55 protein-coding genes and 1 other annotated feature are annotated in these 55721 nt (G+C 62.5%); of the genes, 31 read left to right on the forward strand and 24 right to left on the reverse strand.

The window, feature by feature from the left end; all coding sequences use genetic code 11:
* Nucleotides 1-133: 133 nt before the first annotated feature.
* The 3 genes from K7H91_RS07840 to K7H91_RS07850 all read right to left on the reverse strand — a co-directional run bounded on the left by K7H91_RS07840 (nucleotide 134) and on the right by K7H91_RS07850 (nucleotide 2971).
* Entirely contained in the window at nucleotides 134-742 is a 609-nt protein-coding gene (locus tag K7H91_RS07840; protein WP_230719656.1) for a formyl transferase, read from the reverse strand.
* An 83-nt stretch (nucleotides 743-825) separates the two neighbouring features.
* Nucleotides 826-2069 (reverse strand): IS3 family transposase gene (locus tag K7H91_RS07845; protein ID WP_230719657.1). Its coding sequence is split into 2 segments (ribosomal slippage): nucleotides 826-1778 and nucleotides 1778-2069, totalling 1245 coding nucleotides; the frame shifts between segments, so codons are not numbered across the junction.
* Nucleotides 1657-1785, reverse strand: a sequence feature (AL1L pseudoknot). (Overlaps the previous gene by 129 nt.)
* A gap of 296 nt (nucleotides 2070-2365) precedes the next feature.
* Nucleotides 2366-2971: an exopolysaccharide biosynthesis protein gene (locus tag K7H91_RS07850; RefSeq protein WP_230719661.1), complete on the reverse strand. Its 606-nt coding sequence runs from the start codon at nucleotides 2969-2971 to the stop codon at nucleotides 2366-2368.
* A gap of 135 nt (nucleotides 2972-3106) precedes the next feature.
* Here K7H91_RS07850 and K7H91_RS07855 point away from each other — a divergent pair, with 135 nt between their 5' ends.
* Nucleotides 3107-3361 (forward strand): hypothetical protein, encoded by a 255-nt coding sequence (locus tag K7H91_RS07855; protein WP_230719662.1) that lies wholly within the window; start codon nucleotides 3107-3109, stop codon nucleotides 3359-3361.
* A 62-nt stretch (nucleotides 3362-3423) separates the two neighbouring features.
* Entirely contained in the window at nucleotides 3424-3690 is a 267-nt protein-coding gene (locus K7H91_RS07860) for a DUF7218 family protein (protein ID WP_230719663.1), read from the forward strand.
* Between the two features lie 7 nt (nucleotides 3691-3697).
* Here K7H91_RS07860 and K7H91_RS07865 read toward each other — a convergent pair whose 3' ends face one another.
* Nucleotides 3698-4156, reverse strand: coding sequence for a MarR family winged helix-turn-helix transcriptional regulator (locus K7H91_RS07865; RefSeq protein WP_230719665.1), 459 nt, complete (start codon nucleotides 4154-4156; stop codon nucleotides 3698-3700).
* Between the two features lie 216 nt (nucleotides 4157-4372).
* On the opposite strand from K7H91_RS07865, the gene K7H91_RS07870 reads away from it, so the two are divergent.
* The 3 genes from K7H91_RS07870 to K7H91_RS07880 are packed head-to-tail and all read left to right on the forward strand — an operon-like array spanning nucleotide 4373 to nucleotide 9170.
* Entirely contained in the window at nucleotides 4373-6148 is a 1776-nt protein-coding gene (locus tag K7H91_RS07870; RefSeq protein WP_230719857.1) for an N-acetylglutaminylglutamine amidotransferase, read from the forward strand.
* Nucleotides 6149-6158: 10 nt separating this feature from the next.
* Nucleotides 6159-7973, forward strand: coding sequence for an N-acetylglutaminylglutamine synthetase (ngg, locus tag K7H91_RS07875; RefSeq protein WP_230719667.1), 1815 nt, complete (start codon nucleotides 6159-6161; stop codon nucleotides 7971-7973).
* A 3-nt stretch (nucleotides 7974-7976) separates the two neighbouring features.
* A complete protein-coding gene (locus K7H91_RS07880) occupies nucleotides 7977-9170 on the forward strand; it encodes an osmoprotectant NAGGN system M42 family peptidase (protein WP_230719668.1) in 1194 nt (397 codons plus the stop codon).
* 17 nt (nucleotides 9171-9187) lie between these two features.
* Here the strand turns inward: K7H91_RS07880 and K7H91_RS07885 are convergent, their stop codons facing one another.
* The 6 genes from K7H91_RS07885 to K7H91_RS07910 all read right to left on the reverse strand — a co-directional run bounded on the left by K7H91_RS07885 (nucleotide 9188) and on the right by K7H91_RS07910 (nucleotide 16714).
* Complete coding sequence (locus K7H91_RS07885) at nucleotides 9188-10120, reverse strand: acetamidase/formamidase family protein (protein ID WP_230719670.1); 933 nt, start codon at nucleotides 10118-10120, stop codon at nucleotides 9188-9190.
* Nucleotides 10117-10911, reverse strand: a complete 795-nt coding sequence (locus K7H91_RS07890; RefSeq protein WP_230719671.1) for a FadR/GntR family transcriptional regulator — start codon at nucleotides 10909-10911, stop codon at nucleotides 10117-10119. The genes K7H91_RS07885 and K7H91_RS07890 overlap by 4 nt, the downstream gene beginning before the upstream one ends.
* Complete coding sequence (locus K7H91_RS07895) at nucleotides 10908-11903, reverse strand: ABC transporter ATP-binding protein (RefSeq protein WP_230719672.1); 996 nt, start codon at nucleotides 11901-11903, stop codon at nucleotides 10908-10910. The genes K7H91_RS07890 and K7H91_RS07895 overlap by 4 nt, the downstream gene beginning before the upstream one ends.
* Nucleotides 11896-13830: a dipeptide/oligopeptide/nickel ABC transporter permease/ATP-binding protein gene (locus tag K7H91_RS07900; protein WP_230719673.1), complete on the reverse strand. Its 1935-nt coding sequence runs from the start codon at nucleotides 13828-13830 to the stop codon at nucleotides 11896-11898. The genes K7H91_RS07895 and K7H91_RS07900 overlap by 8 nt, the downstream gene beginning before the upstream one ends.
* Nucleotides 13830-14774 carry an ABC transporter permease gene (locus K7H91_RS07905; RefSeq protein ID WP_230719674.1) on the reverse strand — a complete coding sequence of 315 codons (945 nt, stop codon included), beginning with the start codon at nucleotides 14772-14774 and terminating at the stop codon, nucleotides 13830-13832. Before K7H91_RS07905 ends, K7H91_RS07900 begins: the two co-directional genes overlap by 1 nt.
* Before the next feature lie 380 nt (nucleotides 14775-15154).
* The gene (locus K7H91_RS07910) at nucleotides 15155-16714 is read right to left on the reverse strand and encodes an ABC transporter substrate-binding protein (RefSeq protein WP_230719675.1); all 1560 of its coding nucleotides are present in this window, start codon (nucleotides 16712-16714) and stop codon (nucleotides 15155-15157) included.
* 283 nt (nucleotides 16715-16997) lie between these two features.
* Between K7H91_RS07910 and K7H91_RS07915 the strand changes: the two genes are divergently transcribed.
* A complete protein-coding gene (locus K7H91_RS07915; protein WP_230719676.1) occupies nucleotides 16998-17534 on the forward strand; it encodes a DUF4142 domain-containing protein in 537 nt (178 codons plus the stop codon).
* 167 nt (nucleotides 17535-17701) lie between these two features.
* Complete coding sequence (locus K7H91_RS07920) at nucleotides 17702-18937, forward strand: Zn-dependent hydrolase (protein WP_230719678.1); 1236 nt, start codon at nucleotides 17702-17704, stop codon at nucleotides 18935-18937.
* 32 nt (nucleotides 18938-18969) lie between these two features.
* Here the strand turns inward: K7H91_RS07920 and K7H91_RS07925 are convergent, their stop codons facing one another.
* Nucleotides 18970-19140: a hypothetical protein gene (locus K7H91_RS07925; protein ID WP_230719680.1), complete on the reverse strand. Its 171-nt coding sequence runs from the start codon at nucleotides 19138-19140 to the stop codon at nucleotides 18970-18972.
* 180 nt (nucleotides 19141-19320) lie between these two features.
* Here K7H91_RS07925 and K7H91_RS07930 point away from each other — a divergent pair, with 180 nt between their 5' ends.
* From K7H91_RS07930 to upp, 3 genes are all read left to right on the forward strand, one after another.
* Nucleotides 19321-20541 (forward strand): phosphopentomutase, encoded by a 1221-nt coding sequence (locus K7H91_RS07930; protein ID WP_230719681.1) that lies wholly within the window; start codon nucleotides 19321-19323, stop codon nucleotides 20539-20541.
* Nucleotides 20538-21500: an adenosine deaminase gene (locus tag K7H91_RS07935; protein ID WP_230719682.1), complete on the forward strand. Its 963-nt coding sequence runs from the start codon at nucleotides 20538-20540 to the stop codon at nucleotides 21498-21500. The genes K7H91_RS07930 and K7H91_RS07935 overlap by 4 nt, the downstream gene beginning before the upstream one ends.
* 98 nt (nucleotides 21501-21598) lie before the next feature.
* On the forward strand, nucleotides 21599-22228 hold the full coding sequence (gene upp, locus K7H91_RS07940) for a uracil phosphoribosyltransferase (protein ID WP_230719683.1): 630 nt from the start codon (nucleotides 21599-21601) through the stop codon (nucleotides 22226-22228).
* Nucleotides 22229-22231: 3 nt separating this feature from the next.
* Here the strand turns inward: upp and K7H91_RS07945 are convergent, their stop codons facing one another.
* Both K7H91_RS07945 and K7H91_RS07950 read right to left on the reverse strand, forming a co-directional pair.
* The gene (locus K7H91_RS07945; RefSeq protein ID WP_230719684.1) at nucleotides 22232-22684 is read right to left on the reverse strand and encodes a GNAT family N-acetyltransferase; all 453 of its coding nucleotides are present in this window, start codon (nucleotides 22682-22684) and stop codon (nucleotides 22232-22234) included.
* Nucleotides 22681-23631: an aldo/keto reductase gene (locus K7H91_RS07950; RefSeq protein ID WP_230719686.1), complete on the reverse strand. Its 951-nt coding sequence runs from the start codon at nucleotides 23629-23631 to the stop codon at nucleotides 22681-22683. The genes K7H91_RS07945 and K7H91_RS07950 overlap by 4 nt, the downstream gene beginning before the upstream one ends.
* 138 nt (nucleotides 23632-23769) lie before the next feature.
* Between K7H91_RS07950 and K7H91_RS07955 the strand changes: the two genes are divergently transcribed.
* Nucleotides 23770-24759: a Gfo/Idh/MocA family protein gene (locus K7H91_RS07955; protein WP_230719688.1), complete on the forward strand. Its 990-nt coding sequence runs from the start codon at nucleotides 23770-23772 to the stop codon at nucleotides 24757-24759.
* 102 nt (nucleotides 24760-24861) lie between these two features.
* On the opposite strand, the gene K7H91_RS25815 is transcribed toward K7H91_RS07955, so the two are convergent.
* Nucleotides 24862-24975 carry an SEC-C metal-binding domain-containing protein gene (locus K7H91_RS25815; protein WP_419197452.1) on the reverse strand — a complete coding sequence of 38 codons (114 nt, stop codon included), beginning with the start codon at nucleotides 24973-24975 and terminating at the stop codon, nucleotides 24862-24864.
* A 29-nt stretch (nucleotides 24976-25004) separates the two neighbouring features.
* On the opposite strand from K7H91_RS25815, the gene xseA reads away from it, so the two are divergent.
* Nucleotides 25005-26465, forward strand: coding sequence for an exodeoxyribonuclease VII large subunit (gene xseA, locus K7H91_RS07960; RefSeq protein WP_230719690.1), 1461 nt, complete (start codon nucleotides 25005-25007; stop codon nucleotides 26463-26465).
* Nucleotides 26466-26660: 195 nt separating this feature from the next.
* Here the strand turns inward: xseA and K7H91_RS07965 are convergent, their stop codons facing one another.
* From K7H91_RS07965 to rpsT, 5 genes are all read right to left on the reverse strand, one after another.
* Entirely contained in the window at nucleotides 26661-27917 is a 1257-nt protein-coding gene (locus tag K7H91_RS07965; protein WP_230719692.1) for an aminopeptidase, read from the reverse strand.
* Between the two features lie 203 nt (nucleotides 27918-28120).
* Nucleotides 28121-28594 (reverse strand): Cys-tRNA(Pro) deacylase, encoded by a 474-nt coding sequence (ybaK, locus tag K7H91_RS07970; RefSeq protein ID WP_230719694.1) that lies wholly within the window; start codon nucleotides 28592-28594, stop codon nucleotides 28121-28123.
* Between the two features lie 3 nt (nucleotides 28595-28597).
* Nucleotides 28598-28951, reverse strand: a complete 354-nt coding sequence (locus K7H91_RS07975; protein WP_230719695.1) for an ArsC family reductase — start codon at nucleotides 28949-28951, stop codon at nucleotides 28598-28600.
* 105 nt (nucleotides 28952-29056) lie between these two features.
* Nucleotides 29057-30517, reverse strand: a complete 1461-nt coding sequence (dnaA, locus tag K7H91_RS07980; protein ID WP_230719858.1) for a chromosomal replication initiator protein DnaA — start codon at nucleotides 30515-30517, stop codon at nucleotides 29057-29059.
* A 906-nt stretch (nucleotides 30518-31423) separates the two neighbouring features.
* Complete coding sequence (gene rpsT / locus K7H91_RS07985) at nucleotides 31424-31690, reverse strand: 30S ribosomal protein S20 (RefSeq protein ID WP_230719696.1); 267 nt, start codon at nucleotides 31688-31690, stop codon at nucleotides 31424-31426.
* 279 nt (nucleotides 31691-31969) lie between these two features.
* On the opposite strand from rpsT, the gene K7H91_RS07990 reads away from it, so the two are divergent.
* Nucleotides 31970-32962 (forward strand): 2-hydroxyacid dehydrogenase, encoded by a 993-nt coding sequence (locus tag K7H91_RS07990; protein WP_230719697.1) that lies wholly within the window; start codon nucleotides 31970-31972, stop codon nucleotides 32960-32962.
* A gap of 128 nt (nucleotides 32963-33090) precedes the next feature.
* Nucleotides 33091-34803, forward strand: a complete 1713-nt coding sequence (locus K7H91_RS07995; RefSeq protein WP_230719698.1) for a thiamine pyrophosphate-dependent enzyme — start codon at nucleotides 33091-33093, stop codon at nucleotides 34801-34803.
* An 8-nt stretch (nucleotides 34804-34811) separates the two neighbouring features.
* On the opposite strand, the gene mutM is transcribed toward K7H91_RS07995, so the two are convergent.
* The gene (gene mutM / locus K7H91_RS08000) at nucleotides 34812-35699 is read right to left on the reverse strand and encodes a bifunctional DNA-formamidopyrimidine glycosylase/DNA-(apurinic or apyrimidinic site) lyase (protein WP_230719700.1); all 888 of its coding nucleotides are present in this window, start codon (nucleotides 35697-35699) and stop codon (nucleotides 34812-34814) included.
* 173 nt (nucleotides 35700-35872) lie between these two features.
* Between mutM and ubiE the strand changes: the two genes are divergently transcribed.
* From ubiE to K7H91_RS08060, 12 genes are all read left to right on the forward strand, one after another.
* A complete protein-coding gene (ubiE, locus tag K7H91_RS08005) occupies nucleotides 35873-36649 on the forward strand; it encodes a bifunctional demethylmenaquinone methyltransferase/2-methoxy-6-polyprenyl-1,4-benzoquinol methylase UbiE (RefSeq protein WP_230719702.1) in 777 nt (258 codons plus the stop codon).
* Between the two features lie 9 nt (nucleotides 36650-36658).
* Entirely contained in the window at nucleotides 36659-38245 is a 1587-nt protein-coding gene (ubiB, locus tag K7H91_RS08010) for a 2-polyprenylphenol 6-hydroxylase (RefSeq protein ID WP_230719703.1), read from the forward strand.
* 319 nt (nucleotides 38246-38564) lie between these two features.
* Nucleotides 38565-39848: an RsmB/NOP family class I SAM-dependent RNA methyltransferase gene (locus tag K7H91_RS08015; RefSeq protein WP_230719704.1), complete on the forward strand. Its 1284-nt coding sequence runs from the start codon at nucleotides 38565-38567 to the stop codon at nucleotides 39846-39848.
* A 141-nt stretch (nucleotides 39849-39989) separates the two neighbouring features.
* Nucleotides 39990-41273, forward strand: coding sequence for an imelysin family protein (locus K7H91_RS08020; protein ID WP_419197453.1), 1284 nt, complete (start codon nucleotides 39990-39992; stop codon nucleotides 41271-41273).
* A 338-nt stretch (nucleotides 41274-41611) separates the two neighbouring features.
* Nucleotides 41612-43120, forward strand: coding sequence for a di-heme oxidoredictase family protein (locus K7H91_RS08025; RefSeq protein WP_230719705.1), 1509 nt, complete (start codon nucleotides 41612-41614; stop codon nucleotides 43118-43120).
* Nucleotides 43117-44190, forward strand: a complete 1074-nt coding sequence (locus tag K7H91_RS08030) for an imelysin family protein (protein ID WP_230719706.1) — start codon at nucleotides 43117-43119, stop codon at nucleotides 44188-44190. Before K7H91_RS08025 ends, K7H91_RS08030 begins: the two co-directional genes overlap by 4 nt.
* A gap of 1 nt (nucleotide 44191) precedes the next feature.
* Nucleotides 44192-45280 carry a DUF1513 domain-containing protein gene (locus tag K7H91_RS08035; protein WP_230719707.1) on the forward strand — a complete coding sequence of 363 codons (1089 nt, stop codon included), beginning with the start codon at nucleotides 44192-44194 and terminating at the stop codon, nucleotides 45278-45280.
* Nucleotides 45281-45299: 19 nt separating this feature from the next.
* On the forward strand, nucleotides 45300-45758 hold the full coding sequence (locus K7H91_RS08040; protein WP_230719708.1) for a TspO/MBR family protein: 459 nt from the start codon (nucleotides 45300-45302) through the stop codon (nucleotides 45756-45758).
* Between the two features lie 136 nt (nucleotides 45759-45894).
* Nucleotides 45895-46278 (forward strand): PaaI family thioesterase, encoded by a 384-nt coding sequence (locus K7H91_RS08045; protein ID WP_085986550.1) that lies wholly within the window; start codon nucleotides 45895-45897, stop codon nucleotides 46276-46278.
* A complete protein-coding gene (locus K7H91_RS08050) occupies nucleotides 46278-46910 on the forward strand; it encodes a 5'-methylthioadenosine/S-adenosylhomocysteine nucleosidase (protein WP_230719709.1) in 633 nt (210 codons plus the stop codon). The genes K7H91_RS08045 and K7H91_RS08050 overlap by 1 nt, the downstream gene beginning before the upstream one ends.
* 39 nt (nucleotides 46911-46949) lie before the next feature.
* Complete coding sequence (gene guaA, locus K7H91_RS08055; RefSeq protein ID WP_230719710.1) at nucleotides 46950-48515, forward strand: glutamine-hydrolyzing GMP synthase; 1566 nt, start codon at nucleotides 46950-46952, stop codon at nucleotides 48513-48515.
* 4 nt (nucleotides 48516-48519) lie between these two features.
* Nucleotides 48520-49215 carry a TIGR02391 family protein gene (locus tag K7H91_RS08060; RefSeq protein WP_230719711.1) on the forward strand — a complete coding sequence of 232 codons (696 nt, stop codon included), beginning with the start codon at nucleotides 48520-48522 and terminating at the stop codon, nucleotides 49213-49215.
* Nucleotides 49216-49403: 188 nt separating this feature from the next.
* Here the strand turns inward: K7H91_RS08060 and K7H91_RS08065 are convergent, their stop codons facing one another.
* The 3 genes from K7H91_RS08065 to K7H91_RS08075 all read right to left on the reverse strand — a co-directional run bounded on the left by K7H91_RS08065 (nucleotide 49404) and on the right by K7H91_RS08075 (nucleotide 51871).
* Nucleotides 49404-49703: a putative quinol monooxygenase gene (locus K7H91_RS08065; protein WP_230719712.1), complete on the reverse strand. Its 300-nt coding sequence runs from the start codon at nucleotides 49701-49703 to the stop codon at nucleotides 49404-49406.
* A gap of 15 nt (nucleotides 49704-49718) precedes the next feature.
* Entirely contained in the window at nucleotides 49719-50735 is a 1017-nt protein-coding gene (locus tag K7H91_RS08070) for an NADP-dependent oxidoreductase (RefSeq protein ID WP_230719713.1), read from the reverse strand.
* 215 nt (nucleotides 50736-50950) lie between these two features.
* Complete coding sequence (locus K7H91_RS08075; RefSeq protein ID WP_230719714.1) at nucleotides 50951-51871, reverse strand: AraC family transcriptional regulator; 921 nt, start codon at nucleotides 51869-51871, stop codon at nucleotides 50951-50953.
* A 131-nt stretch (nucleotides 51872-52002) separates the two neighbouring features.
* Here K7H91_RS08075 and K7H91_RS08080 point away from each other — a divergent pair, with 131 nt between their 5' ends.
* The 4 genes from K7H91_RS08080 (at nucleotide 52003) to K7H91_RS08095 (ending at nucleotide 54057) form a co-directional block, all read left to right on the forward strand.
* Nucleotides 52003-52347, forward strand: coding sequence for a hypothetical protein (locus tag K7H91_RS08080; protein WP_230719715.1), 345 nt, complete (start codon nucleotides 52003-52005; stop codon nucleotides 52345-52347).
* Between the two features lie 58 nt (nucleotides 52348-52405).
* Nucleotides 52406-52960: an NADP-dependent oxidoreductase gene (locus K7H91_RS08085; protein ID WP_230719716.1), complete on the forward strand. Its 555-nt coding sequence runs from the start codon at nucleotides 52406-52408 to the stop codon at nucleotides 52958-52960.
* 3 nt (nucleotides 52961-52963) lie between these two features.
* Nucleotides 52964-53341: a zinc-binding dehydrogenase gene (locus K7H91_RS08090; RefSeq protein WP_269066106.1), complete on the forward strand. Its 378-nt coding sequence runs from the start codon at nucleotides 52964-52966 to the stop codon at nucleotides 53339-53341.
* A 137-nt stretch (nucleotides 53342-53478) separates the two neighbouring features.
* Nucleotides 53479-54057: a TetR/AcrR family transcriptional regulator gene (locus K7H91_RS08095; RefSeq protein ID WP_230719717.1), complete on the forward strand. Its 579-nt coding sequence runs from the start codon at nucleotides 53479-53481 to the stop codon at nucleotides 54055-54057.
* A 26-nt stretch (nucleotides 54058-54083) separates the two neighbouring features.
* On the opposite strand, the gene K7H91_RS08100 is transcribed toward K7H91_RS08095, so the two are convergent.
* Nucleotides 54084-54698 carry a TetR/AcrR family transcriptional regulator gene (locus tag K7H91_RS08100; protein WP_230719718.1) on the reverse strand — a complete coding sequence of 205 codons (615 nt, stop codon included), beginning with the start codon at nucleotides 54696-54698 and terminating at the stop codon, nucleotides 54084-54086.
* A gap of 139 nt (nucleotides 54699-54837) precedes the next feature.
* On the opposite strand from K7H91_RS08100, the gene K7H91_RS08105 reads away from it, so the two are divergent.
* Nucleotides 54838-55716 carry an SDR family oxidoreductase gene (locus K7H91_RS08105; protein ID WP_230719719.1) on the forward strand — a complete coding sequence of 293 codons (879 nt, stop codon included), beginning with the start codon at nucleotides 54838-54840 and terminating at the stop codon, nucleotides 55714-55716.
* The last annotated feature ends 5 nt before the right edge of the window (nucleotides 55717-55721 follow it).

The raw sequence follows: 55721 nt of genomic DNA on the forward strand, positions 1-55721 counted from the left end.
AAACGCCCCAAACTGTTCAGACAAACCGAGCCACCTCTGTTTGACCTTCAACACTTTCATGCCTCTCGCGCCGTGTGTAGACGTCGCATCCGAGATGCCAAGCGTGCGGCACGCCGTTCGTATCGTTGCGAGACTATTTGATCCCGCGCAATCGTCCGATGAGATACTGTCCGATAGTTGGATGAAACCACTGTCGACTGATATGGCTCGTGGCGGTGGCGGGCATCCTATCCAAGGCAACGGATAGATCGGTAATTATTTCCCTGATGTCATCAAGGGCTGCGGCCTGTTGGAGAAGCGGATACGTGGCGAAGGTATCGTCTTGCGATGGACGTATCCGAACTTGTCGTAAAGGCTGCCCTGTATCTACGCCTGGGTCGACCAGATGAATTGTTGCTCCAAAGTTGTCCGGTTCTCCGTTCCACATAGCCCAGTATCCCCCATGTACGCCGCGATACATTGGCGTAATGCCGGCATGCGTATTAATGAATGGCGCCTCCACACAGCCCAGCACGTTTGGTTTGATAATTCGGGTTCCATTAACGAGCACGACATCGGGCATGAATCTTGTTAGCGCATCAGGTACATTTGGCTCGTTAACGCTGGCTACCTCGAGAGAATCGCTCAAGATATGAGGATTCGCGGTTAAATTGTAGTCGGCCATAATCTGTTCAAGACGCGACTTCGAGCTAAATCGAACCAATGGCGCAATGAGTACTTGAAACAAAAGCTGGCCGGTCACGACCCACATTCCCAAACGTCGTCGCCTGAAACGTAGCATCGCACTGAACCGCGCCGGGTTTGCCGGAGATCGTTTGGTTTAAGTTATGCGGCCAACGCTGGTGCGTCCAGCTTGGCATAGTACCGTTCTTCGGCCTCTGCGGGCGGAATGTTTCCGATCGGCTCCAGAAGGCGTCGGTTATTGAACCAGTCGACCCATTCGAGCGTTGCGAACTTTACGGCTTCGAAGTTGCGCCATGGACCTCGCCGATGGATATCCTCCGCCTTGTAGAGCCCGTTGATCGTTTCTGCGAGAGCGTTGTCGTAACTGTCGCCAACACTTCCGACAGGCGGTTCAATGCCTGCCTCTGCCAGCCGGTCGGAATAGCGAATAGATACGTATTGCACGCCGCGATCCGAGTGATGGATAAGGCTGCTACGATGAACGGGCTCTCGATCATGAAGCGCCCGATCCAGAGCGTCGAGGACGAAGCTCGTATGGGCAGTGCGGCTTGCTCTCCAGCCGACAATGCGTCGTGCAAAAGCATCGATCACGAAAGCCACATAAACAAAGTCCTGCCATGTCGCGACATATGTGAAATCGGAAAGCCAGAGCATATTCGGAGCCGGTGCTTTGAAGTGACGATTGACCCGATCGAGCGGACATGGCGCGTTTTTGTCCGGCGTTGTTGTTCTGGCGGGCCTGCCTCGGATCACGCCTTGCAGCTCCATCGTCCTCATGAGCCGGGCGACAGTGCATCGGGCAATATCGAAGCCCTCGCGCTTTAACTGCCGCCAGACCTTGCGCACGCCATAAACCCGGAAGTTCTCGTGGAACACGCGGCGTATCTCGATCTTCATGGCCATGTCGCGTCGAGCGCGGACCGACAGGCGATCCACGTCAGTGCGCTTGGCAACGGCATCGTAGTAGGTGGATGGGGCAATCGGCAGAAACCTGCAGATCGGCCCAATATCCGACATTGGCCCAAGTGCGGAACGATGTTCATCGATGAAGGCAATCATCGCTTCATTGGGCGGTCGAGCTCGGCTCAAGCAAAATACGCAGACGCCTTGCGCAAGATCTCGTTCGCCTGACGAAGCTCCCGGTTCTCGCGTTCCAAAGCCTTCATCTTCTCCGCGACATCGCTCGGTAAACCGGTCCGCTTGCCGCTATCCACCTCAGCCCGCTTCACCCACTCATTGAGCGTATGTGCCCAGCAACCGATCTTTGCAGCTATCGAGGAAATGGCTGCCCACCGCGAAGGATGTTCGGCTTCGTGTTCCATCACCATCCGAACAGCCCGGGTGCGGACCTCTGGCGAATATATATTGGTCGTCTTGCTTGTCATAGACCCTACTTCTCGCGAGTTGAGGCCTCCGGCAAACCCGGCGCGGTTCACCTTGATACGTGCAAGATAGGTTTCGCTCTTTTATCCCGGCGCTGTGTAAAAGTGAACTCACCGATGTGCGGCGCCACACAACTGACGCGAAAGACTGAGATCGGGCCAATCGACCTTGAATTTGGTGTGACAACCCAGGTTCACATAAGGCAACAATGTGTCGGCGAGAATACAGGCTCCCAGCCAGACATTTTCCATCAGTTCTTTGCCGTTGCGACTTCCCGGGGGGCGACAGTTTTCTTGCCTCAAAGCGACGACAGCACGCTCATCACGCCCCAGGCCACGGCGCCCAGCGGCACGAGGGCCAGCAGGGCGAAGATGCCGTCGCGGGTGAGGATCGAGAAGGCGATCAGGGTCACGGCGACGCCGATGAGGGAGGAGGAGAACGGGATGAACTCCATCAGCGGCATGATCGCGCCGAAGATCACGCAGGCCAGCGGCAGCAGCCATTTGAAAGGACGCTTGAACAGGAAGGTCAGGCGTTCGCGCGCGGCCCTGTCGATCATGCGCGTCAGCGGCAGCACCTTCTGCATGGCGGGTCGGAACTTGTCGGAGGCGATCTGTCTTTTCCGGATCCAGCCGGGGAGCCAGATCTGGCTATGGCCGACAAGCTGCTGGGCGGCGATCATCATGATGATCAGGCCGCACAGCGTCGAAAGCCCCGGCACGCCGCTCAGCGGCGTGATCAGCACAAGCGCCGGGAGGATCAGAAGCGGCACGAACGAGGCATGGCCGAAGGAGACCATGAGCCGGTCCACCGAAACGTGGCCGTCCCCTGCCTCTTCCATTGTGCGTTCGACAATCTCCGTCAGCGAATGGAATTCGCGTTCGGATTCCGATGCGGTCGGCAAGCCAGCCTCCTCGACGAGTGGGCGATGACTGCGAAACGCCGCTTTCCGCGCTTGGTTCCGGCAGACGGCGTTGGGCATTGCAATTCGCAACGCCCTGTGTACCTCTTCTTTCCAACACAACAAAGCGAGGAAACCATGTCGGAACAACGTTTGGAACGGTTGGAAGCGCAGATGGCGGCGCATCAGGAAGTGCTGATCGCGCTTGCCGCGGCGCTTGCCGAGGGCAGGGACTATTCGGTGTTCCGCCGCGCGCTTGACGGGTTGCTGACGGTCAAAGGTCAGGAGGAGGATCCGGGCTTCGAGCCGGACGAGGCCTTCGCCTTCCAGTACCGGGTTGCCGAAACGATCCGCACGATCGTCGACGGCGCGGAAGCGCGCGCCAACCGGTAGCAGCCCGGAACCAAAAGCCCGCCTCCATCGTTTGTCAGGTAAATTCGATGGAGATGGATGTCATGCCCACCGCGAAAGATGAACCCCGGATCAAGGACGAGGATACCTATCAGGCTCTGCGTCGAGACGGAGCCTCGAAGGAAAAGGCCGCGCGCATTGCCAACGCAAAGGCCAATGACAGCATGAAGCCCTCCAAGAAGGGCGGCGAGTCGCAGCCCTATGAGGAGTGGACGCGCGACGATCTTTATGAACGCGCCCGCGAAATCGGCATTGAAGGCCGGTCGAAGATGAGCAAGAAAGAGCTGATCAAGGCGATCCGAAACCACTGAGACGGGGTCACCGCGCCATGTCCTCGGGGTTTTTCGCGTCTTTGCGATCCAGAAGGTCAGCCACCATCTTGAAGGCCGTGACGATATCGGCCTGCTCTTTGCCGGTAAAAGTGGCGAAGTCGGCGGCAAACCCGTCGGCGAACAGCGATGGCGCGGCCTCAAGTGTGTGCGCGCCCGCCTCGGTCAGTTTGGCCTGCACGGTGCGACGGTCGCTGGTGGAGCGAATCCGGGTGATCAATCCCTTGGCCTCGAGCTTGTCGAGAATGGTCACGGTGGTGGCCGGGCTGAGGTCCGCCTGCTTGGAAATCGCCGCCGTCGTCAGCGCGCCCTGGTCACTCACCGCCTTCAGCACAACGATCTGCGGGATTGTCAGCCCTGTCTCGCGGCCGATCCGTTTCGAGCGGATATCAATCGCATGGGCGATCCGACGGATCGCCTTCATCACCGCATCGGCATTCGTGATCACTGTATCAGGTTTGTTGTCCATCATCGCGGAAAGTAGTTACAACAGAAATCATTTGAACTCAAATGATTTCTGTTGTAACTAAAACCGAACCCGAGATGCGGGCTTTGCGCCCGCGCCATGAAAAACAGTCTGCGCCGCGCGGTGTCCGCGCCGGCGTTTTGCCTTATGCGCCCGGCTGAACCGGGCAGCCAGTCTACAGGAGCGACCGACCAGACCATGTGTGGTATTGCCGGAGAGATCAGATTCGATGGAACCCTTGCAGATTCCGAGGCCGTGGCCCGGATTACCGCGGCGCTCGCGCCGCGCGGGCCGGACGGCAGCGGCATCTTCGCCCAGGGGCGTTTCGCCTTCGGTCACCGCCGTCTGAAGATCATCGACCTGTCGGAAAAGGCCGCCCAGCCGATGACCGACCCGGAACTCGGTCTGACTATCGTCTTCAACGGCTGCATCTACAATTATCCCGAACTCCGGCGTGAGCTGGAGGACAAGGGCTACCGGTTCTTCTCCACCGGCGATACCGAAGTGATCATGAAGGCCTATCACGCCTGGGGCCGCGATTGCGTGAAGCGGTTCCACGGCATGTTCGCCTTCGCCATCGTCGAGCGCGACAGCGGCAAGGCGATGATCGCGCGCGACCGTTTCGGCATCAAGCCGTTCTATTACGCCATGAGCGGCCGCAATATCCGTTTCGCCTCGACGCTGCCGGCGCTGTTAAAGGGCGGCGGCATCGACAAGACCGTCGATCCGGTGGCGCTGCACCATTATATGTCGTTCCACGCCGTGGTGCCGCCGCCGCACACCATCGTCAAGGGCGTGCGCAAGCTCCCGCCGGCCACAACCCGCTGCTTCGAACCGGACGGGTCGTTCAAGGATATCCGCTACTGGTCGCCAAAACACGAGCGCGATGCCGCGACCGCCAAACTCACGCGCGAGGAGTGGCGGGATCGGGTGCTCGATGCGCTCCGCATCGCCGTCAAGCGCCGCATGGTCTCCGACGTTCCCGTCGGCGTGCTCTTGTCGGGCGGCGTCGATTCCTCGATCATCACCGGTCTGCTGGCTGAGGAAGGCCAGAAGGATCTGATGACGTTTTCGATCGGCTTTGAGGAGGCCAATGGCGAAAAAGGCGACGAATTCACCTATTCCGACCTGATTGCCGAACGTTTCGGGACCGATCACCACAAGATCTTCGTGCCGTCCTCCGAACTGATGAGCGCGCTGCCGGACACGATCAACGCAATGTCGGAGCCGATGGTCTCCTACGACAATATCGGCTTCTTCCTGCTGTCGCGCGAGGTCTCCAAGCACATCAAGGTGGTGCAATCCGGCCAGGGCGCGGACGAGATCTTCGCCGGCTATCACTGGTATCCGCCGCTGGAAAACTCCAACGATGTCGTCGGCGATTACGCCAAGGGCTTCTTCGACCGCGACCACGCCAAGCTTTCGCGCCATCTGTCGGACGAATGGCTGGCCGAGGAGGATGTCAGCCGCGCCTTCGTCGAAAGCCATCTGATGGCGGCGGGCGCCGAAGGTCCGGTCGACCGGGCGCTGCGCCTCGACAGCCAGGTCATGCTGGTTGACGACCCGGTCAAGCGGGTGGACAATATGACGATGGCCTGGGGTCTGGAGGCGCGCGTGCCGTTCCTCGACCATGAGCTTGCCGAACTTGCGGCCACGATCCCGCCGGAGTTCAAGCTCAATGACGGCGGCAAGGGCGTGCTGAAGGACGCCGCGAGGCTGGTGGTTCCTCACGAGGTGATCGACCGCAAGAAGGGTTATTTCCCCGTGCCCCAGCTTAAATACATTTCGGGCGAGTATCTGGATATGGTGCGCGATGTGCTGACCAGCCAGGTCTCCAGCGAGCGAGGGCTGTTCAGGAAAAGCTATCTGGACGACCTGTTCCTCGATCCGATCGGCCACATCACGCCGCTGCGCGGTTCGGAACTGTGGCAGGTCGCGCTTCTGGAAATGTGGCTGCAGTCGCACGACATCTGAGGAAAAGCCGATGAGTTCGGACAAAGGCTCCAGGGACGATCATCGCGGGCGCGAGGCCTATGCACACCGACTGAAACGGATGCGTTCGCATGGAATGAAACCGCCGATCCCCGGCGGCGAGGAGCACGGTGACATGACGCCGGACGCCTCGATCGATTGCGGTTGGGGGCGGGTGGTGTTCGGCCAGACGTTTTCCGACACCAAGCTACTGATCGAGACGCTGCGCGCCGAAGTGCCCGATCACCGCGATATCGCGATCTATGTCCGCGATCCGCATGTGGTGCTGGCGAACGCGCCGCAGGAGGTGTTTCTCGATCCCTCGCATACCTTCCGGCTGGAGCTTTCCACCTACCGCCCGGCCTCCAAGCCGCCGCAGGGCTTCTTCATCCGCCGGCTGACATCGGAGATCGATGCCCAGGCGATCAACCGGATTTACGCCGCGCGCGGCATGGTCGTGGTCAGGCCGGACTTCTTCTGGCGTCAGCGCGATGCCCGCTCAATCTCCTATTTCGTCGCCGAGGAGGAGCACACCGGCAATATTCTCGGCACGGTGACCGGCATCGATCATTCGCGGGTGTTCAACGATCCGGAAAAGGGATCGTCGCTCTGGTGCCTGGCAAGCGACCCGCAGGCCCGCCAGCGCGGCATCGGCGAGGCGCTGGTGCGCAGGCTCGCCGAGCATTTTCTCGCCCGCGGCGCGTCCTATCTCGATCTGTCCGTGCTCCACGACAATGATCCGGCGATCCGGCTCTACGAAAAGCTCGGTTTCAGGCGGGTGCCGTTCTTCACGGTCAAGCGCAAGAACCAGATCAACGAGAAGCTTTTCACCGGACCGGAGGCGGATGACTATGAAGAACTGAACCCCTATGCCCGACTGATCGTGACCGAGGCGCGGCGCAGGGGGATTTCAGCCGAAATCACCGATGCAAGGGGCGGCTTCTTCCGGCTTTCCTATGGCGGGCGCTCGATCCATTGCCGCGAAAGCCTTTCGGAACTGACGACATCGGTGGCGATGTCGATCTGCGACGACAAATCCGTGACCCGCCGCTTCGTCGAGGAGGCCGGCGTCAAGGTGCCGCGCCAGATGACGTCGGATGCCGGCGAGGATGCGATCCGCGGCTTCCTGGAGGATGCCGGCCATCTCGTGGTCAAGCCCGCGCGCGGCGAACAGGGCAGGGGCATCTCCGTCGGGATCACGACCTATGAGGACCTCCAGGAAGCCGTGAAGGCGGCCAAGGCCTATTGCGACACGGTGCTGATCGAGGAGATGGTGGAAGGCGAGGATCTGCGCCTGATCGTGATCAACTATCGGCTCGTGGCCGCCGCCATGCGTCGCCCGGCCCATATCGTGGCCGACGGCAAATCCTCGATCGAGCAGTTGATCGCGAGCCAGAGCGAGCGGCGCAGCGCCGCAACCGGCGGCGAATCCTCGATCCCGCTCGATGCCGAGACCGAACGCACGGTGCGCGATGCAGGCTACACCTTCGCCGATGTGCCGGAGGCTGGCACCGAAATCCGGGTGCGGCGAACCGCCAATCTGCATACCGGCGGCACCATTCATGATGTCACCGATATCGTCCACCCGAAGCTGGTGGATGCGGCGATTTCGGCGGCGCGCGCCATCAATATTCCGGTGGTGGGGATTGACCTGATGATCAAGTCCCCGCAAAACCCGGACTATGCCTTTATCGAGGCCAATGAGCGGCCGGGGCTAGCCAATCACGAGCCGCAGCCGACGGCCGAACGGTTTGTCGACCTGCTGTTCCCGCTTTCAATGCCGGCCGGCGTACGCCATTCGGTGCGCGAGGCCCACAAGAACGAGTAGCAGATGAAACGATTGACGATTGACGCCGATTACCTGTCCGACATTCTCAAATCGCTCCTCGCGATCCCCTCGCCGACAGGCTACACCGACCCCATCGTCCGTTTCGTCACCGGAGAGCTGGAAAAGCTCGGCCTTTCGGTGGAGCTGACAAGGCGCGGCGCGATCCGCGCCGTCCGGCGCGGCGTCGACAGCCGCGGCGCGCGCGCCGTGGTCTCGCATGTCGATACGCTCGGCGCGCAGGTGAAATATCTGAAATCGAACGGAAGGCTGGAACTGGTGCCGATCGGCACATGGTCGGCGCGGTTCGCCGAGGGCGCGCGCGCCACGATCTTCACCGAAAAGGGGTCCTATCGCGGCACCATCCTGCCGCTGAAGGCGTCCGGGCACACTTTCAACAATGAAATCGACGAGCTGCCGGTCGGCTGGCAATATGTCGAGCTGCGCGTCGATGCCCTGACCCGCGACGAGGCCGATCTCGACCGGCTCGGCATCGAGATCGGTGATATCGTCGCGATCGATCCCCTTCCGGAATTTCTGGACAATGGCTTCATCGTCTCGCGTCATCTCGACAACAAGGCCGGCGTGGCGCTGATGCTGGCCGCGCTGAAGGCGATGCAGGACGAGAATGTCGAAACCCCGGTCGCCAGCCACTGGCTGTTCACGATTGCCGAGGAAGTCGGCGTCGGCGCCTCCTCGATCGTTTCGCCCGAGGTCGCCTCGCTGGTCTCGATCGACAACGGCACCTCGGCGCCGGGCCAGAACTCGTCCGAATTCGGCGTGACCATCGCGATGGCCGACCAGACCGGCCCTTTCGACTGGCATCTCACCAAGAAACTGGTCGATGTCTGCAAGGCCAACGATATCCGCTACCAAAAGGACGTGTTCCGCTACTACCGTTCGGATTCGGCAAGCGCCGTGGAAGCGGGGGCGGATGTGCGCACCGCGCTGGTCGCCTTCGGCGTCGATGCCTCGCACGGCTATGAGCGCATCCACATGCATGCGCTGCGCTCGATCGCGGAAATGATCACGGCCTATCTGACCTCCGATGTCGAGATCAAGCGCGACTTCCAGCAGTCCGGCCCGATGACCGGCTTCACCCGCCAGCCGACCGGCAAGGCCAAGCAGGAGCTTTCGGCCGACGTCGAGAGCGAAACCATCGACGATCCGGCGCATCCCCATCACGCGGGCCATGCCTGAGGGGCAGGGCGGATGCTCTATCCGAACACGATTCTGGGAAAATAAAACGACACCACCCAGTTCGGCGCGTCGACGATCTCGCTGATCTTCAGGTCGCCGGCGACCGAGCACAGCATGTAGGCATCCTCGGGCGCAAGCTTACGGGTGCGCGACAGGTGGTCGATCATCGCCGAGACGGCATCGCGAGCAGCCGCCATCAGGTCGGGCCCGATACCGGTGGTCACCTCGTAGCCAGCGGCATCGAGATGGCGGGCGATCGGGCCGGGGGTGGAGAAATGCGGGGTCTTCGGGGCGGCGTCCTTCACAACTTCCACCGTGATCGCAACATCCATCGCGCTTTCGATCGCCGTGCCGCAAACCTCGCCATCGCCCTGGGCGGCGTGGGTGTCGCCGAGTGACAGCAGCGCGCCCTCGACCTCGACCGGCAGATAGAGCGTCGTGCCGGCTGCGATATCGCGGATATCCATATTGCCGCCGACGCGGCGCGGCGGGATAACCGAATGGTTGCCGGGCTCGGCCATTGCGACCCCGATCGTGCCGATGAAGGGGCGCAGCGGCACGGAGGCAATATCGTTGAAGACGGCGGGCTTTTTTGCCGTTGTGTCATAATCCCAGAGCTTCAGCTTCGGCTGCTCGAACTGATCGACCAGCAGCCCGAAACCCGGAATGATCGCGCTCCAGCCGAAGCCCGATGGCGTGAATTCATGGATCGTCACCTTCAGCGCGTCGCCCGGCGCGGCACCCTCCACGTAAACCGGCCCCGTCAGCGGATTGACGTTGGCTGGGTCGGCGGTGAGGATATCGGCGGCGGTGCTGCCGTGGTGATAATGCCCGTTGCCGGCATCACGGCAGGCGAAGGTCAAGGTTTCGCCCGACCTTGCGAAATGCACCGGCTCGATCGCCCGGTCCCACCCGAGATGGCCTTCGTGGGAATGGATGGTGCGGATCATGTCCTGCTCCCTCTTCCTGCGGCCTCCCGGTTCAGCCGCGCCCGTTCAAGCATATAAGCCTCGGCCTCGGCCATATGTTCCGCCATGATCTTGCGGGCCCGGTCCGGGTTGCGGCTGCGGATCGCCTTGATCAGTTCGATCTGGTAGAAAACGCCGGTCTCGCGCAGGCCCGGATTGGGCGTCTGGTAGATTTCCCGGCATTCCGGCAGGTCGCGCAGAAGGTTCAAGAGCAGGCCGCAGGCAAAGCCGAGGACGGGGTTTTCCGCATGGCGCGAAAGCTCGGCGTGGAAGTCGAGCTCGGCGAGGCGCTGGACATATTCCTCGTCGGCGGATTTCGGCTCGGCCTCGTAGAGCCGGATCGTGGCCTGCAGATCATCAATCGCTTCGTCGGGCAGATGAAGCGCTGCGTCTGCCGCCAGTTCCGGCTCCAGAGATTTGCGCAGCGCGTAAATGTCGGAGATCGAGGGCGGCGCGCGCAGGAACAGATTGGTCACGGTCTGGATCGCCTCGTCAGGGGCGACCGCGCGGGCAAAGACGCCGCCGCCGGGGCCGGTCTTGCTGGCGATCATGCCCTGGAATTCGAGGATTTTCAGCGCCTCGCGCACCGTGCCGCGCGAGGCGGAAAGCTGCTCCGGGTCCAGCCATTCCGCCGGCAGTCGGTCGCCTGGCTCGAGCCCGGCCTCGATCATCCGCTCGCGCAGCATGTCGGCGATGATATCCGGCCGCTTGCGCTTCTTTTCCGCAAAGGGCGGGGCAAAGGCCTGGCGGCTTTCGAGGCTGGGTCTGGTCATGCCGTCCTTTTCACCATCGGATGGAAGCAGGCGGCTTCGTGGCCGGGCCCCCCTTGCGCTTCATCTATCGGCGGAACATGCGTCTGGCAATGCTCCGTTCCGTTGGGACATCGGGCGAAAAAGGCGCAGCCCTTCGGCGGATTGTAGGGATCCGGCAGCTCCGCCTCGCTATCGCCGCCGGAGACCGCCTTGCGGCCCGGCGCGGGCGCGGAATTGAGCAGCAGATGGGTGTAGGGATGCAGCGGCTCGGCGAACACCGCATCGCGGCCTCCCAGTTCCACGATCCGCCCGAAATACATCACCGCCACCCGGTCCGAGATCGATTCCACGACCGACAGGTCATGGCTGATGAACAGGTAGGTGAGGCCGAACCGGCTCTTCAGGTCATCGAGAATGTTGAGCACCTGCGCCTGCACCGAGACATCGAGCGCGGAGACCGGTTCGTCGAGCACGATCACCTCCGGATCGGCGGCAAGCGCGCGGGCGATGCCGATCCGCTGGGCCTGCCCGCCGGAAAATTCATGCGGGTAGCGCTCGAGGAATTCTGGCGCGAGATTGACGGCGTCCATCAGCTCTTCCAGCCGCTTTGCGCGTTCGGCCTTGTTCATCTTCAGAAGATGGATCAGCGGGGCTTCAAGGATGGTGCGGATTTTCTTGCGCGGATTGAGCGAGGAGACCGGGTCCTGAAACACATATTGCACCTGGCGGGCCAGCGCGCGCGGGTTCTTCTTTGCCTCGCGCGCCAGATCGCGGCCTTCGAAGGTGATCGTGCCGCCGGTGGGCAGGTCGAGGCCGGAGAGCAGGCGGGCGAGCGTCGACTTGCCGCAGCCGCTCTCGCCGACAATGCCGAGCGTTTCGCCCTTCTTGACGTCGAGAGTGACGTCCTGCACCGCGTGGACGGCGGGAAGCGCCTTGCCGAACAGCGTCTTGCCGCCGCCGAAGATGCGCTCGGCCCGATCGATCGCGATCAGCGTTTCATTGGCCTCAGGCATCGGCGGTCTCCCGGTTGAGCGGATGGATGCAGCGCGCCCCGCGCTCCTCGCCGAAGGAGAGCATCGGGATGTCGCCCTTGCGACAGTCCGCCTGCACATAGGGACAGCGATCGGCGAAGGCGCAGCCATCCGGCAGGTCGTTGACCACCGGCGGGCGGCCCTGGATCGCGTCAAGTCGCCGCTCGGGCTCGCCCAGCACCGGCACGCAGTCGATCAGCTTGGCGGTGTAGGGATGGGCCGGGTTGGCGAGGATTTCCTCGGTCGTGCCGGTTTCCACGATCCGGCCGGCATACATCACCGCCACCCGGTCGCAGATCGCCGAGACCACGCCGAAATCATGGGTGATGAACAGGATCGCGGTGTTGCGCTCCTTGCGCAGCCCGTTCATCAGTTCGAGGATTTGCGCCTGCACGGTGACATCGAGCGCGGTGGTGGGCTCATCCGCGATGATAAGCTGTGCGTCATTGGCGAGCGCCATGGCGATCGAAATGCGCTGGCGCATGCCGCCGGAAAGCTCGTGCGGAAAGGCGTTCAGCCGCTCGGCCGCATTGGGAATGCGCACCGACTGCAACAGATCGGTGGCTTTCTGGCGCGCCTCGGATTTCAACAGCGGCTGGTGCGCCTGGATCGCCTCGATCAACTGATCGCCAACGGTGAACAGCGGATGCAGCGTCGACAGCGGGTCCTGGAACACGTGGCTGACCGCGCCGCCGCGCAACTGGCGGATGCGCTCGTCGCTTGCGGCAAACAGGTCCTCGCCGGAAAACCACGCGGCACCCCCGGCAATGCGTCCGGGAGGGGTCGGCACAAGGCCCATCAGTGACATCGCGGTCACCGACTTGCCGGAGCCCGACTCGCCCACGAGCCCGAGACATTCGCCTTCGCGGATATGCAGGTCGACGCCGCCAACGGCCTTGTAGATGCTGCCGCCGACATGGAATTCGGTGCGCATCTGCTGCACGTCGAGCACCGCGTTTTCGCGCGGCTTCTCGTCGGGCGCCGCATCGCGTTTGACGGCGGTGCGCGCGCCGGGGCGGGCCAGCGCGCCGGATTTCAGCCGCGGGTCGAGCACGTCGCGGATGCCGTCGCCGAAAAGGTTGATGCTCATGACAAGGGCGAAGATCATCAGGCCCGGCACCATCGAGACATGGGCGTCGGTGAACAGCACCTTGCGGCCGTCGCCGAGCATCGAGCCGAGATCGGCCTGCGGCGGCTGCGCGCCAAGACCGAGGAAGGAGAGGCCGGCGGTTTCCAGGATCATCCAGCCGATCGTGGTCGACATGGTGATGATGATCACCGGCAGCACATTGGGCAGAACCTCGCCGAACAGGATGGCAAAATGCGACTTGCCCGAAAGCCTTGCCGCATCGACGAATTCGCGCCGCGACAGGCCGAGTGTCATGCCGCGAATATTACGGGCGAAGAAGGGGATATTGACCACGGCGATGGCATAGAGCGCGTTCAAGAGGCCCGGGCCGAGGACGGCGACGATTGCCAGCGCCAGCAGGATATAGGGGAAGGCCATGACCATATCGATGCCGCGCATCAGGATATTGTCGGTGCGCCCGCCGGCATAGCCGGCGACAAGGCCGATCAGCGAGCCGAAGAAGGCCGCGATCAGCGTGGCGGAGACGCCGACGGCGAGGCTCACCCGCGTGCCCCAGATCAGCCGCGACAGGAGATCGCGGCCGAGCGCATCGGTGCCGAGCAGATGCCCCTCGGAAAAGGGCGGCAGCAGGCGGACGGAGGGATCGGTGACATTCGGTGGCTGCAGGGGCAGGATGGGCGCGGCCAGCGCCACCAGCACGATCAGCGTCAGGACGATCAGCCCTGTGGTGGCGAGCGTGTTGTTGAGCAGAAGCTTCACCGCGCTCGGGCGGCCGCCCTTCTTCTTCTTCACAGGTGTGGAAATCGCAGCGTCGGTCATCAACGCAACCTCGGATCAAGCATGGTCTGGACGACGTCGGCGGCGAGGTTGAACAGCACATAGGCCGCCGCCACGATCAGCACGCCGCCCTGGACGGTCAAAAGGTCGCGGGTGGAAATCGCGGTCACCAGCATCGAGCCGATGCCCGGCCACTGGAACACGGTCTCGATATAGACCGCACCGCCGAGCACGAAACCGGCCTGGATGCCGAGCACCGGAATGACGGAGACGAGCGCGGCCTTGAAGGCATGGCGCATGATCACCCGGCGCTCCTTCAGCCCCTTGGCGCGGGCGGTGCGGATATAGTCCTGGCGCAGCACTTCCAGCATCGAGGTGCGGGTCAGTCGGGCGACCACGCCGGTTGCCACGACGGAGAGCGTGAAGGCGGGGAGGATCAGGTGTCTGATGAGATCCATCGGCCCGCCGCCGCCATAGATCGCATACATGCCGCTTGCCGGCAGCCATTGCAGCTTGACGGCGAAGACTAGGATCAGAAGCAGGCCGAGCCAGAACGAGGGTACGGAAATGCCGATCAGCACGAACAGTGTGACCAGCTTGTCGGTGAAGCCATACTGGCGCACCGCCGAGACGATGCCGGCCAGAAGGCCAAGGATGGAACAGAGCACCAGCGACGTGCCGGCAAGTATCAGCGTATTGCCGAAGCGCTCGGTGATGATGTCGATCACCGGGCGGTTCTGGGTATAGGAGCGGCCGAAATCGCCCTGGAGAATATTGCCGAGCCAGATGAAATATTGCTGCACCAGCGGCTTGTCGAGCCCGAGCGCGCGGTTGATGCGGTCGACATTTTCCGGCGTGGCGTAGGAGCCGAGAATGGCAGTCGCCGGATCGCCGGGGATCATCGCCATGATCGCGAACACGATCACGGTCAGGCCGAGAAGCACCGGAATGACAGCCAGAAGCCGCCTGAGGATATAGTGTGCCATGGCGTGTTCTCCGTGATGGCCATGCGATCAAGGGCAAACGGCGATTGCCGCAAAGCCCCCCAATCTTCTCGCCCCGGAGGGGAGAGATGTCGCGAAAGCGACAGTGAGGGGGGAGGGTATCCCCTCGAACGCCCTCACGAGACGAGATGCCGCGCCACCCTCACTGCCCCTTTCGGGGCATCTCTCCCGCCAGCGGGAGAGAGTATTGGGAGTGAGGAGCAGCTTCCGAATGCGGCTGCTTGTTCTTCTCGCGGGGGGAGGCGTAAGCCCTGAAGGCCGCAGTCTCCGTGCTCTCGGATAGGGTCCACCCCTCTCTGCCCCTGTCGGGGCATCTCCCCCTCAAGGGGGGAGATCGATTGGGGGCTATGCGGCTTTTCCGATCAGTTCGGCTTTGCCACCTTCTGCAGCAGCAGGAAGAAGGACGGCTGGAGCTTGAAGTTTTCCACGCTCGCCTTGGTCACCGCGTTCTGCTTCCAGTTGGCGATGAAGGCCCAGGGCGCGTCGTCGTGGACGATCGCCTGCATCTCCTTGTAGAGCTTCGCGCGCTCTGCCTGATCGGTGGACGTGCGCGCCTGTTCCAGCAGCGTGTCGACCTCCGGGTTGGCGTAATAGCCGGAGTTGAAGCCGCCCTGATCGGGGAAGGCTTCCGAGCGCAGCGCCAGATAGGGGAGCGTATCCGGGTCGTTGGTCATCCATGCCATTTCGGCCATGTCGGCCTTGCCTTCCAGACCGGGGTTCACCTTGCCGAGGAAGGTGTTCCACTCATAGGTCTCGATCTTGACCGGCATGCCGACGGCTTCGAGATCGGCCTGGATCTGGGTCGCCATCGCCTGCGGCTCCAGCATGCCCGATCCGCCTTCGGTGACGTAGAAGGTCAGTTCCGAGCCGTCATAGCCGGCCTCTTCCAGAAGGGTCTTGGCCTTTTCCGGATCGTAGGAGTAGGGCGACAGGCTGTCGTCATAGGCCCAGGCGAAGGCCGGCGGCGTCGGGCCGGCGGCCACTTCGGCCGTGCCCTGCAGGATGTCGTTCACGATCGCTTCCTTGTTGATCGCGTAGTTGACGGCCTGACGGACCTTCTTGTCGGCGAAGACGCCGTCCTTCATGTTGAGGATCAGGAACCAGAGATGCGGCCCTGCCTGCTCGTAGACCTTGTAATTGTCATTGCCGGAGAACTGCTGCAGCGCATCCGGCGGCACCTCGACCATCACGTCGAGACCACCGGACAGCATCTCGGCAACGCGGGTATTGGCATCGGTGACCGGACGGAACACCACGGCCTCAAGCGGCGGCGCGCCATCCCAGTAATCTTCGTTCCTGGACACGACCACCTTGGCGTTCGGGTCCCATTCCTCGAACTTGAACGCGCCGGTGCCGGAGGGGTTGCGGCCGAAATCCTTGCCGTGTTCTTTCACCGCTTCCGGCGAGACGATCAGGCCGGTCGGATAGGCGAGGTTGGAGAGGAAGGGCGCGTAAGGTTCGGTCAGCGTGAACTTCACGGTCATGTCGTCGACGACCTCGACGGTGTCGATCGAGGAGAAGAAGAAAGCGAGCGGGAACGGGCCGGTGTCGTAATACTCGTTGTCCTCGTTCAGCATGCGGTCGAAGTTGAACTTCACCGCCTCGGCGTTGAAATCCGAACCGTCATGGAACTTCACGCCCTCGCGCAGCTTGAAGGTGTAGGTCTTGCCGTCTTCCGAAATGTCCCAGTCTGTCGCAAGCGCAGGCTCGACCTCAAGCGTGCCGTCCTTGTAGCGCACCAGGCCGTCATACATGTTGACGAGGATGCGGAAGTCGTTGACGGCGGTGTCGGTGGCGGGGTCGAGCGATTTCGGCTCGGCGATCTGGCCGACGATCAGAACGTTCGGCGGGGTTTGGGCAATCGCCGGCGCCCCGAAGGCGAGCGACGCGGCAGCCAGCGCGGCTGCGAGAAGGCGTTTCATCGATCGGTTCTCCTCTGTTGGTGGTTTTCTTAATTAATTATGAAAAATTGGTAATTGACAAGGATTTATTATGATAATTCCTGCGGGGGTAGCGTAGCGTTCAACCTAAGTCCATATTTTTCAATACCTTAAATGGATGGCCCAGCGGGGCTGGCGGACGGTCGAGCCCATCCGGAATTCCATGACAAAGGCATTGCGCCTTCAAATTGCCAACTACGGAACCACTCTGATCGTCACTGTGAGCGGACCTCACATGAAAGCTGATGGACGATGATGAAAGGCAATGAACATGACTTCGATCGCGTTGTGCCGCCGCAGTATTTTCATCGGCGGAGCCGTGACGGCGGCGATGACCGCACTGGCCTCTGTTTCGGCCCCGACTTCGACATTGGCGGATGAGCCGCCGGAGGATTACGTAGACCAGACGCTGAAACTCGACCTGTTTTCCTGCGATATCAGCGAGCTGGCCGCCAAGAAGGCGGTCCATCCGGTGGTCTACAAGTTCGCCGAACTGGAATCAGAGGAGGCCCAGGCGATTGCAGGCTTGCTGTTGAAGGCCGATGCTTCCGCGCCGCAGCGCCCGGATACGCTGTCGCAATCGGTGGAGACGCTGAAGAGGATGGATCCGGGACCTGCCTTCGATCTGGCCTATATCGAGCACCAGATCGATAATCACAAGTCGCTTCTCAAGGTGCAGAAGCGCGAGGTGGATGACGTGTCACGTCAGGGCGTTCAAAAGACGGTTGCCACCGTTCTGGTGCCGCTGATCGCCTCCCATCTCGATATGCTCCGCACAGCGCATACCGACCTCGCATTCTAGATTGCTTAGGCTTCGCCCCGCCGAGAAGTCCTCGGCGGGTACGGAATTTACGGTTCCGATGCAGCGAAACCGCCTCCGCCATAAACGGCTATTCGATCTTATTTATTATGAAAAATTTGCGATTTAACTGAATTTATCATAATGAATTGATCAACGAAGGAGGCGGCATGCGACCAGAGATCAACAGCGAGCGGCTGAGAAAGCTGCTCGACGGCATCAATGCCTTCGGCCGTGCCGAGGAGGGTGGTGGTTTCAACCGCGTCGGTTTTTCCGATGCCGATATGGCGGTGCGCGACTGGTTTGCGCGCGAGATGGAGGCGGATGGTCTGATCGTCAGCCGAGATGGCGCCAATTCGGTGTTCGGTCGCTATGGCGCGGCGGATGCGCCTGCGATCATGGTCGGCTCCCATCTCGATACCGTGGCGAGCGGCGGCGCCTTCGATGGCGCGCTGGGCGCAGCCGTCGCGCTCGAATGCGTGCGGGCCATGAAGGAAGCGGGCTTTGCCCCCGCCCACCCCATCGAGGTGGCGGCCACCTCGGAGGAGGAGGGGCGTTTCGGCGGCATGCTCGGTTCGCAGACGATTGCCGGTCTGGTGACGCGGGACTGGCTCGAAAGCGCTGCCGATGCCGATGGCATGTTGCTGACCGACGCCATGCGTGCCCAGGGGCTGGAACCAAAGACGATCCTCTCATCGTCGCGGCCGAAAGGCTCGGTCAGGGCGTTTCTGGAACTGCATATCGAGCAGGGGCCGGTGCTGGAGCGGGAAGGCATCGCTATCGGACTGCCGGAGGGCGCGACCGGCATCGTCAACCTGCATGTTCGGCTTTCCGGCATCGCCAACCATTCCGGCACCACGCCGATGGATATGCGCGCCGATGCCTTCGCGGGTCTTGCCGAAATCGCCATCCAGATACCCGACATGATCGCCGCCCCAGGTTCAAAAGACGCCCGGATCACCATCGGCAAGGTCGAGCTTTCCCCCAACCATCCGCATACGATACCGGGGGAGGTAGTCTTCACCGTGATCATCCGCGATGCCCGGGAAGAGGTCATGCGCGGCCTTCAGACCCGCTTCGGGGAAGCGGCGGGGGAAGCCGCACGCAAACACGGACTTTCGCTCTCGATCGAGGAAAACAGCTTCATCGCACCGGTTGCCTTCGATGCCGGACTGATCGACATGCTGGAGGCCGAGGCGCGCCGCCTCAACCTGCCGGCCCGGCGGATGATCTCCGGCGCCGGCCATGACGCGCAGACCATGACGGCGCTCTGCCCCTCCGCGATGATCTTCGTGCCGAGCCGCAACGGCATATCCCACGCGCCGGACGAACATTCCGACTGGGCGGATATCGAAAAGGGCGCGCAATTGATGCTGGCGGCACTGATGCGGCTTTCCGCTGAGTGACGGATCAGTGTCCGCAGACTGATGCTGCGCCTTCAGATCACGGCGTAGAACTGAAAGACCGCGAATCCGACCGCGATAATCGCCGCCAGAACGACGCCGGCGATCAGGGCGAATTCCGCGCTGTGGCCCAGAGTGGTGGAGCGGCGTTCGGATCTTTGCGGCATGACAGGTCTGGCTCTGGCTGCTTCGGTGACTGTCATCATGGCGCGCTTGCCTTCCCGCGGCGTTAAAAGACATGGTTACTGCTTGATTAAACGCAATTCGGCCGGGATCTGTTCCCCTTGCGCCCACCGTCGTCGTGCGCCAAGCGGCCCGATCGATGGTTTGCCAAGCCGGAAGGCAAGCGCTAGATATGCCTGATCGAATCTCACGGAATGGACCGCATGGGCCGCGCCTTTATCTACGTTCTTGATTCCTTCGGCATCGGCGGCGCGCCGGATGCCAGGGCCTATGGCGATCTCGGCGCCGATACGCTCGGCCATATCGCCGAATTCTGCGCGGCCGGGATCGGCGATCGCGACGGGTTGCGTTCAGGTCCGCTGAAGCTTCCCAATATGGCGGCGCTTGGCCTTGTCGAGGCGGCGAAGCTTGCAAGCGGTAATTATCCGGCGGGAATGGCGCGGCCGGAGCGGTTTCTCGGCCGCTATGGCGCGGCAAGCGAGGTTTCGCGCGGCAAGGACACGCCGTCGGGCCACTGGGAGATTGCCGGCACGCCGGTAATGTTCGACTGGGGTTATTTTCCGGAAGGGGCCGATTGTTTCCCGCGCGAACTGCTGGAGGCGATCTATGCCAAGGCCGGCATTTCCGGCAGCCTCGGCAATTGCCACGCCTCGGGCACGGAGATCATCAAGCGGTTCGGCCAGGAACATGTCTGGACGCGCCGCCCGATCTTCTACACCTCCACCGACAGCGTGTTTCAGATCGCAGCCCACGAATATCACTTCGGCCTCAACCGGCTGATGCAGCTTTGCGCGGTCGTGCGCGAACTGACCTATGACTACAATATCGGCCGGGTGATCGCCCGCCCGTTCAAGGGCGAGACCGCCGAGACCTTCAAGCGCACCGGCAATCGCCGCGATTTCTCGATCGAGCCGCCGGAAAGGACCCTGCTCGACCGGGTGAGCGAGGCCGGGCGAAACGTGCTCGCCGTCGGCAAGATCTCCGATATCTTCGCCGGCAAGGGTGTGACGCAACTCTTCAAGGCCGATGGCAACGAGGCGCTGGTCGATGCCAGCCTCAAGGCGATATCCGAGGCCGGCGATGGTGATCTCGTGTTCACCAATCTCGTCGATTTCGACATGCTCTATGGCCATCGCCGCGACGTGCCGGGCTATGCGGCAGCCCTCGAGGCCTTCGATGCCCGCATTCCCGATATTGCCGAGACGCTGAAGCCCGGCGATATCGTGGTGCTGACCGCCGATCACGGCTGCGATCCCACCTGGCGCGGCTCCGACCATACCCGCGAACGCGTTCCGGTGCTGGTGTTCGGCCCCGGGCTGCGGCCGGGATCGTTCGGCGTGCGCGACAGCTATGCCGATATCGGGGAGAGCATCGCCGCGCATCTGGGTCTTGCGCCGGGCAAGCATGGGAGGTCGTTTCTGTGATCAAGGCCGAGCTTCACTGCCATATCGAAGGCGCCACCCCGCCGGCCCTGGCGGCGCGTCTTGCCGCAAAATACGGCATCGATCTGTCCCGCTACCTCGCCGACGGCCGCTACATCTGGCACGACTTTTCAAGCTTCATCGCCTGCTATGCCGCGATCGCCAATGTCTTCCGCTCGGAGGAGGATTTCGCGGCCCTTGCGGAAGCCTATCTGAGCGAACTGGCCGCAGAAAACACAATCTATGCCGAGCTGTTCGTCTCGCCGGAACAGGGGCTGGCCGCCGGCCTCTCCAAGGACGGCTACATGCGGGCGATAACCGCCGGCATCGAGGCCGCGCGCGACAAGACCGGCATCGAGGCGCGCATGGTCATGATCGGCGAGCGCCATATGGGCCCGGAGCAGGTGGAAGGCGCGGCGCGCTATGCCGTGTCCGCAGATTTCCCGCTGCTGACCGGCTTCAACATGGCCGGCGACGAGCGCATGGGCCGGGTGGCGGATTACGGCCGCGCCTTCGACATCGCGCGCGATGGCGGGCTCGGCATCACCATTCACGCCGGTGAGGTCTGCGGCGCTTTCTCGGTGCGCGACGCGCTCGATCGCGTCAGGCCCGACAGGATCGGGCATGGCGTCAGGGCGATCGAGGAGCCGGATCTGGTGCGCCGGCTTGCCGATGAGGGCGTGGTGCTGGAAGTCTGCCCCGGCTCCAATATCGCGCTGTCGGTCTATCCGGATCTCGCCGCCCATCCGCTGCGCCGCCTCTATGACGCCGGGGTGAAGGTCACGCTCAATTCCGACGACCCGCCGTTCTTTCACACCTCGCTCGCCCGCGAATATGAGGCGGCCCGCGACGAAATGGGTTTTTCGGAAGATGAAATCAACGCGATGACGCGGACCGCGATCGAGGCCGCCTTTGTGGATGAGCCGACGCGCAAGCGTCTGCTTTCGCGGCTCGCCGGCTGAAACGGTGCAAACCATGCGCTTTCACCGGCGCGATGCTTGCCGGATGCCGGGCTTTTGCGCCATAAACAGCGTGAGTGCGTAAAAGACGGGAAAACACCATGGACGGCGTAACGGTCATCAATCACCCCCTGGTTCAGCACAAGCTGACCAAGATGCGGCAGAAGGAAACCTCGACGGCGGGCTTCCGGCGTCTGCTCAGGGAGATTTCCACGCTGCTCTGTTACGAGGTGACGCGCGATCTCGAGCTTACCATGGAAACCATCGAAACGCCGATGACAACCATGGAAGCGCCGGTGCTGGAAGGCAAGAAGCTGGTGTTCGCCTCGATCCTGCGCGCCGGCAACGGGTTGCTCGAAGGCATGCTCGACCTCGTTCCGTCCGCCCGCGTCTCCCATATCGGCGTCTATCGCGATCACGATACGCTGGAGGCGATCGAATATTTCTTCAAGGCGCCGGAGGATATCGGCGAACGTCTGGTGATCGTCGTCGACCCGATGCTGGCGACCGGCAATTCCTCGATTGCCGCCGTCGACCGGCTGAAGGAGCGCGGCGTCACCAATATCCGCTTCCTGTGCCTCTTGGCAGCACCCGAGGGCATCGAGAATTTCCGCAAGGCCCATCCCGACGTTCCGGTCTACACCGCCGCGATCGACAGCCATCTCAACGAGAAGGGCTATATCGTCCCCGGTCTCGGCGACGCCGGCGACCGGATGTATGGCACGAAATAGCCGCTATTTCCCAAGCGGCAGCCGGTAGCGGACAAAGCCGTCGGCCTTGTCGTAGCTGTCATAGAGCTTGCGCGCTGTGGCGTTGTCGGCCTTGGTGTGCCAGTAGAGATTGGTCCAGCCATCGCGGCGGCCGATCGCGATCAGATCATCGATCAGCGCGCGTCCGATGCCGCTGCCGCGTCTCGCGGGGTCCACGAACAGGTCTTCCAGATAGCAGGCCGGCTCCATCGCCCATGTGCGCGGGTGCAGGATGCAGGTCGCAAAGCCGGCGACCACGCCGTCGACCAACGCAAGCCGGGTGAAGACGGCGCTTACCGGATCGATGATCCGGTTCCAGGTCATCGCGGTCACCGCGTCATCCAGATCGGTGCCGTAAAACTCCAGATAGCCCTGCCAGAGCCTCAGCCAGTCGTCCCGATCGGCGGGCCCGGCATCGCGGATCACCGGGGTGCTCACGCGCCGGCCTCCTGAAGAATTTGCAGATGCTCGCCCGAAAGTTCGATTTGCGGCGCGCGGATCAGGCTGTCCATCTGCTCCAGCTTGGAGGCGCTCGCGATCGGCGCGGTGACGCCGCGCCGGGTCATCAGCCAGGCAAGCGCGATTGCTGCCGGATGCTCGCCCGTCTCCGCGCTCACCTGTTCCAGCGCCTTCAGGATCCGGCGGCCGCGCTCGTCGAAATATTCGGCGACCCCGCCGCCGCGCGCGCTTCCCGCGGTGTCATCGGCGGATTTGTATTTTCCGGTCAGGAAGCCGGAGGCGAGGCTGAAATAGGTGATGACGCCTATATCGTGTTCGACGCAGAGGTCGGCCAGAGCGCCCTCGAAAGACGAGCGTTCGTAGAGATTATACTCCGGCTGCAGCACGTCATAGCGTGCCCGTCCGGTATGCTCGGCCACCTTCAGCGCCTCGCCAAGCTGTTCGGCATCGAGATTGGAAGCCCCGATCGCCCGCACCTTGCCCTGTTCGCGCAACCGGCTGAACGCGCCGATCGTCTCGTCATAGGTGGTGTTTTCATCCGGCCAGTGGGCAAGATAGACGTCGATATAATCCGTTTGCAGCCGCTTCAGCGAGTCTTCCACGGCATCAGTGATCCAGGCCTCGCCGAGCCCCTTCTTGTCCGGCGCCATTTCGGAGCCGACCTTGGTGACGATCACCACATCCTCGCGCCGGACGCCGCCGCGCTTCAGCCAGTTGCCGATAATGGTTTCGGACTCCCCGCCCTGATTGCCATCCACCCATTTCGAATAGACATCGGCGGTGTCGATGGCGTTGAAGCCGGCATCGATAAAGCGGTCGAGCAGGGCGAATGAGGTCTTCTCGTCCGCCGTCCATCCGAAGACGTTGCCGCCGAACACGACCGGCGCAATGGCGATATCCGTGCGGCCCAGAATTCTTCTATGCATGATTTCCTCCGGCGGTTTGAGAACGCGATTTCGCGTTTTAGATAGCGTCCAGTGTATGCAATGCAAACGGTGTGAGGCAATGCTTGCGCTTGCGCGCTGCGGTTTTTATGGTGGCCGCCGAAAAGGTGAGGAGATCCGATGCTGCGTTTTGGAATTATGTCGACGGCCAAGATCGGCCGCGAGCTTGTCGTGCCGGCCATTGTCGATGCGGAAAACTGTGTGCTGGCGGCGGTCGCAAGCCGCGATATCGGCCGCGCGCGGGCCATGGCCGAGCGCTTCGGCGCGCCGCATGCCTTCGGCTCCTATGAGGAAATGCTGGAAAGCGATGTGATCGACGCGGTCTATATCCCGCTGCCGACCTCCCAGCACGTCGAATGGGCGATCAGAGCGGCGGATGCCGGCAAGCATGTGCTGGTGGAAAAGCCGCTGGCGCTGAAGGCCGAGGACATCGCGCCGGTGATTGTCGCGCGTGACCGCAACAATGTGCTCGTCAGCGAGGCCTATATGGTCACCTACACGCCGGTCTGGCGCAAGGTCCGGGCGCTGCTTTCCGAAGGCGCGATCGGTGATCTCGTCCACGTGCAGGGCGCGTTCACCTATTTCCTGCGCGATGAGACCAATATGCGTAATATCCCCGAACTCGGCGGCGGCGGCCTGCCCGATATCGGCGTCTATCCGACCGTCACTACGCGGTTCGCCACCGGCAAGGAGCCCGAGCGCGTCCAGGCGACGGTGCGCTATGACGAGAATTTCCGCACAGATATCTATGCCTCGGTGCGGGCGGAATTTCCGGGCTTCGAGCTGAGCTTCTATGTCTCCACCCAGCTTGCGCACCGCCAGACCATGGCGTTTCACGGAACCGAGGGGCTGATCGAGGTGGTCTCGCCGTTCAACGCCGACCGCTGGGGCGAGGAAACCGTGCTGCTTTCCAACCGCAATCACAGCGAAACCCAGGCCTTCCGCTTTCAGGACAGCCGGCAATATGTGCGTGAGGTCGAGGCCTTCGCAAGGGCGGCGTCGGGTGCTGAGCAAGAGGTCTTCACGCTCGAGGATTCGGTGCGCAACCAGCGCTTCATCGATGCCATCTACCGCGCCGGCAATGTCGATGGCGGCTGGACGACGGTCTGAGTTTTAGAAGTTGGTGCAAACGCCCGTCGCTTAGCAACTTTCGAACCAAGCGGACAGCTTGCAAATAAGTCGTAACGTTTTGCGACCCGTTTCGAGAGTGCATCAACGGGCTAGATGAGGCCCGTGACATCGCTTGAACTTTCTGCCGAAACCGCAGGGGCAGGGGCTGCGCGGAAGGCGGGGATTTGCGGGGAGAAAACAGGATCGATTGTGCAAGGTAAACGCGGATCGGTTAGACTGAGCCTATGAGCAATCTCTTCGACGCCGAATCGGCGACAAACCTGACGGAATTTACGGTTTCGGAGCTTTCCGGATCGATCAAGCGCACGGTCGAGGACCGGTTCGACCGGATTCGCCTGCGCGGCGAAATCTCCGGCTACCGCGGACCACATTCCTCGGGTCACGCCTATTTTTCGATCAAGGACGAGCGCGCCCGGATCGATGCCGTCATCTGGCGGGGCGTGTTTTCCGGCCTGAAGATCAAGCCGGAAGAGGGCATGGAGGTGATCGCCACCGGCAAGGTCACCACCTTCCCGGGCGCCTCGAAATACCAGATCGTGGTGGAGGCGCTGGAGCCCGCCGGCGCCGGCGCGCTGATGGCGCTTCTGGAAGAGCGCCGCAAGAAACTGGCCGCCGAGGGCCTGTTTGATCAGGCAGCCAAGAAGCCGTTGCCGTTCATGCCGCGGGTGGTCGGCGTCGTGACATCGCCGACGGGCGCGGTCATCCGCGATATCCTTCACCGCATCACCGACCGTTTTCCGGTCCATGTCGTGGTCTGGCCGGTCAAGGTGCAGGGCGAAGGATCGGGCGATGCGGTTGCCGCTGCCATCAGGGGCTTCAACGCGCTTGGCCCGGATGCTGCTCTACCCCGTCCCGATGTGCTGATCGTCGCGCGCGGCGGCGGCTCGCTGGAGGACCTCTGGAGCTTCAATGACGAGGCGGTGGTGCGCGCGGCCTATGAAAGTCGGATCCCGTTGATCTCCGCCGTCGGCCACGAGACCGACTGGACGCTGATCGACCACGCTGCCGACTACCGCGCGCCGACGCCGACGGGGGCGGCCGAACGGGCCGTGCCGGTGAAGGCCGAACTCGTTGCCGATCAGGCGCGGCTTGCCGCACGGCTTGCAAGTGCTGCGACCCGGCTGATGGATTTCCGCCGGCAGACGCTGACCGGGCTTTCGCGCGGCCTGCCGTCGCTCGATCAGCTGCTGGCGTTGCCGCGGCGGCGCTTCGATGAGGCGGCGCTGAGAAACACCCGCGCGCTGGAACTCAACACCATCAACAAGCGCCGGACGTTCGAGCGCAGCGCCTCCGGCCTGTCGGCCACGCCCCAGCGCCTTTCAATGATGATCGCCCGCGACCGCGAAAAGGTGGCGGTGCTTTCGCGCCGGGCGGCAACCGCGATCGATGCCGGCCTGAAAACCCACCGCGCCGCCATCGCCGGGCAACAGCGGGTGCTGAACTCGCTCTCCTACCGCAATGTGCTGGCGCGCGGTTTTGCCGTGATCCGCGACCAGGACAACCGCCCCGTCTCCCGCTCAGCCGGGCTGGAGCATGGCGCGCCGATCGAGATCGAGTTTGCGGACGGTAGGGTCAGGGCGGTGACGGGCGAGGGTGAAACGCCCTTGGAGCCTGCGCCCGCGCCGAAGCCGAAGAAGAAGCCGAAAGCCCCCGCCAAACCGCCCACGCAGGGCAGCTTGTTTTAGGCATCGCAGCCTTGCACCCTCAATCTCTCCCCTTGAGGGAGAGATGCCCCGACAGGGGCAGAGAGGGGTGAACCCTTTCCGAGAGCACGGAGACTGCGGCTTTTAGGGCTTACGCCCTTTACCCCTCTCTGTCGCTTTCGCGACATCTCCCCCTCAAGGGGGGAGATTGTTTTTCGAGAGGTTGGTCAGTCCCGCCTACTCCGCCCATTCGCCGCCGCGCATCACCGGCGTGGCGTTGCCGGCGGCGTCGATGCCGTCGATGTCAATCTTGTCGGAGCCGATCATCCAGTCGATGTGGATCAGCGATAAATTGCCGCCGCGCGCGGCGATCTCGTCCGGGGACAGCGTGTCGCCATTGAGGAAGCATTTCGAATAGCACTGGCCGAGCGCGATGTGGCAGGAGGCGTTTTCATCGAACAGCGTGTTGTAGAACAGGATGCCGCTGGCCGAAATCGGTGAGGAATGCGGCACCAGCGCCACTTCGCCCAGCCGGCGCGCGCCCTCGTCGGTGTCGAGCACCTTGTTCAGCACGGATTCGCCCTTGGCGGCGGACGCCTTGACGATCCGGCCCTCGCTGAATTCCACCCGGATGTCATCGATCAGCGTGCCCTGATGCGACAGCGGCTTGGTGGAGGAGACATGGCCCTCGACCCTCAGCCGGTGCGGCGTGGTGAACACTTCCTCGGTCGGAATGTTCGGGTTGCAGACAATGCCGTTCTTGGCCATCGACGCGCCGCCGCTCCATTCGTGCTCATCGGCAAGCCCGATCGTCAGATCGGTGCCGCGGCCGGTGTAGCGGAGCGCCGAGAACCGCTTGGCGTTCAGCCATGCGGAGCGGGCATGGAGGTTGTCGTTGTGCTCGCGCCAGGCTGCGATCGGATCGGGCTGGTCGACGCGCGATGCGGCGAAGATCGCCTTGGCCAGTTTGGCAACGGCCATGCCGTCCGGGTCGCCGGGAAACACCGTCTTCGCCCAGGCAAGCGTCGGGTAGGAGACGATGTTCCAGTTGATGTCGAAACCGGCGATCTTTTCCAGCGCCGGCTTGTAGGCGGTCGACATGGCGCGGTTGGCGCGGGCCACCTTGTCGGCATCCTGGGCGGCCAGGAGCATCGGGTCGTCGCCGGCGATCGCAAGCCTTGCCGCGCCATTGGCAAAGGCATGGCCCATACCCTCGTAAAGCCAGTTCGCGGCCTTGTCGAAGCTTGCGTCATGGCCGTGTTCGAAGCGTTCCAGCGTTGCCTGGGGATCGTTGAAAAGCGTGGTCACCACGCCGGCGCCGGCCTGATAGGCATAGCGGCTGATCAGCCGCGTCAGCGGCTGCGCCTCGATCGGCGCGGTCATGACCAGATCCTGCCCCTCGGCAAGGTTGAGCCCGACCTTGACGGCGACCTCGGCCAGCTTCTCGAGTTTTTCCAGATCGATGGGATGGGGAAGCCGGGGTTGAGCGTTCATGAGCGCCTCGCAAACTGATTGATGTGTCGTGACACTATCTAGTTTGTTTTCTGGCGAAATTGAAGCGCCCCTGCCTTGCCGAACCCCTCTAGTATGAAAATACGCAGTTCAGGTTGCGCATGATTGCTGCATTCTCTGCAAGCTGGTCGTTCCAGAAGCGCGCCTTCAAACGGGAGGCGGCGCGCGGCGATCCGATCTGAGGTTTACGCGATCACGTTTGCCGTTGCCGCGTCGAGCGCCTTCACCGCATCGGCCGGCGCAAGCTTCACCTGCAGGCCGCGCTGGCCGCCATTCATCACCACATAGGGCTCGGCAAGCGCCTTCTCCTCGAACACGGTCGGCACGCGTTTTCTCTGGCCGAAGGGCGAGATGCCGCCGACATGGTAGCCGGAAAGCCGCTCGGCGGTCTTGGCGTCCAGCATCTCGGCATGCTTGCCGGAAAAGGCGGCGGCGAGCTTCTTCATCGAGACCTCGGCATTGGAGGGCACCACCGCGCAGACCGGCTTGCCGTCGACATTGGCCATCAGCGTCTTCAGCACCCGGTCGGGGGGCTCGCCGATCGCCGCGGCCGCCTGCAGCCCCACCTTGAAGGCGTTGGGGTCGTAATCATATTGCTGGATCGTATAGCTGACGCCGGCCTTGTCGAGAAACCTTGTCGCCTGCGTGGTCTTCGCCATCGCCTACCCCCTGCCGAACAGGGCTTCGTAGATTTCAGGCTTGAAGCCCAGCGTAATCGCGCCGTCCTTTTCCAGCACCGGCCGCTTGATCATCGAGGGCTGGGCCAGCATCAGCCCGATCGCCTTGTCCCGCGTCAGGTCGGCCTTTTCGGCGTCGGGCAGCTTGCGGAAGGTCATGCCGGCGCGGTTTATGACCTTCTCCCAGCCGGCCGCGTCGCACCAGCGTTCCAGATGCGCCCGGTCGATCCCGGCTTTCTTGTAGTCGTGAAAGTCATAGGCGATGGAATGCGCATCGAGCCAGGTCCAGGCCTTCTTCATCGTGTCGCAATTCCTGATTCCGTAAAGCGTGACCGGCATGGCGTCTCTCCTGTTTGCCCTTGCTTTAGCAAGCCGGCGCCCATGAGAAAAGCCCGGCGCGGGGCCGGGCTTTTCGGGAAACGTCGCTGTCAGGCCCGGGCGGGCCTATTCGTTGATCAGCCGCTTCAGGAGTTCAACCTCCTGCGACAGCTTGTTGTCCTTCTCCAGAAGGTCCTCGATCTTGCGCACGGCGTGCAGCACCGTGGTGTGGTCGCGTCCGCCGAAGCGGCGGCCGATTTCCGGGAAGGAGCGCGGCGTCATGGTCTTGGCGAGGAACATCGCGATCTGGCGCGGCTTGACGATTACCCGCGTGCGGCGGTTGGAGACGAGCTCCTGCCGGGTGACGCAATAATGACGGGCGACAACGCGCTGGATATCCTCGATGCGCACCCGCTTCGGCTCGCCGGTGCCGACGAGATGCACCAGAAGCTCATCGACGCGCTCGATCGAAAGGTCGGGCTCGAAGGAGCGGCGGAACAGCAACTGGTTGAACGCGCCCTCGAGCTCGCGCCCGCTCGCCGTCACCTTGCTGGCGACATGTTCGAGCACCTCGGGGGCGATGTCGATCGACGGGTCTTCCTGCTGCGCCAGTTCAAGTCGGCGCTTCAGCATTTCGAGCCGCATCGCGTAGTCGGGGCCGTTCATTTCCAGCGAGACGCCGCCGGTGAGGCGCGAACGCACGCGCGGGTCAAGCGATTCCAGCTCCCACGGCGCGCGGTCGGCGGCGACCACCACCTGTTTGGCGCTGTCGAGCAGCGTGTTGATCAGGTGGCAAAACTCGTGCTGGATCATCTTGCCCTGCAGGAACTGCATGTCGTCGATCACCAGAAGATCGATATTGCGCAACGAGTCCTTGAGCGTCAGCGCGTCATTGTCGCGGATCGCGGTGGCGAACTTCCACATGAAATATTCGGCGGTGAGATAGACCACGCGCTGCTTGTCCGGCGCGGCAAGCGCTGCGTTGGCGATCGCTTGCAGAAGATGGGTCTTGCCGAGGCCGACCGAGGAATGAATGAAAAGCGGGTTGAAGCGCACCGCCGCCATGCCGGATTCGGCAATGGTCTTGGCCGCGGCAAAGGCTACCCGGTTGGATGCGCCCTCGACGAAGCTGTCGAAGGTGAAGAAGGGGTCGAGCGGCGAGCCGAACACGGTCTGACCCGAAGCGCTGGCGCCGCGCGCCTGCGGCGTTTCCGGGTCGGGCATCAGCGGCTGGCCGGCAGGCGCGCGGTTCAGCGGTCGCACGACCGGAGCCGGGCTGGCCGGGACCGGTTTCGGCTGCTCGCTCGCAAGTGCGGGACGCGGCGCGCGGGTCGCGGAACGGACCAGAACCTCGATCTTCATCACCTGCGGGCGCTCGACGCGGGCAATCTCGGTCAGCAGATCGAGATAGTGATTGTTGATCCAGGATTTCAGAAAGGCGGTGGGCACCGAGAAACGGACCACGCTCTTGTCGCAGGAATGCAGCTTCAGCCGGCCGAACCAGCTGGCATAGACGTCGCCGCCGACATGGGCTTTCAGGGCGGTGCAGAACCGTTCGAAGAAGATATCGTCCCCGTTGGAATTCATGGCAGCCGTCGCCGGTTTCGTATCATTTTCACCGGCCTCGGTTTCGCCCGCATTGTCCTCGGTGCGAGAGGCTACCATTCTCATTCTCATCGTTGCCGCCTTTCAAACGTCATCACCCTGGCGCGCGCTTGTTTTTATGTCGCCCGCTGCCTGTTTTCGCCCTGCTGCCGGTGTCTTCCCGGCATGTGTTTAAGTCCGGCCCTCAGCCGGAATTGGGACTTTCCGCCGCTTACCTGCTCTCCGATCCTCGTATCGGAAAATGCAGGCTGCAAAATGTCCGGAGTTTCTATGTTTTGAAGTTCTGCTTCCCCTCCTGAGCTCGTAGGTCATTTGCAAAAGACACACAGGAACGAACCCGGACTTCTGGCGAAAACCGGATAACAACCTGCGATTGTTGGAAAAACGGCGCCAAAAAAGCCGCCGCTCCCAGCGTCGGGAAGACAACGTATCCTGTGTCGAACACGCCCCTCCCGAAAAAAATCCGGGAGCTCATTCCGTCTGCTGTCGGAGGTCATTTAGGCAAGAACGACCGACAATTTCAACAAGGATTTTTTGCCGATTCGGCGCTTCCAGCATTGACTCTTACCCGTGAGTTTGGGTCCCCGCGGAAGGGCTCGGAAGAATCGCTTTTGAATCAATTAGATTCACATATGTCTGAAATCGGATGGACGAAAATGCCGGAAAAAATAAATTTTTCAGATGTCATTATTACGTGGCGCGCGGCGGCCCAAAATTGGTAAAAATGTGGCAATCCTCGCGTAAGCCATTGAGAAGGTTCAAAATTCTTGGTCATTTTTGTGACATCTGTTCGTAATGTTCGCGTCACAATAGCCAAGTGTATGAACTCAAAACGAAAAACCCGGCGCGAGGCCGGGTTGTTCAAAAAGTCTGCAATTCTTGTTCGGCTCAGGCCGAAATTGCCTTCACGCGCTGCGCCAGACGCGAGACCTTGCGCGAGGCGGTGTTGCGGTGAAGAACACCCTTGCTGGCGGCGCGCGCCAGTTCCGGCTCGGCTGCGGCCAGAGCGGCCTTGGCCTGATCCAGGTCGCCGGCGAGGATCGCTTCTTCAACCTTGCGAACGTAACCGCGTACGCGGGTGCGGCGGGACTTGTTGACGGCTGTACGGCGGGCCATCTTGCGCGTCGCCTTTTTCGCCGAAGTTGTATTGGCCATATAAGTCTCTCTTCGAATTCTGACGCAAGCTCCGTCAGTCGCGGTTGCCGTGACCGGCTGGAAGCGCTTTTGTGACGGGAGCAATTGATGAAGCTCATTGAGCTTTCAAATACTGTGGCCGGGCATATAAAGCCAATCCGGCTGCCCGTCAATGCTTAAATCCCGCAAAGTCGGGGGTAAAGCAGATACAGCGTCCGATTTGCGGCCGCCGACGGCCATTGCCAATGCCGCAAAGGCCCTTACACTTGTTGAGGCCGGGATCAAGCCACAGGAGCCGCCATGCGCGTCACCGTCTTTTCTGCCAAGCCCTATGACGAGGAATTTCTGAAGACGGCCAATGAGGGCCGGCACGAGTTGATCTTCACCGAGGCCGGGCTTCACGCCCCGACCGCGAAGCTTGCCGCCGGCTCGAAGGCGATCTGCGCCTTCGTCAACGATGATCTCGGGGCATCGGCGCTTTCGGTCCTGAAGGATGTGGGCGTCGAACTGGTGGCGCTCCGGTGCGCCGGCTTCAACCGGCTCGATCTCGCCGCTGCCGACCGGCTCGGCATCGCCGCCGCCCGGGTGCCGTCCTATTCACCCTACGCGATCGCCGAACACACGCTGGCGCTGGTGCTGACGCTGAACCGCAAGATCCACCGCGCCTATAACCGGGTGCGGGAGGGCAATTTCGCGCTCAACGGCCTGCTCGGCTTCGACCTCCACGGCAAGACGATCGGCGTGGTCGGCACGGGCGGGATCGGCCGCAACGTCATCCGCGCCTTTTCGGGCTTCGGCTGCGAAATTCTGGCCTTCGATCCGTTTCCCAATGACGAGGCGGTGGCGCTCGGCGCGCGTTATGTGGACAAGCAGGAGCTTCTCGAAAAATCGGAAATCCTCACGCTGCACTGCCCGCTGACACCGGAAACCCGCCATTTCATTGACGAGGACGCAATCGCTTCGATGACGCGCTGCCGCATGCTGGTCAACACCAGCCGTGGCGGGGTGGTGGATACGCTCGCTGTGATCGAGGGTCTGAAATCGGGCAAGATCGGGGCGCTCGCCCTCGATGTCTATGAGGAGGAGGACGACCTGTTCTTCCGCGACCTGTCCTCCACGGTCATCCGCGACGACATTTTCGCCCGCCTTCTGACCTTTCCCAACGTGCTGATCACCGGCCATCAGGGTTTCTTCACCCAGGAGGCGCTTTTCAACATCGCCCACACCACGATCGGCAATATCACCGCGTTCGAGGAGAATGGTGCGGCGCTGCACCCGATCGGCAAAAGGTGAGGGGGCGATAAAACACGCGCCTGCGGCTTTTTCCGGGCTCATTTTCGCCGGCGGCGCGTTTACCCATTAACGCCGCCTGTCGGCGTTCGCGCAGAAAATCGGGAGAAAACCGCGAAAGGAGCGCTCACATGTCTAAAACCGTAGCAGAGATTGTCGTCGACACGCTGGAAAAAGCGGGCGCCAAGCGCATTTACGGCATACCCGGCGATACCATCAACCATTTCACCGACGCCGTGTCCCGGTCCGATCTTCGATGGGTCCACGTCCGACATGAGGAGGCAGGCGCCTTTGCCGCCGGCGGCGAGGCCTATATGACGGGCGAACTCGCGGTCTGCGCCGGCACCTGCGGCCCCGGCTCGCTGCATTTCGTCAACGGTATCTATGAAAGCCATCGCAACGGCGCGCCGGTGGTGCTGGTCGCCTCGGAGGTCGATCGTCCGCAAAAGGGCTTCGACTTCCCGCAGGATGTCGATCAGAAGAAGATCTACGAGCAGCATTCGGTGTTCTGCGAGCATATCTCGCATCCCGCCCAGGCGCGGCGGATCGTCGCGATGGCGGCACAGGCGGCGCTCACCAAGGGCGGCGTCGCTGTGGTTATCGTCAGCGGCGACATGTTTCAGGAAAGCGATGACGACGCGGCTGAGTGGCGGGTCCACCGACCCCGGCCCGTGGCGCGCCCGAATGATGAGGAACTGGCCGAGCTTGCCGACCTGGTGGATCAGGCGAAACGGGTGACCATCTATGCCGGCATCGGGGCGCGCGATGCCCGCGAGGCGGTGGTGGCGCTCTGCCGCAAGGTCAAGGCGCCGATGGTCCACACCACCCGCGCCAAGGAATGGCTGGAGCCGGGCAACCCCTTCAATGTCGGAATCAACGGCATTCTCGGCAACCGCGCCGGCCTGAACGCACTTGAAAAGGCCGATCTGGTCATCTCGGTCGGCTGCGACTTTGCCTATACCCAATTCTATCCCGACCGCAAGATCGTACAGATCGATATTGATCCCACGCATCTTGGCCGGCGCGCGCCGATCCATCTCGGCCTTGTCGGCGATGCCCGCACGACGCTGGAGGCGCTGCTGCCGAAGGTGCGGGAGAAATCCGACGAGAAGCATCTCAGCCGCCATCTCAAGGAATGGCAAGAAGACCTCGGCGATTATGAGGATGCGGGCGACGAACCGGACCCGAGCCTGATCCATCCGCAATTCGTCGCCAATCTTCTGGATGCCAAGGCCGCCGGCGATGCAATCTTCATCTCCGATGTCGGCACGCCGATGGTGTGGATGCTGCGGCATCTGAAGGCCAATGGCAGCCGCCGGTTTCTCAACAGCCTGCTGCATGGCACCATGGCAAGCGCGATGCCGCAGGCGATCGGCGCAAAGCTCGCCTATCCCGACCGGCAGGTGATCGCCATGTGCGGCGATGGCGGGTTGTCGATGCTGATGGGCGACCTCCTGACGCTCGTCCAGGAAGAGGTGCCCGTGAAGCTTTTGGTGTTCAACAATTCCTCGCTCGGCTTCGTCGAGATGGAGCAGCGGGTCGAGGGTCTCGTCGACCATTTCACCACGCTCGAGAATCCGGATTTCTCAAAGGTCGCCGAGGCCTGCGGCATTGCCGGCTTCCGCGCGGACAATGCGGAGCAACTCGGATCGGCGATGGACGCCTGGCTTGCCGCCCCTGGCCCGGCGTTGCTCGACGTCAAGGTCAACCGCATGGAGCTGGTCATGCCGCCCAAGGTCGAGGTCTCCCAGGTCGCCTCCACCGCGATGTTCGGCGTCAAGGCCGTGTTCGACGGCCGGATGAAGGAAGTCGTTTCCCTGCTCAGAAGTAATTTTCTGAAGTAGGGGGACTGCTAACCCTTCTGGCAGGCGGGGCAATAGAAGGTGGAGCGGCCGGTCTGGACGGCGCGAGTAACGGTGCCGCCGCAATCTTCGTGCCGGCAGGGTGCGCCGGTGCGATCATAGACGGAGAAGGAATGCTGAAAATAGCCGAGCGTGCCGTCGGTCTTGCGATGGTCGCGCAGCGTCGAGCCGCCGGCCTCGATGGCTTCCGCGATCACGTCGCGGATCGCCGGCACCAGCCGTTTCAGCCCGTCGCGCGGCCTGCCCGCGGGCGTGACCAGATGGCCGGCGGCGCGGAACGGCGAAAGCCGCGTCCGCCACAGCGCCTCGCAGACATAGATATTGCCGAGGCCTGCGATATTGCGCTGGTCGAGCAGGGCGGCCTTCACACTCTGGGTCTTGCCGGTAAAGCGGGACGCAAGATAATCGGCGTCGAGGCTGTTGCCGGTCGGCTCCGGGCCGAGGCCCTTGAAGCTTGCATCCGCCTCGAGCCCGGCGCGCGCGACGAGCTTCATGAAGCCGAAGCGGCGCGGATCGTTGTAGATGACGCGGGCCCGGCCATCGCTCAGATGAAAGACGACATGGTCGTGGATGGCGGCGGCGTTGCGCGGCAGATGAAAATCGCCGGGCGTTTCGGACGCGCTTCTGTCTTCCACCCGGTAGGACCCGGACATGCCGAGATGGGCCACGATCGTCATGCCGTCATCGAGGTCGATCAGCAGATATTTCGCCCGCCGCCCAAGTGCGACAATGCGTCTGCCCGTGACGGCTTCGGCGAAATCCTGCGGAAACGGAAACCGGAGATCGGCCCGGCGCAGTTCCAGCTTCTCGATGATGCGGCCTTCCATGGCGGGGGCCAGCCCGCGGCGCACGGTTTCGACTTCCGGCAGTTCCGGCATGATGTTTTTAAGCCTTTGGCGTTTCGCTTTTGCGGGTTTCGGTTTATAGCCGCAACGGTGTCTGTTGTGTATCGCTGCAGCAGAGCCAATATTGGGCCCGATATAGCGATTCAGCGCGTGCTGACAAAGCCGAAACGGGCAGACGGAAGATTTTCAAGCGTGAGGTGCGTAAAATGACGGATAGCCGGACCACCGCCAATGGCGGCATGGAGACCTCTTTCGGCTTCAAGAATGTCGCCGATGGCGACAAGCAGCCTCTGGTCAACGACGTCTTCCACAAGGTCGCCAAGCGCTACGACATCATGAACGATGTGATGTCGGCGGGCCTGCACCGGGCCTGGAAGGCCGGCATGGTCGGCGCGCTGAACCCGCCTGCCGATCCCGACTATCACGTGCTCGACGTCGCCGGCGGAACGGGCGATATCGCCTTCCGTATCGTCGATGCCTCGAAGGGGCTCGCCCGCGCCACCGTGCTCGATATCAACGGCTCCATGCTGGCGGTCGGCGAGGAACGGGCCCAGAAGAAGGGCATTGCCGAAAACCTCACCTTTGTCGAGGCCAATGCCGAGGACCTGCCGTTTGAGGACAAGAACTTCGACGCCTATACGATCGCCTTCGGCATCCGCAACGTGCCGCATATCGACAAGGCGCTTTCGGAAGCCTATCGGGTGCTCAAGCGCGGCGGTCGGCTGCTGGTGCTGGAGTTTTCCGAGGTCGAGGCCCCGATCCTCGACAAGGTCTATGATCTGTGGTCGTTCCACGCCATTCCGCGCGTCGGCAAGGCGATTGCGGGCGATGGCGAGCCCTATCGCTATCTGGTCGAATCGATCCGCAAATTTCCGAACCAGAAGGATTTTGCCAGGATGATCGAGCGCGCCGGTTTTTCGCGCGTCAAGTTCACCAATTACTCCGGCGGTATCGCTGCCCTTCATTCCGGCTGGAAACTTTAGGCATTCACCATGGGCGCGCTTCGATCCTACTTCAACCTTCTCGGCGTCGGCTGGGTGCTGGCCCGCGAAGGCGTGATTAACGCGCTGCCTTCGGAAGGCCTGCCGCCCTATGCCCGGCTGGTGAAGGCCATGCTGGTGCCCTTCGCCCGGCCCGGCGCGCGCAAGAAGGCGCGCTCCGACAGGCTCGGCAAGGCGATTTCGCGGCTCGGCCCCTCCTATGTGAAGATGGGCCAGTTCCTGGCGACCCGGCCGGATGTCGTCGGCGCGGGCTTTGCCGAGGATCTGGCGCAGTTACAGGACCGGATGCCGTTTTTCCCGGCCGAGGCGTCGAAGGCGACCATTCGCGGCTCGCTCGGGCGTTCCGTCGATGAGCTTTACGCCGAGTTCGGCGATCCGATCGCCGCCGCCTCGATTGCGCAGGTGCACCCGGCGACGGTCGCGACGCCGGAGGGCGAGAAGAAGGTCGCCGTCAAGGTGATCCGCCCGGGCATTCGCCACCGGTTCAATGAAGATCTCGGCGCGATGTATCTGGTCGCGCGCATGCAGGAGCGTTTCATCCGCTCCAGCCGCCGGCTCAGGCCCGTCGATGTCACGCGGACCCTGGAACAGACCACCAAGATCGAGATGGATCTCAGGCTGGAGGCGGCCGCGATCTCGGAGATGACGGAAAATACCGCCCATGACGAAGGCTTCCGCCTGCCCGCCGTCGACTGGGAGCGCACCGGCCGCGACGTCGTCACCATGGAATGGATCGACGGCATCAAGATGTCGGATGTCGCGGGGCTGAAGGCCGCGGGCCATGACCTCGAGAAGCTGGCGGTAACGCTGATCCAGTCCTTCCTCCGCCACACCTTGCGCGATGGCTTCTTCCACGCCGACATGCATCCCGGCAATCTGTTCGTCGACAAGGACGGCCTGATCGTCGCCGTCGACATGGGCATTGTCGGAAGGCTCGGAAAGAAGGAGCGGCGGGTGCTCGCCGAAATCCTCTACGGTTTCATCACCCGCGATTACATGCGCGTGGCCGAAGCCCATTTCGAGGCGGGTTACGTGCCGGCGCACCACAACAAGGCCTCGTTCGCGCAGGCGATCCGCGCCATCGGCGAACCGATCCACGGCCAGTCGGCCGAGACCATCTCGATGGGCAAGCTTCTGACGCTGTTGTTCGAGATCACCGAAATCTTCGACATGACCACGCAGACGCAGCTCATCAACCTGCAGAAGACCATGGTCGTGGTCGAGGGCGTGTCGCGCATGCTCGATCCGCATTTCAACATGTGGAAGGCGTCCGAGCCGGTCGTGTCGAAATGGATCGAGCACAATCTCGGCCCCCGCCGGGTGCTGACGGATATGCGCGAGGGCATGCAGGCGGTGCTGAAGATCGCCGAGGCGATCCCGGAGATCGCCGACAAGACCGAGAAATTCCACAACGAGGTCGTCGCCATGAGCGAAAACGGCCTGCGCTTCGACGAGAGCACCTCCGAAGCGATCGGCCGCGCCGAAGCCCGCTACACCCGCTCCGGCCGCGTGGCGCTGTGGCTGATCGCGGCGGTGCTGGTGTACCTCGCCGTTGTGGCTTCGGTGGCGGTGTTTTGATGGGGGTGAACCGGGTTGTTTTCCAGCGCGAGTCGCGTTTCAGGGTGCTTCCTCCCTACGAGGCGTCATCCTCGGGCTTGACCCGAGGATCCAATCACCTCTCACTGCGAGCGGCGTGCCGGTCTCCCCGCCATATGGCGCGGCCGAGTTCGAACAAACTCGCGCTGCCGGTGTGGCTTGCGGGGATGGATCCTCGGGTCAAGCCCGAGGATGACGCCGAGGGCGGGGAGGGGCAAAGCATTCCGCCAGCGCTGCGGCAAAGCGCGGCTGAGCGTAGGAGCGCGCCGCATAGCGTCCACACAATCCCGGAGTATAATTGATGCGCATTGGCGGACGCCTTCAGGGCGCGATCGAGGTTCTTTCCGAGGTGGAGGAGCGCAAGCGTCCCATCGCCAACGCGCTGAAGGACTGGGGCACGGCGCATCGGTTTGCCGGTTCCGGCGACCGGGCGGCGATCGGCAATATCGTCTATGACGCGCTCAGGCTGAAGCTGTCGCACGCCTTTCTGATGGATGACGACAGCCCGGCGGCGCTCGCCCATGCCGTGCTTTATCGGCAATGGGGTTTTACCCCGGAAAGCCTTGCCGAAAAGCTTGACGGCGACAAGTTCGCGCCGGAGCCGCTTTCCGAGCGCGCGCTTGCCGCCTTTGCCAGCTGCAACCTTGCGGATGCCCCGGATCATGTCCGCGCCGACCTGCCGGAATGGATCCTCCCGGCGTTCAAGGAAAATTTCGGCGATGACTGGTTGGCCGAGGCCGAAGCGCTGAACCGCCGCCCCTCGCTCGATCTGCGCGTCAACACGCTGAAGGCCGAGCGCGAGAAGGTGAAGAAGGCGCTGGCGCGGGCAGGGGCAGACCTGACCGCGATCGCGCCCTGCGGTTTGCGGATTCCGCCCGGAAGCGGCGGCGACAGGCTGCCCAATGTCACCGCCGAACTCGCCTTCCAGAAGGGCTGGTTCGAGGTGCAGGACGAGGGTTCGCAGATCGTGGCCCGGCTGGTGGACGCCCATGCCGGTCAGCAGGTGCTGGATTATTGCGCCGGCGGCGGCGGCAAGACGCTGGCGCTTTCCGCCGACATGGACAATGCCGGCCAGGTGCACGCCTATGATGCCGATAGAACGCGGCTCGCGCCGATCATCGAGCGTCTGCGTCGCGCCGGCACCCGCAATGTGCAGGTCCATGACGATGCCGCCGCGCTGGAGGGACTGAGCTTCGATCGCGTGCTGATCGATGCGCCCTGCACGGGTACCGGCACATGGCGCCGCCGGCCCGATATCAAATGGCGGCTGTCGGAAAAGAACCTCGAGGAGCGCATGGCCCAGCAGGACGCGGTGCTGGCCGCGGCCTCCCGTTTCGTCAAGCCCGGCGGATTGCTGGTCTATGTCACCTGCTCGCTGCTTCCGGCCGAAAACCAGGCCCGGATCGCGGGTTTTCTCGAAGGGCGGGCCGATTTCGAAGCCCTCGATATCGCGACGCTCTGGCAGGCGCGCTTCCCGTCATCACCAAAGCAGCCGCATTTCACCGAGGGGCGGTTCGCGACGCTGACGCCGGCTGCAACCGGGACCGACGGCTTCTTCTGCGCGGTGCTGCGTAAACAAGGCTGAACAGGCTGAAAATTGACGATGCGCAAGCCAGTGTGCAGCGCTGATGCGGCGCGCGATTTTCTATAACTGGATTATTTGACACAAGTTTCTTTTTCCTTCATGTAGGCAGCACTCACAGTGTCATTGAAGGAGAGGGACCCCATGATGCACACGATCCGTACGCGCGCCCTTCTGGCGGGCTTTGCCGCCTCGACCATGCTCGCAGCCCCGGCTTTTGCCGCTGACGTCACGCCCGAGGCCGTGGTCAAGCACTATGCCGATGTCGCCCTTGCGAAATACCAGGATTCGTTGACGACGGCGAAGGCGCTGGACGAGGCCATTCAGGCCTTTGTTGAAAACCCGAGCGAAGAAACCCAGAATGCCGCCAAGGAAGCCTGGATCGCGGCGCGCATTCCCTACCAGCTCACTGAAGTCTACCGTTTCGGCAACCCGACCGTCGATGACTGGGAAGGCAAGGTCAATGCATGGCCGCTGGATGAAGGCCTGATCGACTATGTCGACGCCTCCTACGGCATGGAAAGCGACGAAAATTCGCTCTACACCGCCAATGTCATCGCCAATCCCGAGATCAAGATCAACGGCGAGACGGTCGACGCGACCGAGATCACGCCCGATCTGCTCGCCAACACGCTGCATGAAGCCGGCGAGATCGAGGCCAATGTCGCCACCGGCTATCACGCCATCGAATTCCTGCTCTGGGGCCAGGATCTGAACGGCACGGATGCCGGCGCGGGCCAGCGCTCCTACACTGATTATCTTTCCGGCGATGATTGCACCAACGGCAATTGCGACCGCCGCGCGGCCTATCTCACGGCAGCCTCCGAACTGCTGATTTCCGACCTTGAAGACATTGTCGCGGCCTGGGAACAGGGCGGCGAGGCCCACAGCTACGTCACCGAAGACCCGACCACCGGCATTGCCGCGATCCTGACGGGCATGGGCTCGCTCTCCTATGGCGAGCTTGCCGGCGAGCGCATGAAGCTCGGTCTGCTGCTGCACGATCCGGAGGAAGAGCATGATTGCTTCTCCGACAACACCCATGCCTCGCACCTGAACGACGCGATCGGCATTCTTCAGGCCTATACCGGCGACTACACCCGCGTCGACGGCACGGAAATGACCGGCGCTTCGGTCTCCGATCTGGTCGCGGCCAAGGACCCGGCGCTGGACGAGGAGCTGAAGGCGAAGCTGCTTGCGACCGTTGCGGCGATGGAGGCGATGGCCACCCGCGCGGAAACCGTCGAGGCCTACGACCAGATGATCGGCGAAGGCAATGACGAGGGCAACGCCGTGGTTCAGGCCGCAATCGACGGCCTGATCGACCAGACGCCGTCCATCGAACGCGCGATCGCGTCGCTGGATCTCGGCCAGATCGAATTGGAAGGCTCCGACAGCCTTGACGCGCCGGAGGCGGTGTTCCAGTAGGAGCGGGTTTGAGGGTGCGTACACGCTGCATGTGGCAGAAGCGCGCACCCCTCGCCTTGGCGTCGTCCTCGGGCTTGACCCGAGGATCTAACCACGTTTGATGCGACAGGCGTCTCGGTTCCGGGAATGCGGGCGCCCTACGAGTTTCCGTTCGCGCCAGTCGCGCGGATGGGTGCTTGGATCCTCGGGTCAAGCCCGAGGATGACGCCGAGGAGGAGGCGAAGCCGAGCGGAAAGCGAGCGCCGGTCCGTCGAAAACGGGTGCGCGGCTTGCATGAAATGAACAAAAAGGACGGCCGGAACGACCGTGATGGCATGATGAAACGGCATATTCCTGCAATGACGACAGCGGCTCTGGCCGCTTCTTTGTGTTTTACGACGACCTTCGCCGCCGACTGGACTCCGCCCGCCGAGCGCAGCGATCTTGACGCGAAGGACAAGGCCCGGGTCGAAAAGGTCACGCAGCCGACGGATGATTTTTCCAAGCCCGAAGCCTTCGAGATCATGCAGGGCGGCGCCGCCACCAGCACGGCGAGCGTCAACCGCGACAGTTTCTCGCATTCCTCCGCCAACATCACCTTCGCCGAGGAGGAAACCTTCAAGCTCGGCAATGCGCTGTTTCGCAAGTTCTGGGTGTCGTCGCCATCCTCGACCCAGGCGTCCGATGGGCTCGGGCCGTTGTTCAACGCCCGTTCCTGCCAGAGCTGCCATTTGAAGGATGGCCGCGGCCATCCGCCGGAAGGCGACAGCGACGCGACCTCGATGTTCCTGCGCCTCGCGCGCCCCGCCCGCACGCCGGAGGAGCAGGCGCGCATCGACAATTACGAGACCATCAATTTCCCCGACGCGGTCTATGGCGGCCAGCTTCAGGATTTCGCCGTTCCGGGCCTTTCCGCCGAAGGGCGGATGACGATCGATTACCGGGAAGAAGACGTCACACTCGGCGATGGCAGCACGGTTTCGCTGCGCCACCCGACCTATGGCGTTGCGGACCTTGCCTATGGCCCGCTTGGCGAGGATACCACGCTCTCGCCGCGCATTGCCAACCCGATGATCGGTCTCGGACTGGTGCAGGCGATCGAGCCTGCCGATATTCTAGCGCATGCCGACCCCGACGATGCCGATGGCGACGGGGTTTCGGGCCGTCCCAACATCGTCAGCGATACAGTGACCGGCGAGGTCAAGCTCGGCCGCTTCGGCTGGAAGGCGCAGAACGCGACGATCCACGATCAGTCCGTCGGCGCGATGAGCGGCGATATCGGCGTTTCCTCGCCGGATGCGCCGAACCCTTACGGCGATTGTTCCGAGGCGGAAACCGCGTGTCTGGCCATGCCCACCGGCGTGCAGCCGCGCCTTGGCGATACCGAGGCGCCCGATCCGGTGATGGAGCTTGTTACCTTCTATGCCGAAAACCTCGCCGTTCCCGCGCGCCGCGATGTCGATGATCCTGAAGTTCTGCGCGGCAAGCAGGTGTTCTACGAGGCCGGCTGCACCGCCTGCCACACGCCCAAATTCGTCACCAGCCGCGCGGCGGAAAACCCGGCGCACCGCTTCCAGCTGATCTGGCCCTATTCCGATTTCCTGCTGCACGACATGGGCGAGGGGCTTGCCGACGGCCAGCAGGTGGCGATGGCCGATGGACGCGAATGGCGCACGGCCCCGCTCTGGGGCACGGGGCTGACGGAAACGGTCAACGACCATTCCTTCTTCCTGCATGACGGCCGCGCCCGCAACCGCACCGAGGCGATCCTGTGGCATGGCGGTGAAGCGCAGACCGCGCGCGACAAATTCGCCAATGCCGCGAAAGAGGACCGCGACGCGCTGATCAAATTCCTGGAGTCGCTGTGAAACAGTTTATTGCCGCAACCCTCGTCATTCTTTCCGCCGGCAGCGCCGCCGCCATGAACCGGGACGCCGTGCCCGGCGTGCTGGAGCAGGCAGTGGATGGCTTCATCCGCCCCGGCTACCAGGATTTCGCAACCGCCACCGGGACATTGTCGGAGGCCGTCGAGGCGTTCTGCGCAGCGCCTGACGAGGCCACATATGAGGCCGCGACGACGGCTTTCGATGAGGCGGTCGCGGCATGGTCCGCGATCGAGATCGTGCGCACCGGCCCGGTGCTGGAGGATCACCGTTTCGAGCGCATCCTCTATTACCCGGACCGCAAGAGCATCGGCCTGAAACAGGTGCAGGCGGCGATCATCGAAGAGGATGAAACCGCGCTCGATCCCGACTATCTGCCGCAGAAAAGCGTGGCGATGCAGGGCCTGCTGGCGCTCGAATTCGTGCTGTTCGGCACGCAATATGAGACCATGTTCGAGGCCCCCGATACTTATCGCTGCCGCTATGGCGAGGCGATCGCGACGAACATGGATCGCGTCGCCGGCGAACTGACGGCCGCCTGGGAGGCCGAGGATGGCGTCGCCGATGCCTGGAAACATCCCGGCCCCGACAATCCGCTGTTTCGCACCGATGACGAGGCGCTGACCGCGCTGCTCGGCATTCTGGTTCACGGCGCGGAGACGGTGCGCGACCAGCGCATCGAATATTTCTACCGAGGCGAGGACGGGCCGAATTTCGCCACCCGCGCGATCTACTGGCGCTCGCAAAACACATGGCCCTCGGTGCTCGCCAATCTCGATGCGCTGCAGGCGCTTTTGAACGAGGCCGGCATGGAGGATCTGCTGGATGAGGATGTCCGCTCGATCGTGTCCTCGATCAACTTCCTGTTCTCCTCGCTCGACGGCGTGGTCGAGGGCATGGCCCCCGATATCGAGGTTGTCCTGAACGATCCGGATCAACGGGCGAAACTCGATTACATCATCCTGAACCTCAAGGACGTCATCCTGCGGCTGAACGACAATTACGGCGGGGCGATCGGTCTCGGCGCCGGTTTCTCCTTCTCCGACGGAGACTGACATGCCTGCCCGCTCGGCCCTGATCGACCGCCGCAGTTTCGTGAAGGCCGCGGGCAGCCTGTTCCTGGCCGGGCTTTCCGCGCCCGCCGCTTTCGCTTTGGAGCGCGCCGATGCGGTCTATGCAACGGGCATCAGAACGCCGGATGGCCGGTTCGCCCTGGCGCTGATGGGCGAGGACGGCGCGTTCATCTCGCAGATCGCGCTGCCGGACCGGATCCACGGTCTCACCGTTTCGCCGGCGACGGACGCGGTGGCGGCCTTTGCCCGCAGGCCCGGCACCTTCATTCTGGTGCTGTCGCCATCGGGCGGCGAGACGATCGTCAATGCCGTCCCCGACCGGCATTTCTACGGGCATGGCGCATTCTCGCCGGATGGCCGGTTTCTCTATGCCAGCGAGAACGACTTTGAAAACCGGCGCGGCGTGATCGGCATCTATGATGCCAGGCAGGACTATATCCGGATCGGCGAATATCCGACCTATGGCATCGGCCCGCACGATCTCTCCGTGACCCCCGATGGCCGTTTTCTGATCGCCGCCAATGGCGGGATCGAAACCCATCCCGATTTCGGCCGCACCAAGCTGAACCTCGATCACATGGAACCGTCGCTGGCGCTGATCGATGCAGCCAACGGGGCGCTCGTCGAGAAACACGCGCTGCCCGCAAGCCTCAGCCAGCTTTCGGCCCGGCACCTGGCGCTGGGCGCGGAAGGCCGCATCTGGTTTGCCTGCCAGTTCGAGGGGCCGCGCAACGAGACGCCGCCGCTGGTCGGCCATATCGCCCCCGGCGCGGCGCTTTCCTTCACGCCACTGCCGGAGGATGTCACGATCGGGCTCGGCAATTATGTCGGCGCGATCGCCGCCAACCCGCGCGACGGGCTGATCGGACTGACCTCGCCCAAGGGGCTGGTGGTGACGCTGGAGGAGGCGACCGGCCGGGTGATCTCGACCGGAAAGCTCGAAAACGCCGCCGGCATAGCCGACGCCGCGCATGGCTTCGCCGTAGGCACCTATGACGGCCTGTTCGCCGGCGCGCGCCATGATGTCGCATTCGATCAGCATGCGGTGCGCCTCATTGGCAATTCGGTCTAGCAACGCTATCTATCCGCTCATGAACAACAGCAAAGCCATTCACGCGCTCTTTATCGTCGTCGTCCTTGCGGCCGGTCTCTTGGCCGGCTTCCTCAACATGCCGGGCGAATGGTATGCGTCGCTCGCCAAGCCGCCCTTCAACCCGCCGGACTGGCTGTTCGGCCCCGTCTGGACGGTGCTCTATGTCTTCATCGGCTGGGCGGGCGCCCGCAGCTTCCTGCGGCGGCAGGAAAATGGCCGGGCCTTCGGCCTCTGGGTGGTGCAGTTCGTGCTGAACATCGCCTGGATGCCGGTCTTCTTTGGCCTGCAGATGATGGTCCCGGCGCTGATCATCATATTGGTGCTGCTGCTCGCCATCCTCGCCTTCATCGGCGCCACGCGCCATACCGATCGCCTCTCGGCCACCCTGTTCGCCCCCTACGCCCTCTGGGTCGCCTTCGCCACGCTACTTAACGCCGCGCTGATTTACCTCAACTGAGCTTGCCGGAACCGCCGCGGCGTGGCAGGTTTGCCCCATTGGCAAGGCGGTTTCCGGTAAAGGCAAAGCATTGGCAGAATTCGAACATGGCGATTTTCACGCGCGGATCGTGAACAGTTTTGCAAGCCAGGGCGCGATGGAGATGCTTGGCGCGGAGTTGACCCGCATCAGCCACGGGGTCGTCGAGATCGAGCTGCCCTTCGATGCCAAACTGACGCAGCAGCACGGCATCCTCCATGCCGGCGTGATCGCGACCGGGCTTGAGACCGCCTGCACCTATGCCGCCTATACCATGATCGATACCGACGCCTCGCTGCTGACCATCGAGTTCAAGGTCAATCTGATGTCGCCGGGCAGGGGCGGTCGGTTCCTGTTTCGCGGCGAGGTCACCAAGCCCGGCACCAACATCATCGTCACTGATGGTCGCGGTTACGCGATCGGCGATGGCCCCGCCAAACTGATCGCCTCGATGTCCGGCACATGCATGGTTCTGCGCGACCGGGAAGGCTTTGAAGGCTGATGCGGGTCGAACTGATCGCTGGCAAAAACGTGCTGTTCGTCATGGCCGCTTCGGCCGAATATGGCGACAGGCTGAAGGCGCGGATCGCGCCGCTGATGACCGGCATCGGCCCGGTGGAGGCGGCGGTGCGGCTGACCAGGACGCTTGCCATGCTGGAACACGCCGACGCCGCGCCCGATCTGGTGGTGTCGCTCGGCTCGGCTGGCTCGGCCACGCTGGAGCAGACCGAAATCTATCAGGCCTCCTCGGTCTCCTATCGCGACATGGATGCCTCGCCGCTCGGTTTCGAAAAAGGCCGCACGCCGTTCCTCGACCTGCCGGCGGAGGTTACGCTGCCCTTCACTATTCCCGGCCTGCCGCTGGCGCGGCTTTCCACCGGCGGCAATATCGTCTCGGGCGCCGCCTATGATGCCATCGACGCCGATATGGTGGACATGGAAACCTTCGCGCTGCTGCGCGCCTGCCATGTTTTCAACCTGCCGCTCGTCGCCCTGCGCGGGATTTCCGATGGCAAGGCGGAACTGAAGCATGTCGATGACTGGACGCAATATCTGCACATAATCGATGAAAAACTGGCTGCCGCCATCGATCGGCTGGAAACCGCCATTGAAACGGGCGCGATTCCCCTATAAGGCCGGTTTTTAGCTTTCACCGACAGGAAGGCCGCAGCCGTGACCCCAGAAATTTCCCATCCCGATTCCGTCCTGATCATCGATTTCGGCAGTCAGGTAACGCAGCTGATCGCGCGGCGCGTGCGCGAAACCGGCGTCTATTGCGAGATCGTTCCGTTCCAGAAGGCGGAGGAAGGGTTCGAACGGCTGCAGCCGAAGGGCGTGATCTTCTCCGGCGGTCCGGATTCGGTGACGCGGGACGGCTCGCCGCGCGCGCCGCAGGCCGTGTTCGACAGCGGGGTGCCGATTCTGGCGATCTGCTACGGCCAGCAGACCATGTGCGTCCAGCTCGGCGGCGCGGTGGAAGGTGGTCACGCTGCGGAATTCGGCCGGGCCGATGTCGAGATCCTGAAAGCCTCGCCGCTGTTCGAGGGCATCTGGGAAGTCGGGAAAAAGTATCCTGTGTGGATGAGCCATGGCGACCGTGTCACCCGCGCGCCCGAGGGCTTCGAGATCATCGGCGTTTCGCCGCACGCCCCGTTCGCGATCTGCGTGAACGAGGAAAAACGCTATTACACCACCATGTTCCACCCGGAAGTGGTGCATACGCCCGATGGCGGCAGGCTGCTCGCCAATTTCGTGCACAAGATCGTCGGGCTGAAATCCGACTGGTCGATGGCGGCCTACCGCGCCGAGATGGTGCAGAAGATCCGCGACCAGGTCGGCGACAGCAAGGTCATCTGCGCGCTTTCGGGCGGCGTGGACAGTTCCGTTGCCGCGCTCCTGATCCACGAGGCCGTCGGCGACCAGCTTACCTGCATCCTCGTTGACCACGGGTTGATGCGCAAGAACGAGGCCAATGAAGTGGTCGCGATGTTCCGCGAGCACTACAATCTGCATCTCATTCACGTCGATGCGGTCGACAAGTTCGTCGGCGAGCTCGAAGGCGTCGCCGATCCGGAAACCAAGCGCAAGATCATCGGGCGCCTGTTCATCGAGACCTTCGAGGAAGAGGCCAAAAAACTCGGCGGCGCCGATTTCCTGGGGCAGGGTACGCTCTATCCGGATGTCATCGAAAGCGTCTCCTTCTCCGGCGGTCCCTCGGTCACCATTAAGTCGCACCATAATGTCGGCGGCCTGCCCGAGCGGATGAACATGCAGCTCGTGGAACCGCTGCGCGAACTCTTCAAGGACGAGGTCCGCGTGCTCGGCAAGGAGCTCGGTCTGCCCGACAGCTTCATCGGCCGCCACCCCTTCCCGGGACCGGGCCTTGCGATCCGCTGCCCCGGCGGCGTGACCAAGGAAAAGCTCGACATCCTGCGCGAGGCCGACGCCATCTATCTCGACGAGATCCGCAAGAACGGTCTCTACGACGTCATCTGGCAGGCCTTCGCGGTGCTGCTGCCGGTCCAGACCGTCGGCGTCATGGGCGATGGCCGCACCTATGAATATGTCTGCGCGCTGCGCGCCGTCACCTCGGTCGACGGCATGACGGCCGATTTTTACCACTACGACATGAACTTTCTCGGCAAGGCCGCCACCCGCATCATCAACGAAGTCCGCGGCATCAACCGCGTCGTCTACGACGTCACCTCGAAGCCGCCGGGCACGATCGAGTGGGAATGAAACTATGTCTCGACGCATAATAGAGGGGTCTTACGCCAGATTGCTCGGCTTAAGGAATAGCGCGCCGATAGGTCAGCCTTATGTGTCTCGAGATTTCGGCGAAGATTATTTGTTGATCTTGCGTTCCTTGCGGGAGCATGTTGACGACGAATTTACCGGATTTGATTTCTCTATCGGTTGTTATTTCAACAAGGATGCAAATGGTTCAACTTATTCTCGGGATTCATTTCTATCGAAGGTAAATCAGTTAATCACCTATCTGGAGATGGTTCATCGTGCGTCGAGCAGAATCGTCGAAGTCGGAAGCGTTTACAACCTAATATCTGATCAAGAACTGAAGTCACGTTGTTCTGATTTGCTGTCCGCGACGGATCATTTTGATCGGGTTATCAACCAAGCAACACAGGTCCTTGAAGAGAGGATCAGATTAAAAGTTCCTGCGCTTGCAACTGAGATTGGTACTGGGTTAGTTAACAAAGCAATCAAGTCTGACCCTACTCTCTCGCCGATAAAGTTTTCAAATAGTGCAAGCGAGCAAGAGGGATACGCCGCCATCCTCCGTGGTTTAGTTGGTGCATTTCGCAATCCTAGCCATCATCGCTTTTTAACCGAAGTCTCTAGGGAGCAAGCGCTTCAAATTTGTGCGTTTATTGACAACATGCTGAGTGCCTTGGATCAGGCTGAGATCTCAAACCCTTAGCTGGATATTCCCTGCCACTGAAAAGAAGGGGGAGGAGCTTCCGATCAAGGAGGCCAAGAGCTTCGGTTAGTTTGGCGGAAAGTGACTGGTCAACGCTCCCATGGTCGACACCTGACGCGCGACCTGGCGACGCTCACGCCGCCGTCGGCTCATGATGCGATGTACAGGCCCGGCCCGGAGTCGGCGATTCAACTGAATCTTGGCAGATCCTCCATCACCGCGTAGGTTTGAAGGTCGCCTTTCATCCGGTCCCCCCAGGTCTTCAGGAACGCCAGCGTTTCCGCCCTTGCGAGATGGGCCGTCAGCGCTTCCCTGTCCCGCCAGCGCTCGGCGACCAGGAAGCGTCCCGTTGGCCTGTCATCCAGGGTGATGCCGTAGAACAGACAGCCCTCTTCGGCCTTTGTGCCGAGACTGATCGCCTGAACGTCGCGGACGAATGCGTCGATGTCCGGCGGGTCGATGTGGATGTACCCCATGAGTATGAGCATGGCATGTCCTCCCGTTCACAAGCCGACCGTCAGCACGATCTTTCCCTGGATATGACCCTTAGCGGCCCGTTCATGCGCCTGTCGGGCATTGGCAAGCGGATAGGTGCTGTCGATGACCACGCGGATCGTCCCGTCATCGAGCAGGCGGGCCAGTTCCGTCAGTTGCGCTCCGCTGGAACGGACCTGGGTCGCGGACACGGTGATGCTCCGTTTTTCGGCCTCCCCGGTATCCGCAAAGCCCAGTGGATAGACCGGAAACAAGGCGCCTCCACGCTTCAGAGTCTGGAGAAAACGACCCGTTGTCGGACCACCCACCGCATCGACGACGAGATCAAGGTCGCGAGCCACGTCCTCGGGCGGCGTTTTGGTGTAGTCGATGAATTCGTCGGCGCCGAGGTCGCGCAGGATTGTTTCATGTTTGCCTGAGGCGACTGCTATGACCCGCGCGCCCTTCAGCTTCGCCACCTGCACCGCGAAATGCCCGACGCCGCCCGCGGCCCCGTTCACCAGCACGGTCTTGCCCTGAAGCGGAACCGGCTGATGCGGGCTGGCTTGCAGCGGGTTCGGTTCGCTGTGCCCAAGCGCCACCATGAACTGCCAGGCAGTGAGCAGCGACATGGGGGCGGCGGCGGCATGAATGTGATCGATGCCGGCGGGCTTCTTCGCAAGCTCGGACGCCGGCACGCTGACATATTCCGCATAGGCCTTGCTTTCCCCGACGCTGAAAAACCGCACCATGGAATAGACTTCATCGCCGGCGGAAAAGCCTTCAATATCCTCGGCGACCGCCTCGACAACCCCCGAGATATCGGTGCCCAGAATGATGGGAAAATCCACCTGCGGCCGCCATTCCGGTGGAAGCGCCCTGTAGCCGTCGCGCAGATACCAGTCGGGAGGATTGATGCCGATGGCGTGGACGCGCACCAGGACCTCGCCCGGCTGAAGCGCGGGTTTCGGCGCATCTTCGTATTGCAGAACGTCCGGGCTGCCAAAGGCGTGGATCCGGACGGCTTTCATTGTTTCATTCGACATGGCTTTGTCCTTTCAAGGCAAAAGTGCCACAAATGGAGCGCTGCCCCGAATTATATGGAGCGACGCCCCGTTTAAACGGCGCGCCGCTCCATTTGTCAAGCGTTATCGTGAAATCAGACGGCCGAAAGAACGACGACCGCGTCCTCACTGTCGCCCGCGATCCTGTTTCCGGGGAGGGTGTCGACACGCCTCGCGACGCATCTACAACGACGGCGCTACGCGAGGAAACGCGCGGCGCCATTCTGCCCCGACGAACGTGCGTGACGGCGGGGCGTCGTGCCCGTCACGCGTTTGAAGGCGGTTCTGAACGCGCTTTCCGATTCATAGCCGAGGGCATGGGCAATCGCACCGATGGGTTCGCCATGCTCCAGGCGGCGTTCGGCGAGGCGCATTCGCCAGCGCGTGAGATATTCGATCGGGCTTTCACCGACCAACCGCCGAAACCGCGCCGCAAAGCTGGCGCGCGACATGCCGGCCTCAGTGGCGAGCGTTTCCACCGTCCAGCGCCACGACGGCTCCCGATGGATCGCCTTGATGGCCGCCCCCACGCGCTGGTCCGACAACGCGAACAGCCAGCCGGTACCCTTGTTCTCGTTGAGATAGAGACGGAGCGCCTGGATGAAGATCATCGAGGCGAGTTGCTGTGCGATGAGGATGCCGCCCGGCTCGAGATCGGTCATTTCCTGCCGCATCCGCTCGAAGGCCCAGCGCAGCGTCTCAACCTCGCCGCGCAAATGGACGATTGGCGGTAGCATGCCGAGCAAAATCTCCGCTTGAGGCCCCGCAAGCGCAAAATGGCCGCCGAGTACGGTCACGCCTGCGCCGCCATTGAGCTGCACCAGCGTGCCTTCTTCGGCGCCGAGAAAGTGCTGGCGCCAATCGTCCGGCGGCAGGTTCAGGTCGCTGGCGATCTGAAACGGCTGGCCGCGCGGCAGCATGAAGCAATCGCCCTTCTGCAGAAACACAGGCGCGCCCCCGCCTTCCACGGCGATCCAGCACGCGCCTGCGGTGACGGCGTAGCATTTGACGGCCTCATGGGCGTCAAAGCCGATCGACCAACTGCCGCCGGCCTCGAAGCCGCCCACGAGATAGCTTCGCAGTCGAAGGAAGGAGATGATATCGGACAGCGGATCCATTCTGGATGATCTCCAACAAAAGCAGGATTCTGGCGCATAGTTCGTCTGAAGTCGACGGCCTATGATGCTTTCGCGGTTCAGCGAACACTTGCGCAGGGAGATCGGCTTTGACCTTTGGGATATTGGCGCTCGTGATGACGTTCGCCTGTTGCGCTCTCGGTATCCGATTTGTCTTTTTCGGCGGGAGCGTGCTCAAGGAGTGGGGGCTCGAAAGCACGGCCGGAGCGCTCATTCTGTTTCGCCGGATGGGCCTGATGTATCTTGGCCTCGCCCTGATGTTCTTCCTTGGCAGGACGGCCGCCCCTTCGGAAATCCGCTCAGCGGTGTGTCTGGTCATCGGCGGAACGGCCCTGCTGCTGGCGGGTCTGGGCGTGTTCGAATTTTCGGCGCGGCGTGCCGGCGCGGGCATCTTTCGTTCGGTCGTCGCGGAAGCGATTCTTGGGGCCGCCTTCCTCTGGGTTTGGTGGGCGGGATGATGTTGGATTTCACGCTGCCAACTGGTTTCAAGCTTGAGAAAATTGACGAGAACCCATCATGAAGCGCATCCAGTATTTCAAGTATGGCAAGCCGGAAGAGCTTTCACTCGCCGATGTGGATCAGCCGCAACCCGGACGCGGCCAGATTCTGGTCCGCGTCAAGGCCGCATCCGTCAACCCGATGGACTGGAAGATCCGGCGCGGCGAAATGAAAATGCTGTCCGGTTCGCGCTTTCCGCGCGGCCTGGGCCACGACTTTTCCGGTGTGGTCGATGCCGTCGGACCCGATGTCGAGCGATTCAAGCTGGGCGACGAGGTTTTCGGCGCCGCCTCGATCCGGCAAGCCGGCGCTTTCGCGGAATATGTCGTAGCGGACACAAAGACTGTTGCGCTGAAACCATCGAATCTCACGTTCGAGCAGGCGGCGACCCTGACGGTTGTCGGTTCAGCAGCCTGGGTCGGCCTCATCGCAAAGGCGAAATTGAGAGCCGGTCAGTCCGTTCTTATTAACGGGTGTCTGGGCAGCGTGGGACGGTCGGCGGTGCAGATCGCACGCATGCAAGGGGCAATCGTCACTGGCAGTTGTCGTGCGTCCGGGCGCGAGGAGGCTTAGGCGCTGGGCGTAAGCGAGGCGATTGACTACAACGCCTTCGATATCGGGGCCTATAAAGGTCGGTTCGATGTCATCTTCGATACTGCTGGCGCGCTGTCGCTGCGCCAGTGCGGCGCGATGCTCAAGAAGGGCGGCATGTCACTGCACATCGTGCCCACGCCCGCCAAGATGATCGGCTGCCTGCTTTCACCGCGTCATCACATCGTGATCGCCAATCCAACGCCCGAAAGCTTCGCGGGCATTTCCGAAGCGGCCGAGCAAGGCAGGCTCGCCCCGGTGATCGGTCGTGTCGTGCCGCTGTCGGAAGCGATCCCGGCGATCATTGAACTCGAGAAGACGGGCAACCCCAAGGGAAAGCTGGTGATTGCTCCCATGGAGTAGGATTGGAAAGGATGGGATACGCCAGTGGAAGCGTTCTACAGCCTTTCGGCACGGCTTTGTCCTCGCAAGGCAAGCGTGCTACAGCTGGAGCATTGCCCCGTTTAGGCGGGGTGGAGCTCCACCTGTTAAGTGACATCATGAGATCAGACGCCCGAAAGAATTACGATCACATCCTCGCTGTCGCCCGCGACCTTCTTTCCGGGGAGGGCGCCGATGCGTCGCTGCGTGACATTGCCCGCAAGGCGGGCGTTGGCGATGGAACGCTGCACCGCCACTTTCCCACGCGCGAGGCCCTGCTGGAGGCCTTGCTCCGCACGAGCTTCGATGCGTTGAGCGCGCGGGCGAGCGAGCTGGCGCAGTGCGAACGGGCCGACGAAGCGCTGTTGACATGGGTGCGCGAGGCGATTGCGGTGACGCACAGCTACAAGGGCGTTATCGCGCCGATGGTGGCCGCGATCGCCGACGAAAATTCCGCCCTGCATTCCTCATGCGTTGATCTGCGCCAGGCGGGGGCGGGGCTTCTGAAGCGGGCGCAGGCCAGCGGGCTGGCGCGGCAGGATATGGATGGCAATGATCTCTTCGCTTTGATCAGCGCCCTGGCCTGGCTTGCCGACCAGCCTCCGCTCGTCCCGCGGGCCGATCACCTGTTCGACATCATATCGGACGCCATTCTCTTGAGGCGGCCTGGCGGGGTCCCGGAAAACCAGCGCGTATAAGCTGCCTGAGAAGATTTGCCCGGCATCTAGTCGGGCTTATGGACAGGGCCCGCGGCGCCTTGCAGACCGGACGCGCGATAACGCAGCCCGTCAACCAGAAGCGCGACAAGCCGGCGCGCGGCTGCTGGATTTCCATCGCTTGACGGCATGCACAGGCTCGCGACCGCGCGCAGGAGATCATACGGATTTGCGTCGGGGCGTATTTCTCCGGCGGTGACGGCGGCATCGAGCAATCTTTGCAGCGCAGGCTCGAACCGGCTGTCGAAATAGGCCGGCAAGGCCTCGAATGCCGGATCGCCCGAATGGAGCGCGGCAGCCAGTCCGCGCTTGGCGACAATGAAGTCGACAAAGCGCTGCAACCAGCGTTCGAGCGCTTCTGCGGGAGGATGGTCTTGCGCGAGAGAGGCCGCGGCGTCCGCGCAGGCGTCGACCTCACTGCGAAACACCGCCGCAATCAGATCGGAGCGCTGCGGAAAGTTGCGGTAGATGGTCCCGACGCCGACACCAGCCTTTTCCGCGATCTCGCGCATCGGCGCCTCGACCCCCGATGTGGCGAACACGTCCCGTGCGGTGCGCACCAGTGTCTCGATATTGCGCTGCGCATCCGCGCGCACGCTCCGTTCCGACGATCTGCCAGCCATGGATTCCAGAAAATCTCCAATATACGCTTGTTAAGCGGAACAATGTTCCGTATATAGACGGAAGACTGTTCCGCTTAATACGCCGTCGGGCATCAAAAAGCCAGCAGAGAAACCAGGGGACTTATTCGAGGGATATGAAATGCGCATTTTTCTGACCGGCGCGACCGGTTTCATCGGTTCGGCGATCGTGCCTAACCTGCTCAACGACGACCACGAGGTGCTGGGACTTGCGCGGTCGGAACCGTCTGCCGAAGCCTTGCGACAAGCGGGTTGCGATGTCCTGCGTGGCGATCTGCGTGATCTGGAGAGCCTGCGCCGGGGCGTGGAGCAGGCGGACGCCGTCATTCACACGGCCTTCGATCATGATTTCTCCCGTATGGCGGAAAACTGCGAGATGGACCGCATCGCGATCGAGGCGATGGGCAGCGCCCTTGCCGGATCGAACAAGAGGTTCATCGTCACATCAGGCCTGCCGCCCTTGACGGGACGGGTTTCCACCGAGACCGATATCCTACCGGCTGGCGCTCACGGCATGCCACGGGTATCGGAGCAGGTGGCGATGGCTCTGACAGACAGCGGCGTCAGCGTGTCGGTGATCAGGATGCCGCAGGTCCACGACCGCAATCGGCAGGGATTTGCCTCCTATCTGATGGATCATGCGCGCAAAAAGGGTGTCTCGGCCTATGTCGGCGACGGACAAAACCGCTGGCCGGCGGTTCACCGGCTCGATGCCGCCCGGCTTTACGGTCTTGTCCTCGACAATGGTGTGAGTGGCGAACGCTTTCATGCGGTGAGCGAGGAAGGCGTTGCGGTCCGCGATGTCGCCGAAGCGATCGGCAAACGGCTGGATGTCCCGGTGATGTCACTTTCGGACGAAGATTCGGCTGGACACTTCGGCTGGCTCGATCGGATCGCGCGAATGGATGTCCCGGCATCCAGTGTCCTGACGAGGCAAAAGCTGAATTGGCAACCCATGCAGAAGGCCGGACTCATCCAGGACATTCTGGACTCGGTCTGAACGAA

Source organism: Martelella mediterranea (assembly GCF_021021415.1).
GTDB lineage: Bacteria > Pseudomonadota > Alphaproteobacteria > Rhizobiales > Rhizobiaceae > Martelella > Martelella mediterranea_C.

Excerpts from the sequence above, each read along its gene's own strand:
- K7H91_RS07855 (WP_230719662.1), top strand. The coding sequence starts at position 3,107 with ATGTCGGAACAACGTTTGGAACGGTTGGAAGCGCAGATGGCGGCGCAT.
- K7H91_RS07860 (WP_230719663.1), top strand. The coding sequence starts at position 3,424 with ATGCCCACCGCGAAAGATGAACCCCGGATCAAGGACGAGGATACCTAT.
- K7H91_RS07870 (WP_230719857.1), top strand. The coding sequence starts at position 4,373 with ATGTGTGGTATTGCCGGAGAGATCAGATTCGATGGAACCCTTGCAGAT.
- ngg (WP_230719667.1), top strand. The coding sequence starts at position 6,159 with ATGAGTTCGGACAAAGGCTCCAGGGACGATCATCGCGGGCGCGAGGCC.
- K7H91_RS07880 (WP_230719668.1), top strand. The coding sequence starts at position 7,977 with ATGAAACGATTGACGATTGACGCCGATTACCTGTCCGACATTCTCAAA.
- K7H91_RS07885 (WP_230719670.1), bottom strand. The coding sequence starts at position 10,120 with ATGATCCGCACCATCCATTCCCACGAAGGCCATCTCGGGTGGGACCGG.
- K7H91_RS07890 (WP_230719671.1), bottom strand. The coding sequence starts at position 10,911 with ATGACCAGACCCAGCCTCGAAAGCCGCCAGGCCTTTGCCCCGCCCTTT.
- K7H91_RS07895 (WP_230719672.1), bottom strand. The coding sequence starts at position 11,903 with ATGCCTGAGGCCAATGAAACGCTGATCGCGATCGATCGGGCCGAGCGC.
- K7H91_RS07900 (WP_230719673.1), bottom strand. The coding sequence starts at position 13,830 with ATGACCGACGCTGCGATTTCCACACCTGTGAAGAAGAAGAAGGGCGGC.
- K7H91_RS07905 (WP_230719674.1), bottom strand. The coding sequence starts at position 14,774 with ATGGCACACTATATCCTCAGGCGGCTTCTGGCTGTCATTCCGGTGCTT.
- K7H91_RS07910 (WP_230719675.1), bottom strand. The coding sequence starts at position 16,714 with ATGAAACGCCTTCTCGCAGCCGCGCTGGCTGCCGCGTCGCTCGCCTTC.
- K7H91_RS07915 (WP_230719676.1), top strand. The coding sequence starts at position 16,998 with ATGAACATGACTTCGATCGCGTTGTGCCGCCGCAGTATTTTCATCGGC.
- K7H91_RS07920 (WP_230719678.1), top strand. The coding sequence starts at position 17,702 with ATGCGACCAGAGATCAACAGCGAGCGGCTGAGAAAGCTGCTCGACGGC.
- K7H91_RS07925 (WP_230719680.1), bottom strand. The coding sequence starts at position 19,140 with ATGATGACAGTCACCGAAGCAGCCAGAGCCAGACCTGTCATGCCGCAA.
- K7H91_RS07930 (WP_230719681.1), top strand. The coding sequence starts at position 19,321 with ATGGGCCGCGCCTTTATCTACGTTCTTGATTCCTTCGGCATCGGCGGC.
- upp (WP_230719683.1), top strand. The coding sequence starts at position 21,599 with ATGGACGGCGTAACGGTCATCAATCACCCCCTGGTTCAGCACAAGCTG.
- K7H91_RS07950 (WP_230719686.1), bottom strand. The coding sequence starts at position 23,631 with ATGCATAGAAGAATTCTGGGCCGCACGGATATCGCCATTGCGCCGGTC.
- K7H91_RS07955 (WP_230719688.1), top strand. The coding sequence starts at position 23,770 with ATGCTGCGTTTTGGAATTATGTCGACGGCCAAGATCGGCCGCGAGCTT.
- xseA (WP_230719690.1), top strand. The coding sequence starts at position 25,005 with ATGAGCAATCTCTTCGACGCCGAATCGGCGACAAACCTGACGGAATTT.
- K7H91_RS07965 (WP_230719692.1), bottom strand. The coding sequence starts at position 27,917 with ATGAACGCTCAACCCCGGCTTCCCCATCCCATCGATCTGGAAAAACTC.
- ybaK (WP_230719694.1), bottom strand. The coding sequence starts at position 28,594 with ATGGCGAAGACCACGCAGGCGACAAGGTTTCTCGACAAGGCCGGCGTC.
- K7H91_RS07975 (WP_230719695.1), bottom strand. The coding sequence starts at position 28,951 with ATGCCGGTCACGCTTTACGGAATCAGGAATTGCGACACGATGAAGAAG.
- dnaA (WP_230719858.1), bottom strand. The coding sequence starts at position 30,517 with ATGAATTCCAACGGGGACGATATCTTCTTCGAACGGTTCTGCACCGCC.
- rpsT (WP_230719696.1), bottom strand. The coding sequence starts at position 31,690 with ATGGCCAATACAACTTCGGCGAAAAAGGCGACGCGCAAGATGGCCCGC.
- K7H91_RS07990 (WP_230719697.1), top strand. The coding sequence starts at position 31,970 with ATGCGCGTCACCGTCTTTTCTGCCAAGCCCTATGACGAGGAATTTCTG.
- K7H91_RS07995 (WP_230719698.1), top strand. The coding sequence starts at position 33,091 with ATGTCTAAAACCGTAGCAGAGATTGTCGTCGACACGCTGGAAAAAGCG.
- mutM (WP_230719700.1), bottom strand. The coding sequence starts at position 35,699 with ATGCCGGAACTGCCGGAAGTCGAAACCGTGCGCCGCGGGCTGGCCCCC.
- ubiE (WP_230719702.1), top strand. The coding sequence starts at position 35,873 with ATGACGGATAGCCGGACCACCGCCAATGGCGGCATGGAGACCTCTTTC.
- ubiB (WP_230719703.1), top strand. The coding sequence starts at position 36,659 with ATGGGCGCGCTTCGATCCTACTTCAACCTTCTCGGCGTCGGCTGGGTG.
- K7H91_RS08015 (WP_230719704.1), top strand. The coding sequence starts at position 38,565 with ATGCGCATTGGCGGACGCCTTCAGGGCGCGATCGAGGTTCTTTCCGAG.
- K7H91_RS08020 (WP_419197453.1), top strand. The coding sequence starts at position 39,990 with ATGATGCACACGATCCGTACGCGCGCCCTTCTGGCGGGCTTTGCCGCC.
- K7H91_RS08025 (WP_230719705.1), top strand. The coding sequence starts at position 41,612 with ATGACGACAGCGGCTCTGGCCGCTTCTTTGTGTTTTACGACGACCTTC.
- K7H91_RS08035 (WP_230719707.1), top strand. The coding sequence starts at position 44,192 with ATGCCTGCCCGCTCGGCCCTGATCGACCGCCGCAGTTTCGTGAAGGCC.
- K7H91_RS08040 (WP_230719708.1), top strand. The coding sequence starts at position 45,300 with ATGAACAACAGCAAAGCCATTCACGCGCTCTTTATCGTCGTCGTCCTT.
- K7H91_RS08045 (WP_085986550.1), top strand. The coding sequence starts at position 45,895 with ATGGAGATGCTTGGCGCGGAGTTGACCCGCATCAGCCACGGGGTCGTC.
- K7H91_RS08050 (WP_230719709.1), top strand. The coding sequence starts at position 46,278 with ATGCGGGTCGAACTGATCGCTGGCAAAAACGTGCTGTTCGTCATGGCC.
- K7H91_RS08060 (WP_230719711.1), top strand. The coding sequence starts at position 48,520 with ATGTCTCGACGCATAATAGAGGGGTCTTACGCCAGATTGCTCGGCTTA.
- K7H91_RS08065 (WP_230719712.1), bottom strand. The coding sequence starts at position 49,703 with ATGCTCATACTCATGGGGTACATCCACATCGACCCGCCGGACATCGAC.
- K7H91_RS08070 (WP_230719713.1), bottom strand. The coding sequence starts at position 50,735 with ATGTCGAATGAAACAATGAAAGCCGTCCGGATCCACGCCTTTGGCAGC.
- K7H91_RS08075 (WP_230719714.1), bottom strand. The coding sequence starts at position 51,871 with ATGGATCCGCTGTCCGATATCATCTCCTTCCTTCGACTGCGAAGCTAT.
- K7H91_RS08085 (WP_230719716.1), top strand. The coding sequence starts at position 52,406 with ATGAAGCGCATCCAGTATTTCAAGTATGGCAAGCCGGAAGAGCTTTCA.
- K7H91_RS08095 (WP_230719717.1), top strand. The coding sequence starts at position 53,479 with ATGAGATCAGACGCCCGAAAGAATTACGATCACATCCTCGCTGTCGCC.
- K7H91_RS08100 (WP_230719718.1), bottom strand. The coding sequence starts at position 54,698 with ATGGCTGGCAGATCGTCGGAACGGAGCGTGCGCGCGGATGCGCAGCGC.
- K7H91_RS08105 (WP_230719719.1), top strand. The coding sequence starts at position 54,838 with ATGCGCATTTTTCTGACCGGCGCGACCGGTTTCATCGGTTCGGCGATC.